The organism is Pseudomonas yamanorum (genome assembly GCF_900105735.1).
Classification (GTDB): domain Bacteria; phylum Pseudomonadota; class Gammaproteobacteria; order Pseudomonadales; family Pseudomonadaceae; genus Aquipseudomonas; species Aquipseudomonas yamanorum.
In genome coordinates this window covers 1-56,498 of record NZ_LT629793.1, presented here as the reverse complement: position 1 = coordinate 56,498, position 56,498 = coordinate 1, and the positions used below count along the sequence as shown (strand labels likewise).

Below are 56,498 nucleotides of genomic sequence, written 5' to 3'. Positions count from 1 at the left end.
CTTGATCGAAGACATGCTTGATGTATCGCGTATTCGCACCGGCAAGCTGTCGATTCGCCCCGGGCGCTTTGACCTGACGCAACTGGTGCACAACCTGCTGGAGAATTTCGCCCCGCAAGTGGCGGCGGCCGAGTCCTCGGTGAAGTGGGTGCAGGAAGGGCCGGTGGAGGGCAACTGGGACGAGTTCCGTATCGAACAGGTGGTGTCCAACCTGCTGACCAACGCCTTGCGATACGGGGCCAAGAGCCCGGTGGAGGTGCGGGTTTATGCCGAGCATGGCGAAGCACGAGTGGAAGTGCGTGACCACGGTATCGGCATCAGCGAAGACAACCAGAAGCGGATTTTCCAGCAGTTTGAACGGGTGTCGGCCAACCACGCTGTCGCGGGCCTCGGCCTGGGGCTGTTTATCTCCGAGCAGATTATCGCGGCCCATGGCGGTACTATCGAAGTCGAAAGCCGGATAGGCGAGGGCGCCTTGTTCCGCGTTTGCCTGCCGTTGGCGCCCGCGCCAGGAAATCAATCGTGAATCCGACGCAACCTCTGCGTGACCCTATGGTCGTATCAGCAGCAATTGACCGGACAAAGGCTTCCCATGAGTGAAGATGCACAAGATGTTGTACTGATCGTCGAAGATGACGAATCGATTATGTTTGTGTTGGGCGAGTACCTGTCGGGGCTTGGGTACCGGGTGTTGAAGGCGATTGACGGTGAGCAGGCGTTCGAAATCCTCGCCACCAAGCCGCACCTAGACCTGATGGTCACCGACTATCGTCTGCCAGGCGGTATTTCCGGCGTGCAGATCGCCGAGCCTGCGATCAAGCTGCGACCGGAATTGAAGGTGATCTTTATCAGCGGTTACCCGCAGGAGATCCTCGACTGCAACAGCCCGATCACGCGCAATGCGCCGATCCTGGCCAAGCCGTTTGACCTGGATACGTTGCAGGAACATATCCAGCGCTTGCTGGCTTAACGCCTTGCGAAGAGGGAGCGCACTCCCTCTTCAAGCCTTGATCATCTCCCTCACCGTTGCCGTCAACAAATCAAAGGTGAAGGGCTTGGTGATCATCTGCATGCCCGGGTCCAGAAAGCCGCCCCGCACCGCTGCATGCTCTGCATAGCCCGTGATAAACAACACCTTTAAGTCCGGTCGCACCTGCCGCCCGATTTCCGCCAGTTGCCGGCCGTTCATACCGGGCAGGCCAACGTCGCTGATCAGCAGGTCAATCCGCTGGCTGGACTCGATGATCGGCATGGCACTGTCGGCATCACCGGCTTCGACGAAGGCATAACCCAGTTCACTCAACACGGCGCTGACCAGCACCCGCACGGCCGGGTCGTCTTCGACGATCAGCACCGTCTCGCCAGCGTTGGCGAACGGCAGCAATGCCGGGTTGAGAGGTTCATCTGCAATGACCTCGCCGACATACCTCGGCAGGAACAGGCTGACGGTGGTGCCTTGGCCCACCACGCTGTGGATCGACACATGCCCGTGGGACTGGCGCGCAAACCCGTAGATCATCGACAACCCCAGCCCGGTGCCCTGGCCGATGGGTTTGGTGGTAAAGAACGGGTCAAAGGCGCGGCTGATCACGCTCTCGGGCATGCCGCAGCCAGTGTCGCTGACGCTCAGTTCCACATAGTCGCCAGGGGTGAGGGTGCCATAGGCTGCGGTAAACACACTGTCCAAGTGGCGGTTGGTGGTTTCCACCACCAGTTTGCCGCCGTTGGGCATTGCATCCCGGGCATTGATGGCCAGGTTGAGCAGGGCGCTTTCCAGTTGATTGGGGTCGACTTCGGCGGTCCATAACTGTTCGGTCAGGCGGATGTCCAGGGTGATGCTTTCGTTGAGGCTGCGTTGCAGCAGCTCACCCATCGAACTCACCAATTGATTGATCTGTACCGGTTTTGAATCCAGCGACTGGCGACGGGAAAACGCCAGCAAACGGTGGGTCAGGGCGGCCGCGCGGTTGGCTGAAGTGACACCCAGGTCGATCAGGCTGTCGAGGTCTTCAGTGCGGCCCCGGGCTACGCGCCTTCGCAGCAGCTCAAGGCTGCCGATAATCCCGGTCAGCATATTGTTGAAGTCATGGGCGATACCGCCGGTCAATTGGCCGACGGCTTCCATTTTTTGTGACTGGCGCAACGCTTCTTCGTTGTTGCGCAGTTGAGCCGTGCGTTCTTCCACCTGTTGCTCAAGGGTTTCCAGGGTGCTTTGCAGGCGCTGTTCGCTCTGGCTCAGGTCGATCAACCGGTCGCGTGCCTCGTATTGTCGGCGGCGTCCGCGCAGGGCCGTGGTCACGAGGCTGATCAGGGTGATCGGATGGAACGGCCGCTCCAGGAACGTCACGTTGCCCAGCAGCGTACTCAAGCGTGATGAGCCGTTCTGTTCGCTGCCGCCATGATGAGTCATCAGCACGATAGGCAGGTCCGACCAGGCCGGCTGTTGGTGCAGGTAGCTCAGCAGCGGTTCCAGATCGACACCGTGCATGGCTTCGGCGGCCACAATCAGCAAGCCGGCGCCCTGTTCCAGTTCCTCGCACAGCATCTGCAAATGGCTGGCGATGATGCCGTTGAATCCGGCCTCATTGAGCATCATCAATGCCAGGGAGCTGTCGCGGCCCAGGGGCGCCAGAATGATCGCCCGTTCGGAAATGGCCGACGATCCACTCATGAACTTTCATCCTTGAGCAGCGGGTTATCGGTGCCCATATAGGTCGGCACGCCGCGCAATACACCCTGGAACGTATCCAGAGGTTCACCGATGGTCATGCCCTTGCTGCCGATACGGTATTCGCGAATCGTCGATTCATGGCTGCCGGTGCGTTTCTTGATGATCGAAATCGCGCGCCGCACCTTGCCCAAGGCTTCGAAGTAGCGCAGCAGGATTACGGTGTCGGCCAGATAAGTGATGTCCACCGGCGCCTGCATGTCACCCACCAGGCCGTGCTGGGCGACGGTCATGAAGGTCGCGGCGCCACGGCGGTTGAGGTAAAGCAGGAGCTCGTGCATGTGCAGGATCAGCGCGTTCTCTTCCGGCATCGCGGCCTGGTAGCCGTTGACGCTGTCGATCACCACGGTCTTGATCCCGCGCTCGTCCACGCAACGCCGCACCCGGTGGGAGAACTCGCCGGGAGACAGCTCGGCGGCGTCCACTTGTTCGATCAGCAGATTGCCGGTGGCTTGCAGCGCTTCCAGGTCGATGCCCATGTTGCGCATGCGCTCGAACAGCAGGCCCAGCTCTTCATCAAAAATGAACAGCGCGGCTTTTTCGCCGCGGGCGACGGCCGCTGCGGCGAAGATCATCGAGATCAGCGATTTGCCGGTACCGGCCGGGCCCAGGATCAAGGTGCTGGAACCGGTTTCGATACCGCCACCGAGCAATGCATCCATTTCACGGATGCCGCTGGTGAGGGTCTGGCGGTTGTAGCCGCCACGGTGTTCGGCCGCCACCAGGCGTGGGAATACATGTACGCCGTCTTCCATGATGGTGAAGTCGTGAAAACCGCCACGGTACTTCTGGCCACGGTACTTCACGATTCGCACGCGACGGCGCTCGGCGCCGTAGTTGGGGGTCAGTTCTTCCAGGCGAATCACACCGTGGGCCACGCTGTGTACGGTTTTGTCGAGGGACTCGGTGGTCAGGTCATCCAGCAGCAATACGGTGGCGTCGTAGCGCACGAAGTAGTGCTTGATGGCCAGGATCTGCCGGCGATAGCGCAGAGAGCTTTGCGCCAGCAGGCGGATCTCAGAAAGGCTATCGATGACGACGCGGGTCGGTTTGACCCGTTCCACCACTTCGAAGATCTGGCGAGTGGCTTCGCCCAGCTCAAGGTCCGAGGAATACAGGAGGCTTTGCTGGTGCTCGGCGTTGAGCAGGCTTTCCGGCGGGGTCAGTTCAAAGATGTGAATGTGTTCGTCCAGGTCCCAGCCATGGGACTTGGCACCCTGACGCAACTCGCGCTCGGTTTCCGACAGGGTGATGTACAGCGATCGTTCGCCGTTTTTTGCCCCAGACTGGAGGAAATGCAGGGCCACGGTGGTTTTACCGGTGCCGGGTTCACCTTCCAGCAGGAACAAGTGGCTACGGGAAAGCCCCCCGGCAAGAATGTCGTCCAGACCTTCAATACCGGTGGCCGCCTTTGCTGTGAACAGCTCTTTGGATGTAGACAAGAAGTGCCCTCGGGTCACAAATAAGTAGTCGGCAGCGCCGTCTGGGGCGCGCCATATTTACTTGACCGTAGCGGTGTGTGGCGGTTCAACGTTTTGTATCAATTGCAGCGTTTACAGGCCTTGTTGCAGCGCCGGGTCGTCCGGGTTCTGCTGTTCAAGCTGCGCCAGCAGCACCTGCACATTCTGCAACTGGCCGGTTTCCTTCCAGTAATTGACCAGCAAGACCCGCGCCTTGCGATTGGCCGGGTTGCGCTGGACGATTTCTTCCAACTGGCGCTGGGCGGCCTCCAGTTCCTCCTGGGCGTGGAGGGTGGTCGCCAGGTCGTAGCGGTAATCCTGATTGTTCGGCTCCAGCTCCACTGCCCGGGACAGGCTGAGCAGGGCAAACGCGCGCTCGCCATGGTGCAGCAGCCACATGCCCAGGGCATGTTGCAGGTAGGCCGAATCGGGGTGAGCCTGCAACTGCTTGGCCAGGAGCTGGCGGGATTCGTCGACCTTGCCCTGCTTGTCCAGCAGTTCAATTTGCGCGACGACGGCTTGCAGGTTGTCCGGTTGCAGACGCATCGCCTGTTCCAGGGCATTTTGGGCATCGGGCAGCAGCGCACTGTGAATGTACAGGCGTGCCAGCTGAATCCAGCCTTCGGGGCTTTCGGGTTGGCCCTTGAGCAACTTCACGTATTCGTCGAGTACCTGCTGCAACGGGCCGAAGTACAGGCCCAGGGTGTCGGGAGACAGCCCCAGCAAGGCATTGGCCGCCGCAAACCGGACGCTTTGCTCCGGGTCATCCAGCAACGGCCCGAGTAACAGCGTGCGCTGGCCGCTGGGCACCAGGCCGACAATGCTGTGAATCGCCGCCTCACGCACCATGGGCGCGTCATGGGTAAGGTCCTTGTCCGCCAGCTTCAGGGCCTGGGGGCTGGGGTAGTTAGGCAGTTCGGCATGCAGGGCGGCGCGGCGCACATCGGAGAGGTCCGGACGGCCCAGCTGTTGGTACAGCACACGGGCGGCGCCGGGTTCGCCGTTATGTGCCTGTTTCAAGGCCTTGGCGTAACCGTGGGCGATGGCCGGGGGCACCACCACCGGGGGCGTACGGGTGAAATACCAGGTGATCAGCACAATAAACAACAGGGCGCACAGGCCGATGATGGAGTAACGGCGTGACTTTGACATGCAGGCGTCCGAAAGCTTGGCAGCTAGTGCAAAGTCACCAGCTTCGGTCAGGTCACCGCGAGTGTCAAACCCGCATCACGTCAGCACGAATTCAATGGGCTCAAGGGCCGGCGGCAGCTCGGTTTCGCCGAGGGCCGCGAGAATCTCGCGCTCCAGGGTGCGGAGGATGGCGTTGCAGGGCAGGTCATTTTCGTCAAAGCCGAAGGGGTCTTCGAGGTCGTCGCCGATTTCATCCAGGCCGAAGAAGGTGTAGCTGACGATCGCGGTAAACACCGGCGTCAGCCAGCCCAGCGGCTCGGCCATGGCGAAGGGCAGCAGAATGCAAAACAGGTAGATGGTGCGGTGCAGCAGCAGGGTATAGGGGAAGGGCAGCGGCGTGTGCTTGATGCGCTCGCACGAGGCCTGGACCTGGCTCAGGCCGTATAGCCGGGTTTCCAGTTGGGTGTAGCGCCAGTCGCTGATGTGGCCTTGTTCGGCGAGGTTCGAGCAGCGGGCGCCGAGGTCTTGCAGGATGCTGTCGGGGAGGTTGGGGTGGCTGGCCTTTGGGCTGACCCACGGTCTGATTGCTTGGGCTTCATCTTCCAGGCGCAGGCGGGCAATCAGGCCGTGGGCGAAACCGCACAGGGCGCGTAGTACGGCTTCTCGGTCGGTGGGGGTGAGGATTTGGGTTTCGCGGATCAGTGAGCGTATTTCGATGATCATCTGGCCCAGTTGTTTGCGGCCTTCCCACCAGCGGTCGTAGCAGGCGTTGTTGCGGAAGCTCATGAAGATCGACAGGGACAGGCCGAGGAGCGTGAAGGGGGTGGCGTTGACCTTGGAGAAGTAGGCCGGGTGCAGGGTTTCTACCAGCACGATGACTGAGGCCAGCAAGGTGACCAGCAGGCTGCGCAGGGCGATGCGCTTGGCGATTGAGCCCTTGAGGGAGAACAGGATGCCGAGCAGGTTGGGTTTGGGGCGGACGATCATGGGCGGGCTTCTTGGGTGGCGCAGGCTGTCAGGTTAGAAGCATGTTTGCGTTGCGTCCAATTGCTTGGGCTGACTGGGTGATTGGTGGGGTCTATCGTTGGGGCTTTGGGTGTACATATCCGTTATTTAGGTAACGGCCGCCTATGGTTCCGCTCTTACAGCGGGTCACTTTTGGCAAACGCCCCAAAAGTAACCAAAAGGTCTTTGCCCCACCACTCGGTGCCTCGCCTAGGCTCGGCATGCCCGCACTCCGGCCCGGTTCCGCGGGCCGCCGCGACGGGCCATCCATGGCCCGGCGCGGCTAAACCGGCGTCCTGCCGGTTTACCCGCTCCACCGTGCCTACTTGCGGCCATCGTGGTTGACGGGGCCCGCAGATCAAGATCAAAAGCAAGAGCACAGCGGCCTCCCGGCCGGCTTGAGTGTTAAAAGCAAAGGCAAAGACCAAAGCGAAAGCCAAATCTGAAGCTGATGCAGCTCTGCTTTTCTGTGGGAGCTGGCTTGCCTGCGATGCAGACACCTCGGTGCATCAGGTACACCCAGTTGATGCCATCGCAGGCAAGCCAGCTCCCACATTTGACCGTGCCCGCTTTAGCTTTTGATTTTGCTTCTAAACACTCAAGCCGGCCGGTAGGCCGCTGTGCTCTTGCTGTTGATCTTGATCTTGATCTTAGGCGCCCCGTTAAACCACGCTGGCCGAACGCAGGCTTTGGAGCGTGGGTAACCTGGCAGGACGCCAGGTTAGCCGCGCTGGGCCAAGGATGGCCCATCGCGGCGGCCCACGGTCCAAAGCCGGAGTGAGGGCACACCGAGCCTAGGCGAGGTGCCGAGTGGTGGGGCAAGAGCGTTTTGCTTACTTTTGCGCTGTTCAAAAGTGAGCCGCTGTAAGAGCGGAACCCTAGGCGGCCGTTACCCAAATAACGGATATACACACACAACCCAAAAAAAGCCCCCCATTGGCCAAACCAGTCAACCAAGTTGAAAGCTTTGACCATTGCCCACCCACCGCTCTAGAGCGACTATTTCACCGGTCTACGTACCCATCCTGAAAACAAAAAAACACACAGGGATTTGAAGCGATGCGTGATTACTCGGCCACCACCACCCAGTTCAACTACCAGCACACCGTTGACGCCGCCCTGTCGGGCACTCTGCAGGCCCTCAACGCCTGCGTCGAATGCTGCGACCGCCACGCCTTACCCGGCCGCATCGCGCTGTTCTGGGAGGGCAAGGACGGCCGCAGCGCCACGTCCACCTTCACCCAATTACAAGACCAGGCCGCCCGCTTCGCCAACTTCCTCCTGGCCCAGGGCGTCAATCGCGGCGACAAGGTAGCAGGCCTCCTGCCACGCACCGCCGAGTTACTGATAGTGGTACTCGCCACCTGGCGCATCGGCGCGGTCTATCAGCCGCTGTTCACCGCCTTCGGCCCCAAGGCCATCGAACACCGCCTGAACAGCTCTGGCGCAGCATTGGTGGTCACTGACGCCGTGAACCGTCCCAAACTCAATGAAGTGGCCGACTGCCCAACCATCGTCACCGTCGCCGGCCCCAACGGCGAAGGCATCGTGCGCGGCGATTTCAGCTTCTGGGCCGAACTGCCCAACTACTCCAGCCTCTGCGAACCCGTATTGCTGGGCGCCGACGACCCGTTCCTGCTGATGTTCACCTCCGGTACCACCGGCCCGTCGAAAGCCCTGGCAGTACCGCTCAAGGCAATCGTGGCGTTCCAGAGCTACACCCGCGATGCCGTCGACCTGCGCCCCGAAGACGCATTCTGGAACGTCGCCGACCCGGGTTGGGCCTACGGCATCTATTTCGGCGTGACCGGCCCCTTGTCCATGGGCCATCCGATCACCTTCTACGACGGCCCGTTCACCCTCGAAAGCACCTGCCGCGTCATCAACAAATACGGGATCACCAACCTCACCGGTTCCCCCACGGCCTATCGCCTGCTGATTGCCGGCGGCGAGCAGTTCGCCAAGTCGATCAAGGGCAAGCTACGCATTGTCAGCAGCGCCGGCGAGCCCTTGAACCCGGAAGTGATCCGCTGGTTCGCCGACAACCTCGGCGTGACCATCCACGACCATTATGGCCAGACTGAATTGGGCATGGTGCTGTGCAACCACCACGGCCTGGAACACCCGGTGCACGTGGGTTCCGCCGGTTTTGCCTCGCCAGGCCACCGCATCGTGGTACTGGACGACAACCACCAGGAACTGCCCGCCGGCCAGCCGGGCATCCTCGCCATCGACCGCGAACAATCGCCGATGTGCTGGTTCACCGGCTACGACGGGGTCAAGACCAAAGCCTTCGTCGGCAAGTACTACCTCAGCGGCGATACGGTGGAGCTGAACCCCGACGGCAGCATCAGCTTTGTCGGGCGCAGCGACGATGTGATCACCACCTCCGGCTACCGAGTAGGGCCGTTCGATGTGGAAAGTGCATTGATCGAGCATCCGGCAGTGGTGGAGGCCGCGGTGGTGGGCAAGCCATGCCCGGAGCGAACGGAGATCGTCAAAGCCTTTGTGGTGCTCAGCGAGCAATACCGCGCCGAGCCGGCCCTGGCCGAGGAGCTGCGCCTGCACGTACGCAAGCGCCTGGCGGCGCACTCGTACCCACGGGAAATCGAATTTGTCAGCGAGCTGCCCAAGACCCCGAGCGGCAAGCTGCAACGCTTCATTTTGCGTAATCAGGAAATTGCCAAGGCCCAGGCGGCCACGGCGTGACCCATTCTTCAAGGAAACAGTGATGCAGATTGAGAACAAGGTTTTTCTGGTCAGCGGCGGCGCTTCAGGCCTCGGCGCGGCCACGGCCGAGATGCTCGTAGCGGCCGGTGCCAAGGTGATGCTGGTGGATTTGAACGCTGACGCAGTGGCGGCCCAGGCGCAAAAGCTCGGCGAGCAGGCCCGCAGCGTGGTCGCGGATATCAGCCAGGAAGCCGCCGCCGAAGCGGCGGTGCAGGCCACGGTTGCGGCCTTTGGTGGTTTGCACGGATTGGTCAACTGCGCCGGTGTGGTTCGCGGCGAGAAAATCCTTGGCAAAAACGGCCCCCACGTTCTGGCCAACTTCGCCCAGGTGATCAACGTCAACCTGATCGGCAGTTTCAACCTGCTGCGCCTGGCGGCGGCGGCTATCGCTGAAACCGAGGCAAATGCCGATGGCGAGCGCGGTGTGATCATCAACACCGCTTCGGTGGCGGCGTTTGACGGGCAGATCGGCCAGGCGGCCTATGCCGCCTCCAAGGGTGCGATCGCCAGCCTGACCCTGCCTGCCGCCCGTGAGCTGGCGCGCTACGGGATTCGGGTGATGACCATCGCCCCCGGCATTTTCGAAACCCCGATGATGGCTGGCATGACCCCGGAAGTGCGGGAGTCCCTCGCCGCCGGTGTGCCATTCCCGCCGCGCTTGGGCAAGCCAGGCGAGTACGCCGCACTGGTGCGGCATATCATTGAAAACAGCATGCTCAACGGCGAGGTGATCCGTCTCGACGGTGCCTTGCGCATGGCGGCCAAATAAGGAGATTTTCATGACTGATCCCATCGTTATTGTCAGCGCAGTACGCACCCCAATGGGCGGGTTCCAGGGCGACCTCAAGGGCCTGACCGCCCCGCAACTGGGGGCTGCGGCGATTCGTGCAGCGGTCGAGCGTGCCGGTATTGCCACCGATGCCGTGGATGAAGTGCTGTTCGGTTGCGTGCTGCCCGCCGGCCTCGGCCAGGCACCTGCACGTCAGGCTGCTCTAGGCGCAGGCCTGGATAAATCGACCCGCTGCACTACCCTCAACAAGATGTGTGGTTCGGGCATGGAAGCCACGATCCTGGCCCATGACTCGTTACTGGCGGGCAGCGTGGAAGTGGTCATCGCCGGTGGCATGGAGAGCATGTCCAACGCGCCGTACCTGCTGGACCGCGCCCGCAGCGGCTACCGCATGGGCCACGGCCGGGTGCTCGACCATATGTTCCTCGACGGGCTTGAAGACGCCTACGACAAGGGCCGCCTGATGGGCACCTTTGCCGAGGACTGCGCCGAGCACAACGGCTTTTCCCGTGAAGCCCAGGACGCGTTTGCCATTGCTTCCCTGACCCGTGCGCAACAGGCGATCACCGATGGCAACTTCATCGCCGAAATCGTCCCGGTGCAGGTCACCGTGGGCAAGGAGCAGAAAACCATCACCCACGACGAACAGCCGCCAAAAGCCAAGCTGGACAAGATCGCCACCTTGAAGCCGGCCTTCCGCGAAGGCGGCACGGTGACGGCGGCCAACTCCAGTTCGATTTCCGATGGCGCGGCGGCATTGCTGCTGATGCGCGAGTCTGAAGCGCAGAAGCGCGGGCTCAAGCCGCTGGCGGTGATCCATGGCCACGCGGCGTTTGCCGATGAGCCTGGCCTGTTCCCGGTCGCGCCGGTGGGGGCGATCCGTAAGCTGATGAGCAAGACTGGCTGGAACCTCGACGAAGTCGACCTGTTTGAAATCAACGAAGCCTTTGCCGTGGTCAGCCTGGTGACCATGAGCAAGCTGGAGATTCCCCACAGCAAGGTCAATATCCACGGCGGCGCCTGTGCCCTGGGCCATCCGATCGGCGCGTCCGGCGCGCGGATCCTGGTGACCCTGCTCTCGGCCCTGCGCCAGAAAGGCCTCAAGCGCGGCGTTGCGGCCATCTGCATCGGCGGCGGTGAGGCCACGGCCATGGCTGTTGAATGTCTGTACTAAGGAATTTCTATGCTCCCGAATGACGAACAACTGCAAATCAGCGAAGCCGCCCGGCAGTTCGCCCAGGAGCGGCTCAAACCGTTCGCCGCCGAATGGGACCGCGAGCATCGCTTTCCCAAGGAAGCCATTGGCGAAATGGCCGAGCTGGGCTTTTTCGGCATGCTGGTCCCGGAGCAATGGGGTGGTTGCGACACCGGCTACCTGGCCTACGCCATGGCCCTGGAAGAGATCGCCGCCGGCGACGGTGCCTGCTCGACCATCATGAGCGTGCACAACTCGGTGGGCTGTGTGCCGATCCTCAAGTTCGGCAACGACCCACAGCGAGAACAGTTCCTCAAGCCCCTGGCCAGCGGCGCGATGCTCGGCGCTTTTGCCTTGACCGAGCCCCAGGCGGGTTCCGACGCCAGCGGCCTGAAAACCCGCGCCCGGCTGGAGGGCGATCACTACGTGCTCAATGGCTGCAAGCAGTTCATCACTTCTGGGCAAAACGCCGGGATCGTGATTGTGTTTGCGGTCACTGATCCGGCTGCCGGCAAGCGCGGTATCAGCGCCTTTATCGTGCCTACCGACTCGCCGGGCTACAGCGTGGCGCGGGTCGAGGACAAACTCGGCCAGCATGCCTCCGACACCTGCCAGATCTTGTTTGAGGACTTGAAAGTGCCGGTGGCCAACCGTTTGGGCGAGGAGGGTGAAGGCTATCGGATCGCCCTGGCCAACCTCGAAGGCGGGCGCGTCGGCATTGCGTCGCAAGCAGTGGGCATGGCCCGGGCGGCGTTTGAGGCGGCCCGGGACTACGCCCGCGAGCGGGAAAGCTTTGGCAAGCCGATCATCGAGCACCAGGCCGTGGCCTTCCGCCTGGCGGACATGGCGACGCAAATCGCCGTGGCGCGGCAGATGGTGCATTACGCCGCCGCCCTGCGTGACAGCGGCAAGCCGGCGCTGGTGGAGGCGTCCATGGCCAAGTTGTTTGCTTCGGAAATGGCCGAAAAGGTCTGTTCGGCAGCCTTGCAAACCCTCGGCGGTTACGGTTACCTGAGCGACTTTCCCCTGGAGCGGATCTACCGCGATGTGCGGGTCTGCCAGATTTACGAAGGCACCAGCGATATTCAACGCATGGTCATTTCACGCAATCTCTGAGGAGTATCTATGAGTTACGAAACCATTTTGCTGGACGTCCAGGGCCGTGTCGGACTGATCACTCTCAATCGCCCGCAAGCGCTGAACGCTTTGAACGCACAGCTGGTCAGTGAGCTGAACCAAGCGTTGGACAGCCTGGAGGCCAATCCGGAAATCGGCTGTATCGTGCTCACCGGCTCGAAAAAAGCCTTTGCCGCCGGCGCCGACATCAAGGAAATGGCTGAGCTGACCTACCCGCAGATCTACCTCGACGACCTGTTCAGCGACAGCGACCGCGTGGCCAACCGCCGCAAGCCGATCATCGCCGCAGTCAACGGTTTCGCCCTGGGCGGCGGTTGTGAACTGGCCTTGATGTGCGACTTCATCCTGGCCGGTGACAACGCCAAGTTTGGCCAGCCGGAAATCAACCTCGGCGTACTGCCGGGCATGGGTGGCACCCAGCGCCTGACCCGCGCCGTAGGTAAGGCCAAGGCGATGGAAATGTGCCTGACCGGGCGCTTTATCGATGCGGTGGAAGCGGAGCGCTGCGGGATTGTCGCGCGGATCGTGCCGGCGGATGAGCTGTTGGACGAAGCATTGAAAGTCGCGACCCTGATTGCCAGCAAATCGGTGCCCATCAGCATGATGGTCAAGGAAAGCGTCAACCGCGCGTTTGAAGTGAGCCTGTCCGAAGGCGTGCGCTTCGAGCGCCGGGTGTTCCATGCGGCGTTTGCCACACTGGATCAGAAGGAAGGCATGGCGGCCTTTGTGGCCAAGCGTGCGCCGGAGTTCAAGGACAAATAAACACTGTCCTGAAACGCTGAGGATCAAAAATGTGGGAGCGGGCTTGCTCGCGAAGGCGGTATTACAGTCACCAGATGTATCGACTGATCCACCGCCTTCGCGAGCAAGCCCGCTCCCACATGGGTTCTGCGAATACCTGCTACAGCTGGTAGTTTTTCAACTCTCTAGCGATCACCATTCGCTGAATCTCGCTGGTGCCCTCGTAAATCTGGGTAATCCGCGCATCCCGGTAGTAACGCTCCACCGGGTAATCCTCCAGATAGCCGTAACCCCCATGAATCTGCATCGCTGAAGAGCAGACCTTCTCGGCCATTTCCGAGGCGAACAGTTTGGCCTGGGACGCTTCCGACAGGCACGGCTTGCCCGCACTGCGCAACCGCGCGGCATGCAGGATCAGCAGGCGCGCTGCATTCAGGCGGGTTTGCATGTCGGCCAGCATATTCGCCACGCTCTGATGCTCAATGATCGCCTTGTCGAACTGCACGCGGTCACGGGCGTAGGCCAGCGCCGCTTCAAAGGCGGCACGGGCGATACCCAGCGCCTGGGCGGCAATCCCGATGCGCCCGCCTTCGAGGTTGGACAGGGCGATGGCCAGGCCTTTGCCGCGTTCGCCCAGCAGGTTGGCTTCCGGCACCGTGCATTGGTTGAGGGTAACGGCGCAGGTGTCCGAGGCACGAATGCCCATTTTGTGCTCGGTACGGTCCACCACGAAGCCTGGGGTATTGGTGGGCACCAGGAACGCCGAGATGCCCTTCTTGCCCAGGTCCGGGTCGGTCACCGCAAACACGATCGCCAGTTTGGCGCGCTTGCCGTTGCTGACAAACTGCTTGGCGCCGTTGATCACCCACTGGCCTTCCCGCAGTTCGGCGCGGGTACGCAGGTTGTGAGCTTCGGAACCGGCCTGGGGTTCGGTCAGGCAGAAGCACCCGATGGCCTGGCCGCTGGCCAGTTCCGCCAGCCAGGTTTCCTTTTGTTCCTGTGAGCCGTAGTTGAGGATTGGCCCGCAACCGACTGAATTATGGATACTCATCAGCGCGCCGGTGGCGCCGTCGCCGGCGGAAATCTCTTCCACCGCCAGGGCATAGGCCACGTAATCGACGTAGGTGCCGCCCCATTCTTCGGGCACGACCATGCCCAGCAAGCCTAACTCGCCCATCTTGGCGACGAGGGCGTCGTCGATCCAGCCGGCCTTTTCCCAGGCTTGGGCGTGGGGCGCGATTTCGCCACGGGCAAAGTCCCTGGCCATGTCGCGGATCATTACCTGTTCTTCAGTAAATTCAATATCTTGCATGGCTTAGTTCCCGTTCTTGTCGAAGTCGCGGAAGAAGCTCTCGACATGATCAGCCTCCAACGCCTGGAGGGTGGGAGGGTTCCAGCGAGGGGTTTTGTCCTTGTCGATCAACAGCGCGCGCACGCCTTCGATCAAGTCGCCACGGGCGAACCATTGGCGATCCAGGTGCAACTCCAGGGCAAAGCACTGCTCCAGGGGCAGGTGGCGTCCGCGGCGCAGCATCTGCAGGGTCACAGCCATGGCCAGGGGCGAGCGGGTTTGCATCAGGCTGGCGGTGGTCAGAGCCCAGTCATGGCTGTCGGCGACGGTGACTTGCTGCAATTGCTCGACGATGCTCGGCACATCCGGCAAGGCAAAGAAGTGGTCGATGGCCGGGCGCAGCGCCGCCAGTGGCGCGTCGGGCAATTGTTGCACCGCCAGGCCGGCCAGCAGGCCTTGCAGGTCCTTGAGCGGTGAGTCGTGCCATTTCAGGCGGTCCAGGCGCTGGTCGAGGTCGGCAAGCCTGGCGCTGTCGAGGTACCAGTCTGCCAGCCCGCAATACAGGGCATCGGCGGCGCGAATCTGCACGCCGGTCACCCCGAGGTAGACCCCCAGTTCCCCGGGAATACGCGGCAGGAAATAGCTGCCGCCCACATCCGGGAAATAACCGATGGCGACTTCAGGCATTGCCAGGCGGCTGCGTTCGGTGACCACCCGCAGGTCGGCGCCTTGTACCAGGCCCATACCGCCGCCGAGGACGAAGCCGTCCATCAGCGCCAGGACCGGCTTGCGGTAGCGGTGAATAGCGAGGTCGAGGGCGTATTCCTCGACGAAGAAGTCTTCGTGCAGGGTGTTGCCGTTCTTGAAGCTGTCGTACAGCGAGCGAATGTCGCCCCCGGCGCAGAAGGCTTTTTCACCGGCACCGCGCAACACCACGGCGTACACCTCGGGGTCGTTGGCCCAGGCCTGCAGATGCCGGCTGAGGCTGCGGACCATGTCCAGGGTAATGGCGTTAAGGCCGGCGGGGCGATTGAGGGTCAGGTGGCCTATGTGGTTGCGTACGTGCGCCAGGACCTCGTCGTGCACGACCCCGGCGCTGCTTGCTTCGGATGAAACCTGAGCAGTCATCTCTAACTCCCTGCTTTTATTGTTCTTTATCAAGATATTCGTAGGCGAACCATCTCGCGATCGTACCAGTGCAAATTTGCCCAGTACAAGTCGGAATCATGCAGGTCGTTTTTGCATTTTTGCCCTAGGGATGATGCCGGCCCTAGCGTTGGAAAACCGCGCCGATCGTCCGTCGCCGGGCATAGCGTTCGCTGGCCTGGATCAGTTCTTCCAGTTCCTGCGGTGTCACGTCCAGGAACTGCTCGCGCTCGGCCAGGGCCTGCTTGAGGTCTTCGGCGCTGATGCCTGGGTTTTCGATGGCCGTTGGCATGAAGTTCGGCGCAGCGGGCTCGCTGGCTCCCTTGGGATAACGCGTGCGGGTTGCGTTGTTATAGGCCAGTGCGCAGGCCAGCAAGGCAGCGGCGCCCAGCATCACTGCGCCCAGTTCGTGCCAGCCGATGGCAATGGACGCGGGATCAGCCAGCACCAGGCTCATCGCCAACCCGCCCGCAGGTGGGTGCAGGCAGCGCAGCCAGCAGATCAGGATGACGGTCATCCCGGCGGCCAGGCATGCGCTGCCCAATGTGCGTCCCAACACCCGCGCCACCAGCAGTGCAACGACCCCGGCACACAGGTAGCTGCCAATGATCGACCAGGGCTGGGCCAACGCGCCGGAAGACACGGCAAACAGCAGCACCGCCGAGGCCCCCAGCGGACCTATAAGGTGCAAGGCGACCTCCATACCAAACACCTGGGCGCACACCCAGACACTGAACAGGGTGCCTAACGCCATGCCGATGGCGGCACGACTCCATTCGGCGGGGCGGGTATTGATGGCAGCGGGTAACCAGCGAGCGAGCATTGACGGGCGATCCATAAAAAACGGGCAAAAAAAAGGCTTGTCTGGTTTCCCGGAAAAGCCTTTCAAAACAGTTCCTGCATTTGGGGGAGGAACCTGCGCAGTGTGCCAATCGGACAAGGTTGCCGCCAATGCATATTAATGCAGGTCAAGTGCAGTATTTTTGCAGTAAAGCGTCTCAGCCAGCCGGTATCAGGCGGATTGGGGGCGGCAGGGGGCTGCCGATCTTGCCCAGTACCCGATCATTGGTTTCCTCATTGATCAGCAGGTTCTGTACGTTTTCCCGCAGTGAGGGATCGTTGGCCAGAGGCCCCTTGAGTACTACCAGTGCATCGCGCAGTTCCATGAGCCTATCCAGTTTTGGTTGGAGGATGTAACTCACATTTACCGTGTCGCGAGATAACGGCATAGCAGTGTCAGAGAGGGAGGGGGCGGGCAATCGATGGTCGGACACAGAACATTCCTCTAAATGAAATAAACGGCAGCGCTAAGTGCTGTTTAAAACGTATTTATTGTTATCGCGGCTGTTTCTTTAATCGGGTACTTCACGATAGATGGCTTGCTATTACGGTCGCCGAATTTCGTACGACAGTAACAGGGCGGCCCTGCACCGCACCTTTGGCACTTCTGAGAATAGTTAGAAGGTATTAAATAAATAACTCACTTTGCAGGCGAGTCTACAGTTGGTGACTTGGAGCGGGAAGGGGGCGTGCATCGGCGCATGCGGATAGATGCGTAGGATTTTTCCCGATAGTTACAAACCGAAAAGTTTCGAAGTTTTATGGGTAAAGAAGTTTCTTACATGCACTTGGATTTATAACTACGGATTGTACTGGCACGGGATAAGCAGCCTGTGCCGCTTATCCCGTTAGCAAGTATCAAGGTTGCGCGGGTTTGGTCAAATGCAGCAGCACATAGGGGTTCTTGTCGAACTGGCCGGTCAGCACCGGTTCCAGTGAGCGGATACGCGGATCGCTCAAGGCCTCGTAGTCCGCCTGGCTCATGATCAGCCAGGCAGGCGCCTGGATCGGCGCCAGTTCGGCGGGCAACTGGGTAAACAACGGCACCTGGTCGCAATCGAGGTTGACCATGAACTTGATGGCTTTCGCGTCCTTGCCCAGTGCGTGCAGCACCAGCGGTGCTCGTTCTTGCTGGATGAGCGTGTGGGCCTGGAGGGTAAAGGTGCGCGTGTCATACAGACGGCGCTCCAGGGGCTCGACCATCACGATATAGGCGAGCCATACCGCGAGTACGGCAGAGAAAGCCGGCCCCAGGTAGCGAAGGCGTCGGTTGAACAGCAGTCCCAGCGCCAGAGTCTGGAGCGCGATCAGCAGCCCGAACACCGGATTGAGACTACCCATCTGCTCAGGGAAGCGATGACGCGCCACGAACAACCCTGCGATCAGCAGACCCGGAATGACCGTCCACAGCGCCAGCATCAGCCAGCGCAACCCGGCGAACAGTTTTCCGCGGGATACCTGGAATGGATACGCGGCAATGATCGCCGCCATGGGCAGCATCGGCAGTACATAGCGGGCCTTTTTCGCCTGGGGCACCGAAAGGCCGATCATCACGATCAAGCCGGCGGCCAGGCAATACAGCACAAGTTTCAGTGCCGGACCCTTGTCGTCGCGACCGCCGGCAACAATCGCAATCAGCGCCAGTATGGCCAATGGATAGGCAGGCGCGTAATTGCCCATTGAGCTGGCGAAGTAATACAGCTTGCTGCTGGAGCCTTCGGTACCGTCCATGCGGCCGAGGAACTGCATGCGGATCACGTCCTGCATGAATGCCTCTCCGCCACTGAGCTTGGCCAGCAGCAACAACAGGCCGACACACGCCGCCAGCAACGCCAGCGCCAACAGGCCAAAACTGAACAGCTGCCGCCATTGACGATTGATCAGGTAATAGCTGCACAGCATGCCGGTGGGAATCACCAGGCCGATCGGCCCACGGATCGCGAACCCCAGGATCAGCAGCAGGAACAGCCAGTGCAGGCGTTTGCCGGCGCCGAAGTGGTCATGGGCATAACCCAGGTAAAACACCGCCAAGGCCACGGCGGCCAGCATCTGGTCGAGGGACACCGCGCGGGTTTCGCTGATGAAGGTACTGCTGAGCAGCAGCACCGCAATGCTCAGCAACGCCCAGCGCCGGGAGTAGGGCGCGGTCAGCCGGTAGATCAGCACCACGATCAGCGCCGAAGCAATGGCCGTTGGCAGCCAGGCCGTCAGGCTGGTGACCTGCCCAAGGGGCAGGGACAGCAGCCAGGTCATCAGCGTCGAGGTGGCCAGGTAATCGGCATAAGGTTGCCCGTACGTTGTCGGGAAGAACCCCGGCCCATGGCGCAGCATCTCCTGGGCGAACAGCACGAAGCGCGAATCAAAACCGATGATGGCCTGGTTCCAGTTGCCTGCGATAAACAGGACCAGTGCCAGGAGCCCCAGCACCCAAGAGTGTCGGCGGATCGTCGGGCTGAGCAGGGGCGGATGGGCTTTGTCCACGTCTTAGGCTTCCTCGGCCTGAGGCACCCAGTTTTGCTGGGGGATCGGCAAGTTGCAGGAGTCGCCGCGGCCCATCGGGAAGTACTGGATGCCTTTGCGCGCCAGGCGTTCGCCGTCGTACAGGTTGCGACCGTCGAAGATCACCGGGGTTTTCAGGCGCTGCTGGATCAAGTCGAAGTCCGGTGCCTTGAACTGCTGCCATTCGGTGCAAATGATCAGGGCGTCGGAGCCGCTCAAGGTGGATTCCGGGGTGCCCATCAGCATCAGGCGCGGGTCATCGCCGTAGATGCGTTGGGTTTCCTGCATGGCTTCAGGGTCAAACGCGCGCACATTGGCGCCGGCGGCCCACAAGGCTTCCATCAGTACCCGGCTGGGGGCATCGCGCATGTCGTCGGTGTTGGGCTTGAACGCCAGACCCCACAACGCGAAGGTCTTGCCCTTGAGGTCGCCCTTGAAGAACGCATTGGCACGTTCGAACAGCTTGCTCTTCTGGCGCTGGTTGATGGCTTCCACGGCTTCCAGCAGGTCGCTGGAGCAGTTGGCAGCCTTGGCGCTGTGGATCAGGGCGCGCATGTCCTTGGGGAAGCACGAGCCGCCATAACCGCAGCCCGGGTAGATAAAGTGGTAGCCGATCCGCGAGTCGGCACCAATGCCCAGACGCACAGCTTCGATGTCGGCGCCCAAGTGTTCGGCCAGTTCGGCGATCTGGTTGATAAAGCTGATCTTGGTGGCCAGCATGCAGTTGGCGGCGTACTTGGTCAGCTCGGCGCTGCGCAGGTCCATGAAGATGATGCGGTCGTGGTTGCGGTTGAACGGTGCATACAGTTCGCGCATCACGTCGCGCACTTCTTCACGCTCGCAGCCGATGACGATGCGGTCCGGACGGCGGCAGTCGGCAACGGCCGAGCCTTCCTTGAGGAATTCCGGGTTGGAGACGATATCGAATTCCAGATGACGGCCGGCAAGGTGCAGGGCTTTTTCCATGTGCGCGCGCAAGGTGTCGCCGGTGCCGACGGGTACGGTGGATTTTTCCACCAGGATCACCGGGTTGATCCGGTGGCGCGCCACGGCATCGCCTACGGACAGCACGTATTTCAAGTCGGCCGAGCCGTCTTCGTCCGAAGGGGTGCCCACGGCGATAAAAAGCACTTCACCGTGTTCAACGGCGAGTTTTTCGTCATAGGTAAACGTCAGGCGACCGCCTTCGAGGTTTTCCTTGACCATGGCCGCCAGGCCCGGCTCGAAGATGCTTACGTGGCCTTGTTGCAGCAACTTGACCTTTTTCTCGTCAACGTCCATGCAGATGACATCGTGGCCGACTTCGGCCAACACGGTGGCCTGTACCAGACCGACGTAACCGCTACCAAATACACTGATTTTCATGGGGCATTCCTGGGACTTGTGGTGCTAGCACGACGAGAGTTGATAGTCAGGACTCCGAGAATGACCAAGGCCACACCCGCAGTTTTTGAAACGGAAAAATGTTCGTTGAAGACCGGCAGGCTGGCAGCCAGCAGGTACACCAGCGCGTAACTGATGCTGAGCAGCGAGTAGGCCCGCCCCAGCGGTAAATCTTTCAGTGCGCCGAGCCAGCAGAGCATCGACAGGGCATAGGCGATGATCGCCAGGATCACCACGCCCAGCGCGCCGAGGTCGATGGCGCCGGTGTTGAGTGCTGTCAGCCATTCAGTGGGCAGCGGCAGGCGCGTCATGCTCCAGCGCATGCCCAACTGGGCACCGCTGACCAGTGCAACGCTGCCCAGGGCCAGAGCAAAACCGCGAGCGCGACTCATACCTGGCGTCCCAGCAGCACTACACCGGCAATCACCAGCAGCACACCGAACCAGTGGCGGCCATCGATGTGTTCGTGGAACACAAAGCGCGCCACCAGGGTGACCAATACAAAGTTGAGGCTGAGCATCGGGTAGGCGATGCCGACTTCCAGGCGTTGCAGCACCAGCAGCCACACCAACAAACCCAAACCCAGGCACACCAGCGCCGACCACAGCCACGGCGAACGCAGCTTCAAGGCCCAGCCATCCGGCTGGTCACGCCAGCCTTCAACTGCAAACTTCTGGGACACCTGGCCCATGCAGGTCAACAGGCAAGCGCCCAACAACAGCAGCAACGTGGTCATGGCGTACTCTGCGGGAAGATCAGGATCACGATATTGCCCTGCTCGTAGCGCTTGCCGTCTTTGGGCAGCAGGTCCACTTCCTGACGCTCGTCGTCACCCTTGACCCGCATCACCACGCCCACCGAACCTTGTTTGCGCGCATCGCTCATCCATTGCTGGACGCTGGCGGCATCGATCTTGCGGTAAGCGGTGTCCGGGAAGGCAATGCCGTATTTCACTTCGCCAACGGTGTTGTAAAGCATCACTTCAGGCCGCTGCAGACGCCACGACAAGGCCGATGCGGCACCGAGGTCGTTGCTCAGCAGTGCGGTGGTCGGCTGCAACTCCTGGAGGTGATCAATGATGAACTGGTCCGGGGTCTTGTTATAAACCACCGAGTGCGGCAACGCGGCCGGCACCAGCGCCACCAGCAACCAACTGCCAATCACCGGTGCGGCCCACATCTGCAATGGGCGGGCGGCCTGCAGCAGGTTGGCGATGATCCAGCCGAACAGGAAGACGAACACCAGCACCAGGCTTAAGGTTTCCTGGCCGTGCTCATACACCGGCTTCTTCAATTGGAACCAGGTCAGGGCCAGCAGCCCCAGCACGCCAATGACCAGGTTCAGCCAGCCATTGATGCGCAGTACGCGGCCACGGGCCTGGGCCAGTTTGTCGGCCAGGGTGTGCCCCATCAGCAAAGCGAGAGGCAGCAGGCACGGCATGATGTAGGACGGCAGCTTGCCCTTGGCCAGGCTGAAGAACGCCAAAGGCATCAGCAACCACAGCAGCAGGAAGGCGATTTTGCCGCTGCGCTTTTCCAGCCAGGCCTGTTTGGCGGTGGAAGGCAGTAACGCCATCCATGGCAGGCTGAACGCCACCATCAGCGGCAGGTAGTACCAGAAGGGCTCGGAGTGCTGGGCGTCTTCGCCGGCAAAGCGCTGGATGTGCTCGTGCCAGAAGAAGAAGTTCCAGTAGTCCGCCTCCTGGGCATGCACCATCAGCGCCCAAGGCAGGCTTACGACAATCGCCACTGCCACGGCCACCAGGCCATAGGTGAGCAGTTCACGAAAGCGTTTTTGCCAGATCATGTAGGGCAGGGCGATCAGTACTGGCAGCAGCCAGGCGAGGAACCCCTTGGTCATGAAGCCCATGCCGCAGGCGAACCCGAGCAGGGCCCACGACCCCAAGCGGCCACGGGGGGTGCTGCTGTCGAAGCAGAACCACAGCGCAGCGCCGGTCAGGTTGACCCAGAAGGTGAACTGCGGGTCGAGGTTGGCGTAGCCCGCCAGGAAGGCGACGCTGACGAAACTCATGTACAGCACGGCGCTGACCAGGCTCTTGCCCGGGTCGTTCCACAACCGCCGGGCCACGCCGTACACCAGCAGGATGCTCAAGCCGGTGCTCAAGGCCGAGGCGAAACGCACGCCGAACAGGTTCTGCCCGAAAATCGCCTGGCCCAGCGCGATCATCCAGTAGCCGGCCGCCGGTTTTTCGAAGTAGCGAATCCCCATGAAGTGCGGCGAGGCCCATTTGCCGGTCAGCAGCATTTCCTGGCTGATCTGCGCATAACGGGTTTCGTCGGGGATCCACAGTCCATGGGTGGTCAACGGGATCAGGTAGAACACCCCGAAAGCCAGCAGGAGCAGGGGCAGGGCCCAGCGCCGGATCATGCCTTTTGCACTCCGAGCCAGCCTTCACGGCCGCTCAGCACGCCGCGCACCAGTTGTTGCCGGGGCAGGGTGGTCAGGTCGGCGGGCAACAGGTCGCCCAACGGTTTGAACTCGATGCCGCGCTGCCCTGCCTGGGCGAGCAACTGGCGAAAATCATTGGCCATCAGAATCCCTTCTACTTCTGCGTGGATCGTATAGACGTTGAGCTTCGACGGCTTGAAGCGGTCGAGGATGTAACTATTGAAATCCTTGGCGGCCACCACCGGGCCCACGACTTCGTCGAAGGTCGGCATGTCCACCGGAATTTGGGGCGTGCCGGCACTGCCATCCGCCAAAGTTGGCCGGAACAGGCTGGTACCACGGCAATCGCTGTTGTAGCGGAAGTTGAACTGTTGCTTGGCTTGCACCACGCGCTCATCGGCACGCCAACCGGCGGCGGCTGAGCAGTCGATGGGCTCACCGAGGATGTCGTTCAAGGTGTCGACGCCACGGCGAATCTGCTCGATCAGCTGTGCATCGCTCCAGCGCCCGGTGTTGGCTTGCCAACCATGGTGGTCCCAGGCGTGCAGCCCGACTTCATGCCCGGCGGCCTTGGCCTGGCGCATCAAGTGCCCCAGGTCGCGACCGATGGGTTTGCCCGGCCAGGCGGTGCCGGCCAGCAAAATGTCCCAGCCGTACAAGCCGGCAGCGTTGGAGCGCAGCATCTTCCACAGGAATTGCGGGCGGATCAGGCGCCACAAGTGGCGCCCCATGTTGTCCGGCCCGACGCTGAAGAAAAAGGTCGCCTTGACCCCGGCTTCATCCAGCGACTCCAATAACCGTGGCACCCCTTCACGGGTGCCTCGGTAGGTGTCGACGTCGATGCGTAGACCTGCCTGCATCAGCGCTTGTCCGCGATTTCGAGCATGGCTTCACGCAGGAAGAAATCCAGAGTGTTGCCGATGGTTTCGCTCATCTCGACGGTAGGCTCCCAGTTCAGCAGGCGCTTGGCGTTCTCGATGCTTGGCTTACGGTGAGCCACGTCCTGGTAACCGGTGCCGTAGAACGCCTTGCTCTCTACGTCGCGGAAACCGGCAAACGGAGGGAAGTTGCTGCGCAGTGGGTGAGCTTCGAACTGACGCAGCAGTTCTTCGCCCAACTGACGGATGCTGGCTTCGTTTTCCGGGTTGCCGATGTTGATGATCTGGCCGTTGCAGTTATCGTTGTCGTTATCGATGATGCGGGCCAGGGCTTCGATACCGTCAGCGATGTCAGTGAAGCAACGCTTCTGCTCGCCACCGTCGAACAGACGGATCGGCGTGCCTTCCACCAGGTTCAGGATCAGCTGGGTGATGGCGCGGGAGCTGCCGATGCGGGCCGAGTCCAGGCGGTCGAGGCGCGGGCCCATCCAGTTGAATGGACGGAACAGGGTGAACTTCAGGCCTTTGTCGCCGTAGGCCCAGATCACGCGGTCCAGCAGTTGCTTGGAGACCGAGTAGATCCAGCGTTGCTTGTTGACCGGGCCCACCACCAGGTTGGAGGTGTCTTCGTCGAAGTACTGGTCCTGGCACATGCCATACACTTCGGATGTCGACGGGAAGATCACGCGCTTGTTGTACTTCACGCAGTAGCGAACCAGTTTCAGGTTCTCTTCGAAGTCCAGCTCAAAGACGCGCAGCGGGTTGCGGGTGTATTCGATCGGAGTGGCGATGGCCACCAGTGGCAGGACCACGTCGCACTTCTTGATGTGGTACTCGATCCACTCGGAGTGAATGCTGATGTCGCCTTCCACGTAGTGGAAGTTCGGGTGGCTGCGCAGGCGCTCGATGGCGTCGGAGCCGATGTCCAGGCCGTAGATTTCGTAGCGGTCGTCACGCAGCAGGCGCTCGGACAGGTGGTTACCGATGAAACCGTTTACACCCAGGATCAGCACGCGGGTACGGCGTGGCTTGCGGCCGGACTCGGCGCCGCGCAGGACGGAACCGTCCACCAGGCCCAGTTCATCAGCCAGGGACGGGCCGGCCAGGTACAGGCCGTTTTCGTTGCGCTGGCCGAACTTGACCACCAGGGAGTCTTCACCGCAGGCGATGCGCAGCGGGTTGACGCTGATCACGCGGCCTGGTGCCAGGCCTTCGTTGCCTTTGACGACTTCAGCGCTCCAGACGATCAGCTTGTGCTCGCCCACGGCGCAGAAGGCGCCCGGGTACGGTTGGGTAACGGCGCGAACCAGGTTGAACAGCTCTTCAGCCGGTTTTTTCCAGTCCAGCTTGCCGTCAGCTGCGGTGCGACGACCGAAGTAGGTGGCTTTGCTTTCGTCTTGGGCGGTTTCGGTCAGCTTGCCTTGAGCCAGCTGCGGCAGGGCGTCACGCAGCAGGCTGGTGGCCGCGTCACGCAGTTTGGCGTGCAGGGTCAGGCCGGTGTCGGTGCGGTCGATCACGACTTTCTGCTGGGCCAGGATCGCGCCGGCATCGGCACGCTTGACCATGCGGTGCAGGGTCACGCCGGTTTCGGTTTCGCCGTTGACCAGTACCCAGTTGGCCGGTGCGCGGCCACGGTATTGTGGCAGCAGGGAGCCGTGCAGGTTGAACGCGCCTTTCTTGGCGGTGGCCAGCAGGGCTTCGCTCAGCAGGTTGCGGTAGTAGAACGAGAAGATGTAGTCCGGGTTCAGCTTGGCGATGCGCTCGATCCACAGCGGGTGGTTGGCGTCTTCCGGGGCGTGCACCGGGATACCGTTGCGGGCGCACAGTTGGGCGACGGAATCGTAGAAATTGTTTTCCTTGGGATCATCGGCATGGGTGAACACGGCAGCAATTTCGTAACCCGCATTGAGCAGGGCTTCGATACCAGCACAGCCAATATCGTGGTAAGCGAAGACAACAGCTTTTGAATTCATGACGAAACCTGATCGGAAGGAGAAGTAGAAGTGTGGGAGGAGGTCAGGCCATCGACCGTAAAGGTCTCGGCCGGTGCTGCCGGTTGGTTGCGCAGCACTTTTTCAATAAAGAACCGTGGGCGGGCCCGGACGTCACTGTACATGCGGCCCAGGTATTCACCCAATAGGCCCATGCCGATGAACTGGCCGCCGGTAAATACAAACAGTACGGCGAACAGGACGAAGGTACCGTCGCCGGCCCAGCCTGCGCCAAAGGCCAGGCGCAGAATGATCAGCGCAAAGGCGAAGAGCATGCCCAGCGCCGCCATGCTGAAGCCGACGATGCTCAACAGGCGCAATGGCGTGGTGGTCATGCAGGTCAGCAGGTCGAACATCAGGCTGATCAGGCGCATCGGGCTGTATTTGGATTCGCCGTGTTCACGCTCGGCGTGATGCACCAGGATTTCCGTGGTGTGCCGCGCGAAGCTGTTGGCCAGGATCGGGATAAAAGTGCTGCGTTCGCGGCAGGCCAGCATCGCGTCGACGATGGTGCGACGGTAAGCGCGCAGCATGCAGCCGTAGTCGCTCATGGCCACGCCGGTGGAGCGCTGCACGGCGAGGTTGATCAGGCGCGACGGCCAGCGGCGGAAAGCCGAGTCCTGGCGATTGTTGCGCACGGTGGCAACTACGTCGTAGCCCAGGGCGGCTTGTTCGACTAGACGCGGGATTTCTTCCGGCGGGTTTTGCAGGTCGGCGTCCAGGGTGATCACGACGTCGCCCCGGCAATGCTCGAAGCCGGCCATGATCGCGGCGTGCTGGCCGTAGTTGCGGTTGAGGATCACCGCCACCACGTTGCTGCCTTCGAGGGCGGCGGCGTCTTCCAGCAATTGCGCAGAATTGTCGCGGCTGCCGTCATCCACCAGGATGATTTCGTATTCGTAAGCCAGCTGTTTGCAGGCGGCCATGGTGCGGCGCAGCAGCTCAGGCAGGCTTTCTTGTTCGTTGTAGACCGGGATAACGATCGACACGCAATGAATTGGATAGGGTTTCAAAGATTCATTACCTCGGGGGTTTAGAGCAACTTGAAGCGTAAAGACAGCAGTTATCGTCAGCCTTGGATGCCAGGCATCCGGTCAAAGATAGCGTTGATTTGTGGCATTCATTCGACAGTCCTGACAGGTCACAGTGGGTCTTCCATGGGTTATGTGAGTAAAGACCAAAACGCTCAAAGGTAAAGCGGAATCAACGAGTTAACCTGCAAAGTACGGTTCGTTCTCAAGTCGTGCCGCCAAGATTAAGCGCAAAAATGTTCAACGAATATGAAACGCAGATGAAAAAGTCGTTTTTTTGGCAGGTAGACAGCTAGGGTTCAGGTAAACAACAGAACCATGGACAACGCCGTCGTTGGCCCCTGCAGACTGGATAGTGGCCTTTTCCTGCGCGCGGGTTCATTCCTGAAGAATCTTCTCTGCAATGCCGTGCAAGTGCCGGTAAAGTAAGCCATCTCTTGCCAGGGCAGTCGGATGAATAGCGTGCAGCGTTTACGGCCAATGTTGATGGTGTTGTTGATGACGGTGGCCTGGGCCACGAGTGTGCGGGCCGATGACGGCGTGGCACTGACGGCCATCGACCAGGTGCCCGATGGCGTAGAAGTGCGGGGTAAACAGGTCGGCGCCTTCACCTGGAGCGATAAACAGGGCAAGAATCTGTTGGTGCTCGCTGAGCAAGTCAGCGAACGCGACGACGACGGCGCGCAGTCCGCCTTTGTCTATGCGGCCCAGTACCTGCTCGACGGTGACCGGCCCAAGCGCCTGTGGATGCTCTACGACGACGTGCAGCATTGCGAGTTCGACGCCGGGGCGCACTACAACACCGACGCCACCAAGGTCACCGACCTGCTGGGTGACGGCATCAGTCAGGTCACGGTGGGGTATAGCCGCACCTGCACCAGCGATGTCAGCCCCAATGATTTCAAGCTGATCATGCACATCGGCAAGTCGCAGAAGTACCGCCTGCGTGGCATCGACCGCTATGGTGCCAGCTGGTGGGATGAAGATGCCGGCGCCCTGCAAGGCATGCCGTTGCCCAAGGATTGCAGCATCGCCGCCCAGCAAGCGCTGGTCAGCCAGTACAAGGAGCAAGGCACCGAGCTGCCACTTCCGGGCTGTTATGGCGACGAGGAAGACTTTGCCAAGGCGCCCAAACCGTACCTGGAGTTCATGCGCCAGCACTGGTTTGCCTTGATGCAGAAGCAGGACACCGACTGGAGCCAGCAGCAGACACCCGCCCCGGCGGAAGACGATCAGGAATAGCCCCTGGGGATTGACCTGCGCTAGACTCGGTGCTCGCCAATTCACTAAATATGTCGATTAAACAAATGGTTAGTCGACATATTTAATCCAAAGGCTGATCTCCCTTGACTGAGTCTACCCGCAACCCGCTGACCCTTTACCTCACCCGCCTGGCACCCTCCAGCCAGCTGACCATGCGCTACGTACTGCAAGACGCCGCCGACCGCCTGGGCTTTGAAGACATCAACCTCGAAGACATCGACTGGCACCTGCTGCAGCCTGAACACGTCATGGCCCTGGTGGCGGCGTTGCGGGAAGACGGTTATGCGCCGAACACCTCATCGCTGTACGTCAACGCCGTGCGTGGGGTGATGAACGAGGCCTGGCGCATGAGCCTGATCAGCCAGGATCACCTGTTGAAGATGCGTTCGGTCAAGGCCATGGCCGGCACGCGGCTGAGCCAGGGCCGCAACCTGCGGCGTACGCTGATTCGTGAGTTGATGGAGGTCTGCGCCGCCGACCCGCGTCCCCAGGGCCTGCGGGACGCAGCGGTGATCGGGATCCTGTATGGCTCGGGCATGCGCAAGTCGGAGTCGGTGAATATAGAGTTGGGCCAGGTCAATTTTGACGAGCGCAGCCTGCACGTCACCGGCAAGGGCAACAAACAACTGATCAAGTACGCGCCGGCCTGGGCCTTCGCCAAGCTGGAGGCGTGGCTGGAGTTCCGTCGCAGCCAGTTGAAACCCGGTGAGCAGGACGACAAGTTCCTGTTCAACCGCATTCGCCGAGGCAGCCACATCACCCGCGAGCGCATTACCAAGCACGCGATTTACTACATCGCCCGTCAGCGCGGGGAACAAGTCGGCGTGAAAATCATGCCCCATGATTTCCGCCGTTCGTTCATCACCCGAGTGATCGAAGAGTACGACCTGTCCATCGCCCAGAAGCTGGCGCACCACACCAATATCCAGACCACCGCCAACTATGACGTGCGTGACGACAACGAACGCCGGCGGGCAGTGGATCGATTTGATTTGTAGCGTCCTCGCAAAAAAAAGATTGAATATTCACACCTAATGTTATTTAAATAACAAAACAAGAGCGCCACGACCTGCCTGGCCGTGCCGTAACAAGGTGGAATAGCAATGGGCAAGATCGCAGTCATCGGCAGCAATATGGTGGATTTGATTACCTATATCGACCGCATGCCGGTCCAGGGCGAAACCCTGGAAGCGCCGGGCTTTGCCCTGGGTTGCGGCGGCAAAGGGGCCAACCAGGCGGTGGCGGCAGCCAAGCTTGGGGCGGATGTGTTGATGCTCAGCAAAGTCGGTGACGACATGTTTGCCGACAACACACTGGCCAACTTCCAGCGTTTTGGTATCGACACCCGTTACGTACAGCGGGTGCCCGGCGTGTCCAGCGGCGTGGCGCCGATTTTCGTGCGGGCCGACTCCCACAACAGCATTTTGATCGTCAAGGGCGCCAATGCGCATTTGCTACCGGCGGATATCGACGCGGCGGCCGCCGACCTGCGCGAGTGCACGCTGATCGTGCTGCAACTGGAGATCAATCTGCCGACGGTCTACTACGCCATCGAATTCGCTCACCGCCACGGCATCGCCGTGCTGCTCAACCCGGCGCCGGCGTTGGCCGGGTTGAGCGCTGAGCACTTGGCGCAGCTGGATTTCCTGATCCCCAACGAATCCGAACTGGCGTTGATTACCGGCCAAGTCGTGGATTCGCCGGACTCGGCCCGCATCGCTGCACGCACCCTGGTCGCCAGCGGCATTCGCCACGTGATCGTCACCCTCGGCGAACACGGTGCGTTGTACGTGGGCGAGGAGGGTGAATTCGAGGTGCCGGGCCAGCGGGTCGACGCCCGTGACACCACCGGCGCTGGTGACGCTTTTATCGGTTGCTTCGTTCAGCACTGGAGCCGCGACGGCCAGATCCGTTATGCCATGGAGCAGGCGGTGGCGTATTCGGCGTGTTCGGTGACGGCGCTGGGTACCCAGACCTCTTATCCCGACAGCGAAGCATTCGCCCGCTTCCAGCAACAGCGCTAACACCCTCTACCCAGCCCGGAGAACAATAATGAACAAACCTGCGCTGCAACAGACGCCCGATGGTTTCTACCTGAACCGCACGCCCTGGTTCGCCTTTATCCTGCTGTGCAGCATCTTTGCCTTGTGGGCGGCTGCGGCGAGCATGAATGACGTGCTGATCGCCCACTTCAAGAAGGCGTTTTTGCTCAGTGATTTCCAGACCGCCTTTGTGCAGTCGGCGTTTTACCTCGGTTACTTCTTTGTTGCGATTCCGGCGGCGATGGTGGTTCGTCGGTTCAGCTACAAGACCACGATCCTGATTGGCCTGATGCTGTACATGTTCGGCTGCCTGCTGTTTTTCCCGGCGGCGTCCACGGCCAAGTACGGGATGTTTTTGCTGGCGCTGTTCGTGATTGCCGCCGGCCTGTCGTTCCTGGAGACGGCGTGCAACACCTACTCGACGCTGATGGGCCCACGGGAAACCGGGACCCGGCGCCTGAACATCTCCCAGACCTTTCACCCGTTCGGCGCGATGGCCGGGGTGTACGTGGGCAGCTTTGTGATGTTCAAGGACACCGACGCCACCACTCAACAACTGAAACAGATGAGCGTCTCCGAGGCGGCGGTGCAGCAGCTGCAGATGATTCAGTCCACCTTGTTGCCCTACAAGTGGATGATCGCTGTGTTGGTGCTGATGTTTATCCTGATCGCCATTACCAGGTTCCCGGCCTGCAAGGGCAATAAGCCGGCCGACAGCAAGCCCGGGAGCCTGCGTCAAAGCCTGGGACGGTTGTGGCGCAACCCGCGCTTTACCTTTGGCGTGCTCGCGCAGTTTCTCTATGTGGGCGCGCAGGTAGGTGTGTGGAGCTTCACCATCCGCCTGGCCATGCAAATGGGTGGCATGAATGAACGCAGTGCTTCATGGTTTCTGCTGACCACTTTTGCCGCGTACTTTGTCGGCAAGATGATCGCCAACTTGCTGATGCGCCGACTACACCCGGCCAGGGTCCTGGCGATTTACGGCGTGCTGTGCATCGTGCTGCTGGCCTACACCATTCTGGTGCCGAATATTTCGGCAGTGTACGCAGCGGTGGGCGTGAGCATTTTCCTCGGCCCTTGCTGGCCGACCATTTACGGGCTGACCATCGATGGCCTGGGTGAAGACACCGGCGTCGGTGGTTCCTTGCTGGTGATGAGTATTGTCGGCGGCGGGGTGATTCCGATCTTCCAGGGCCTGTTGTCCGACGCCAGCGGGGGCAACATGCAGTTGGCCTACAGCGTGCCGTTGCTGTGCTTTATCGTGATCGTAATCTATGCGGTCAAATGCCTGCGCCAGTCAGACACAGCCCCGTTGGGTGCGGCAGCGGTGGTGGCCTCATGAACACGCATATCCCGCTGTATCGCGCGGTATTTACCGAGCAGGAAAAGATCCTGTTGCAGTCTGGAGATTTCAAGGTCAGCGCCTGGACGTATCCGTCCGGCGTGCTGGCGGTGAGCCTGGAGAACAGCCGTGGGCGACTGGTGGTATTGCCTTATCAGGGGCAGATGATCTGGTCGGCCGTGTTCGACGGCTGCGACCTGACCATGAGCAACCTGTTCGAACAGCCCCGTCCCAGCCCGACGATCATCGATACCTACGGCTGCTTCATGTTTCACAGTGGCCTGCTGCGTAATGGTTGCCCGGCGCCGGATGATACCCATGCTTTGCACGGCGAAATGCCTTGTGCGCCCATGGACACGGGCTGGCTGGAAATAGGCGAGGGTTTTGTGCGCCTGGGCGGCTCGTACCAATACGCCAAGGGGTTCGGTGATCGTTACCGGGCGTGCCCCAGCGTGACACTGCACGCCGATTCGGCCGTGTTCGACATCGACATGGACGTGACCAACCTGGCTGGCAAACCGATGGACCTGATGTACATGGCCCACATGAACTACGCCTATGTGGCCGGAGGCCGGTTCGTCGAGCCGCTGGGGATGCAGCGCTTGCGCCTGCGTACCAGCGTGCCGGACCACGTCAAGCCGACGCCTGACTGGACTGCCTACATGGCGCAGCTGGCCGAACATCCAGCCCAGGTGGCCTGCCTCGATCAGCCAGCCCTGTACGACCCTGAGATTGTATTTTTCTTCGACGACGTGGGTACTGACGCCACGGGCCACGCGCACTTTCTGCTGGAGCATAGCGATGGTGCGGCGTTCTATACCCGTTACCGTCCCGAACAGTTCGAGCACGCGGCACGCTGGATTCTGCACACGCCGGATCAGCAAGTGGCGGCGTTCGTGCTCCCTTCAACCTGCGAGCCCGAAGGCTATAACGCCGAGAAAGCCAAAGGGCACGTGCGTCAGCTGGCAGCCGGGGCCAGCGCTTCGTTCAGCGTGACCACCGGCTACTTGAATGCGCAGGAGCGGCAGAGGTTGCTGGGTTAAACCAGCAATTGCGCGCCGCTGGCCTGAATGGCGTCCTTGTAGGCGCGGGGGATTTTCTTGTCGCTGACCACGTACTGAAAGTCCCCCAGGGTCGCGAAGTGCGCGGTGCGCACCGTGTCGAACTTGCTGAAGTCGGCGAGCAGCACGCGTTGCTGGGCCTGGCGCAGGACCTTTTGCTTGACCTCGACTTCATTGAAGTTGAAGCAGGTCACACCGAATTCCTGGCTGACGCCCGCGGCAGTCACGAAGGCCCACGTCAGGCGCACGCTGTCGAGAATGCTGCTTTCGGCACTGCTTTCGAACACCTGGTTCTTGCGGTGAAAGGTGCCGCCGCATAACACGATGTGGCAGTTGGGCTTGTTCTGCAGCCTGAGCAGCACGTTCAACGAGCTGCACACCGCGGTGAACTCCAGCTCATCCGGGATGAAATCAATGACAAAGGGCGAGGTGGTGCCGCAGTCGAAAAATACCGTGTCACCGGGTTGTATCAACCGGGCGGCGAGTTTGCCGATGCGGCGCTTTTCCTCGACGTGGCGGGTGTCCTGGTCGGCTACCCGGTAATCGCTGGCCTCACTGCTGACCCGGGTGATATGGCCACCGAGCAGGCGCAAGTGGTCGGTGAAATGGCTGAGGTCGCGGCGCAGCGTCATCTCGGACACGTCCAGCAGCGCAGCCATTTCCCTCAGGTGAATGGCGTTCTGGTCCTGCAAGGCTTGTTGGATAAGCTTGAGTCGCTCGGCTTTTCTACTGTCCACGAGTATTCCAGGGCTTGATTGTTTGTGTTAAACAAGTAACATTAAGTGTGAGTATTGTAACGTATTTTATGTGAGCGCTGTGACAAGCGGTACACGAACATTGGCAACATACAGGCAAGGACTCGTTAAATGAACACTCTTCAACCTGCAGCATTGGCGAAGTACATCGATCACACCTTGCTGGCTCCCGATGCCTCCCGTGAGCAGATCCGTACCTTGTGCGAGGAAGCCCGGGAGCATGGCTTTTATTCGGTGTGCGTCAATTCAGGCCAGGTCCCTTACGCCGCGTCGTGCCTGACCGACGATAGCGTGGTGATTTGTGCGGTGGTGGGCTTCCCGCTGGGTGCCGGCCTGAGCGACACCAAGGCATTTGAAGCCCAACGAGCAATTGCCGCCGGGGCAGGGGAGATCGACATGGTGCTCAATATCGGTTGGTTGAAGGAAGGTTTGCTGGACGCGGTGCGCGATGACATTGCCCTGGTCCACAAGGCCTGCGGCGCCGTGCCGTTGAAAGTGATCCTGGAAACCTGCCTGCTCAACGACGAGCAGAAAGTCCAGGCGTGCGAAATCTGCCGGGACTTGGGCGTGGCATTCGTCAAGACGTCAACGGGGTTCAGTCGAAGCGGCGCAACGGTTGAGGACGTGGCACTGATGCGCAAGACCGTAGGTGCCGGGGTTGGGGTCAAGGCGTCCGGTGGCGTGCGCGATTACGAGACGGCGATCAAGATGATCAATGCCGGCGCAACACGTTTGGGCAGCAGTTCGGGGATTGCGATTGTGGGCGGCGTGATGACGGCCGCGAGCGGTTATTGAACCGGATCGGTTTGATCGGTAGGGCCGCCCGTAACCTGATCCGCCAACTGCCTTGAACTCTGCCCGGCACCCGCGCTCGCAATAAGTAGGGCGCGGGTTTTACCGCGTGCCGTGTTCATTCAGTCAAGGGAGCAGACCATGGATACCTACAACATCAACAAGACCGGCACCGGTTGGGCACTGACCAAGCAGGGTTCTGCGCGGCCGTCGAAAACGGCGGAGACCAAAGAGGCGATCGTTGAGTTGGCGAAGGAGTTTCTCAGCGACAAAACGGCGTCGCTGAGGATTCACAGCATGGACGGGCGGATTCAGGAGGAGCGCACGTACCCGCGCAAAGCTGATCCGACGCGATCTCCAGGTTAACCGAGAACCAAATGTGTGCGGGCTTGCTCGCGAAAATGGTGGATCAGTCACACATGCATTGCCTGACACTCCGCTTTCGCGAGCAAGCCCGCTCCCACACTGGATTGACGTCCTGCCTTAGAGAATCGGCTTGCCGCCGGTCACCGCATACCGCGAGCCCGAGATGTAGCTCGCCTCATCCGACGCCAGCAGCACATAGATCGGCGCCACTTCCACCGGCTGCCCCGGGCGGCCCAGTGGCGTCTCGCTGCCAAAGCTGTTCACGTCCTCATCGGGCATGGTCGAGACAATCAACGGCGTCCAGATCGGCCCCGGTGCCACACTGTTCACTCGAATGCCCTTGCTCCCCAGCAGTTGCGCCAGGCCACCGGTAAAGTTGGCAATCGCGCCCTTGGTGGCGGCATACGCCAGCAACGTGGGCTTGGGCATATCGGAGTTCACCGAACTGGTATTGATGATCGACCCGCCAGCCTTCATGTGTGGCAGCGCTGCCTTGCAGATGCGAAACATCGCGGTGATGTTGATATCGAAGGTCTTGACCCATTCCTCGTCGGGAATCTTTTCCAGGGTCTCGTGGGTCATTTGAAACGCTGCGTTATTCACCAGCACATCGATACGCCCGAACTGCTCGACGGTCTGGTCGACAATGGCCTGGCAGTTGGCCTTTTGCGCGAGATCCCCAGGCAACAGCAGACACTGGCGACCGGCTTCTTCCACCCAGCGTGCGGTTTCCTTCGCGTCCTCGTGTTCATCCAGGTAGGCGATGGCCACGTCAGCACCTTCCCGGGCAAAGGCAATCGCCACGGCGCGGCCGATGCCGCTGTCGGCGCCGGTGATCAGGGCAATCTTGTTGGCCAGGCGGCCGGAGCCGGCGTAGCTCTTCTCGCCGCAGTCGGGGTACGGGTCCATCTTCTTCTGCGAACCGGGAACGGATTGGGCCTGGCTGGCGAAAGGTGGGCGTGGGTAGTCAGTCATCTCAATCTCCATAGATCACAACGGGTTCTATGGATTAGTGATTTTCAGCGGCGCGATAGTTGTAATCGATGCTGGCCGAGCCCGACGAATGGTTTGTGATCAACCGTGCTGGCAGGCATCGCCCAGGCGCATGTAGTCCAGCTCATGGCGCACGCCGTGGCTGTCGATGTAGACCATGTGGCCTTTCACCGGACCGCACTCGGTGGATGATTGGGTGCTGACGCGCACCACCTTGGCAATATCCAGGTCCTGGGAATAATCGTACGCCTCGCTGGCGGGTGCGCTGGCACTCACAGTGGGCGCCGGGGTTTCGCCTTGAGCGACGGCCAGTGTGCTGAACAGGCCCAGCACGGCGATAAGCAGATAACGCATGAGAACCTCCGACACCACGAAGATGGTGGCTTGACTGTGGGGCCCATTTTACAAAGCGCTCGCCGCAGGGATGAACGCCTGCGGGCCAATAGCAGACATCAGCCAAATCGATGTGCGCAGGGGCTTATATTCATTTGAGAGCTACAGCTGATTTTTTATTACTTCCAAAGCTCGATACCTCTGCGGCACAGTCGCTCCCTTTATTCCAGGCCCCGACTCAGGGGGCGTTGGCGGATGATTGTTGAGACGGGCGATAGGTCTCGTAAGGGAGCAAGGCATGGGTGTCAGTCAGCCCCTCGGTTACCCATTGATTGGGCAGATGTTCCAAAAGGATTACCAGTGGTTGTGCAGTTCAGTCAGGCGAACCTTGGGATGTCATCACAGCGCGCAGGACATTGCCTCGGAAACCTTCCTGCGGGTGTTGTCGCTTCCGGACCCCGCCGCTATTCGCGAACCTCGCGCGCTGTTGACCACCATCGCCCGGCGCCTGGTCTACGAAGGCTGGCGTCGGCAGGACCTGGAACGTGCCTACCTTGAAAGCCTGGCCCATGCGCCCGTGCCGGTGCACCCGTCACCCGAAGAGCGGGCGTTGGTAATCGAGGCTTTGCTGGCCGTGGATCGCCTGCTGGACGGGCTGTCTGCCAAAGCCAAGGCCGCGTTTCTTTACCATCAACTGGACGGTCTGACCTACAGCCAGATCGGCGAGCGCTTGCAGGTCTCCACCAGCCGTGTACAGCAATACATGGCCGATGCCTTCAAGCGCTGCTACCTGGTGATGGCCCAGCCATGAGCCTTTTGCGCCCGGAAGAGGCCGTGGTGGAGGAGGCCGCGCGGTGGATGGCCCTGCTGCAATCGGAGCACGCCAGCACTCAGGAACGGCAGGCATTCGAGACGTGGTGCGCGGCTGACATTCGTCACCGCCAGGTAATTGATCAAATGAGCGGTGGCATGGGGCTGTTGCGCAATCATGCATTGCGCGGAGTGCCCAGCGAGCACCTTTTGCATAGCCTGAAAGCACCGTCCAGCCGTCGACGCTTTGTCGCTGGCAGCCTGGGTGTCGTCGCGTTGGCAGCGCTGTTTCTCGGTCGTCGCCAGGGCTGGTTGGTGGATACCGGCGAGCTGTCCACTGGCACTGGGGAGCGTAAACACTTCACGCTGGACGACGGCAGCTTGCTGACGCTGAACGCACAGAGCCGGGCGATTGCGCGTTTCGACGCACACCAGCGTGTGCTGGAGTTACGGGAGGGGGAGTTGCTGGTGGACGTGGCCAAGGACCCGGCGCGGCCCTTCGTGGTGCAAACCCGGCATGGCCAGATTCGCGCGTTGGGTACCCGACTCCTGGTGCAGCGTGACGAAGCGTCCACCCGTCTGGTGATGCTGCATTCGCGAGTGGAAGTGGTCACTCAGGACGGCGCGCGCCAAATCGTGGAGGCGGGGCAGAGCATGCGGTTTGATGAGCAACACACCTTCGGCCTTGGCCCGCTCAAGGGCGATGAAGCCGGTTGGAGCCAAGGACGCCTTGAAATCCACGACCGGTCGTTAAGGGAGGTGATCGACAGCCTGCGCAGCTATCGCCACGGGATTCTGCGCCTGAATCCCAATGTGGCGCAGCTGCGCCTGAGCGGCATCTATCCCCTGGACGATACGGACCGCACCCTGCAGCTGCTGGAGAATTCATTACCGATTCGCGTGACGTATCACAGCGCCTATTGGGTAAGTATTGAGGCCCGTTAAACCGGTTATAAACTCATAGCATCTTCGCCTAAACACCGCCCTATAAAAACGCGTCTGCCGCTGCTCAACCCCTGTAGACACATTCAACAGGGAGATCCTCGATGTTCTTATTCAAACAACAATTACCTCGACTGACGCTGGCGGCGGCGTTGGCGATGGGCGTCTGCAGCAACTGCGTAATGGCCCAGGAAGCGGCCAGCCAGGTGTTCAGCTTTGATATCGCCGGCGGCCCGCTCGATTCGGTGCTGCTGGATATCTCCCGGCAGACCGGCGTGATGATTTCCTTCAATCAGCAGTTGGTTCAGGGCAAGCGCAGTGCCCCCATTCGCGGAGATTTGGGCAGCCTGCAAGCGGTGGACAAAGCGTTACAGGGCAGCGGCCTGCAAGTCAGCGATAGCGAGCAGGGGCTGACGGTGCACGCAGCGGCCGCGACCTCCACCAACGCTGTCCCGGCTGCGGGAAAAAGTACTGACTACCGTCTGGAAAAAGTCACCGTGACCGGCACGGCGATTCGTCGAGTGGACGCGGAAACGGCCGTGCCGGTGACCATCCTGCGGGTCGAGCAATTGCGCGAGCAGGGTGTGAGCACTACCGAGGAGTTGATCAACCGTATCTCGGCCAATCAGTCTTCCGTTGGCTCCGGGCGTTCGGTGGGTTCCAGCAGCGGTGGTGCAGCGTTTGCCGACTTGCGCGGGATTGGCGCGAACAAAACCCTGGTGCTGCTCAACGGCCGGCGCCTGAGCAACAACGCCGTCAACACCACTAACGGCTCCGGGGTGGACTTGAACACCATCCCGTTCGCCGCCATCGACCGTGTGGAAGTGCTGCGCGATGGCGCGTCGGCGCTGTACGGCACCGACGCGATCGGCGGGGTGATCAACTTCATCACCAAGACCAGCCTGACCGGCGGCCAGCTCTCCACCAATTACGATTCGCCGACGCGCTCAGGCGGTGGTGACAGCCATAACTTCAGCGGCAGTTATGGGTTTGGCGACCTGGCAGACGACCGCTTCAACGTATTTGGCGTGGTCAGCTACGACAAGCAGACGCGCCTGGCGGCCAAAGACCGCGACTACACCTACAACTACCAGCCCGGTCGCGGCCTGGATTTCACCTCGGGCACCGCCGCCCCGGCAAACTGGAGCCAGGGTAGCAACGCGACCAACCCGCTGGCTGGCTCCGGCTGCAATTCCCCCGGGTTGCTGTCGCGCAATGGCATCTGCCGCCAAAGCCTGTGGAGTTACCTGGACCTGGTGCCGGAAACCGAAAAAACCTCGGCCTTTGCCAAAGCCACCGGCAAGCTGGCCGATGACCACACCGTGAGCCTTGAGTACTTCTGGGCGCGCAACGAAAACCGCACGCAGATTGGCCCGGGCACCTTGATGGGCGCCCAGGTCAATCCGGGTACGGCGTTCTATCCGGGCAACGGCATCACGCCGGGTCCGACGGGTTTTGCCCTGGACCCGACACAGCCGGTGGATGTGAACTGGCGCGAAACCGACGCCGGGGCGCGCAAGCACGAAGATGACAACACCAGTCAGCGCCTGCTGCTGAGCTTCGAAGGCACCGTGGCGAACTGGGACTACAACGTCGGTGCGTCCTACAACCAGAACAAAGTGGTGCAAACCATTCTCGACGGTTATGTGAACGACCAGACCATCAGCCAGGGTATCGCCAATGGCGTGATCAACCCGTTCGGGCCGCAGAGCGAAGCGGGCAGGGCGTTGCTCGCCTCCAGCCGCGTCGACGGCGATTACGCCACCGCCGTTGGCCGGGTCAAATCCATCGACGGTCGCGTCAGCCGTGAAATCGGCGACTGGTTTGGCGCAGGTCCCACAGGCCTGGCGCTGGGGGGTGAATACCGCAAGGAAGATTTTCATCAGGACTTCGCCCAATTCGCCGAGACCGTGCAGAGCCTCGGCGTAGACCCCAATGGCGCGGTGCGTGGCAATCGCAGCGTCTCGGCCGAGTACGCCGAGGTCAATGTGCCGGTGCTCGACAGCCTGGAACTGTCCGCGGCGGTGCGTCATGACAAATACAGCGACTTCGGCAGCACCACCAACCCGAAATACTCGTTCCGTTTTCAGCCATTCAAAGAACTGGTGGTTCGCGGCGCCTACAGCGAAGGGTTCCGTGCGCCGTCGCTGTATGAGTTGTACAACCCGACCTACACCAGCTACACCGTGGCCAACTACAACGACCCGCGCCTGTGCCCGGGCGGTACACCGGCCAATGGCGGGATCGGTAACCGCGACTGCGCCCAACAGTTCCGCCGGCAAACGGGCGGCAATGGCAGCTTGAGCCCGGAAACCGCACGTAACGTTACCTTTGGCTTCGTGTTCCAACCCATTGAGCGCCTCAGTGCTGGCCTGGATTTCTGGTGGATCACCATCGCCAACCAGATCGCCGAATTCCCTGAGTCGTCAGTGTTCGACGACCCGGATGCCTACGGCGACCGCCTGATTCGCAAGGCTGACGGCTCCATCGATCACATCGTTACCGGCCTGGCCAACCTCGGGAAAACCAAGACCAACGGCGTGGATGTGAGTTTCGACTACCGCTTCCCGAGCACCGCCATCGGTGACTTCGGCATCGGCCTGCAAGGCACCTACGTCAACGAATACAAATACCAACAGGAGCTCAAGGGCGACTACATCGACAAACTCGGTGATTTTCGTGGCGGCGAATTCTCCACCGCTGGCGCCGTTGCACGCTGGCGCCACAGCCTGACCGGCACTTGGGCCCGCGGACCGCTGGGCGTCAGCCTGACCAACCGCTACACCAGTGGCTATCACGACTCGGACCCGGAAACCCATGATTCCGTAGGCTCCTACAACGTCTGGGACCTGGCGGGTACCTACAACTGGAGCAAGTCTCTGGCCGTCACATTGGGCGCGAAGAACCTGTTCGACCGCGCGCCGCCGTTCAGCAACCAGACCTACGCGTTCCAGAGCGGGTACGACCCCAAGTACGCCGACCCGTTTGGGCGGATCCTCTATACCCGAGTCAGTTACAACTTCTGATTTTTCATCAGGTCTGGACGCTGCTCTATAAATTAGGCTGGTCCGCTGCACCTACTTCCTAGGTGCAGCGTCATTCTCCTGTCCATAACCTTATTCCAAAACGGTATTTCCGCGCTTTTCATAAGACTCCTTATGATCACGTCATAACTCGTTATGACAAGTGGTCCTGATGAACGAATCAACCGTCGCCTTATCTCCTCTGTCCAGCGTTCCGCTGCATGCCCAACTGCGGGATTTGCTGCGCAGCCGCATCCTCGATGGTGAATACGCGCCGAATACCCAGATGCCTTCCGAAAGCGAGCTGGGAGCGCGCTTCAAAGTCAGCCGCATCACCGTGCGTCAGGCCCTGGGTGATCTGCAAAAGGAAGGCCTGATCTACAAGATCCACGGCAAAGGCACCTTCGTTTTCAAGCCCAAGGCTTATCAGAACGTCAGCACCCTGCAAGGGTTGGGCGAGTCCATGACCGAGCGCGGCTATGAAGTGATCAACCGTCTGCGCAGCTACCGCTTTGTGCCCGCTGACAAGTTGGTGGCCGAGCGCCTGGGCGTGGAGGAGGGCACCACTGTCACGCAGATCAAGCGCGTACGGCTGATCAACCGCGAGCCGGTGTCGCTGGAAATCACCTACCTCAGCCAGGCCCTGGGCGAACGCCTGGAAAACGCCGACCTGGTGACCCGCGACATCTTTCTGATCCTGGAGAACGACTGCGGCCTGCAACTGGGTCACGCCGACGTGGCGATTGACGCGGTGCTCGCCGACAGCGAACTGACCCAGGCGCTGAACGTGGAGGCGGGTTCGCCGATCATGCGCATCGAGCGCCTGACCCACACCGCCGACGGACAGCCGGTGGACTTTGAACACCTGTATTACCGCGGCGATGCGTTTCAGTACCGCCTGCGCATCGACCGTCAGCGAGGTAGCCGCCCGTGAGCCGCAAAACCCTGGAACTGGAATACGACATCGTGGTGATCGGCGGCGGCACCGCTGGCCCCATGGCAGCGATCAAGGCCAAGGAGGCCAACCGCGATTTACGCGTTCTGTTGATCGACAAGGCCAACGTCAAGCGCAGCGGCGCCATCAGCATGGGCATGGATGGGCTGAACAACGCGATTATTCCAGGCCACTCCACGCCGGAGCAGTACACCAAGGAAATCACGATCGCCAACGACGGCATCGTCAACCAGGCGGCGGTGTATGCCTACGCGACCCACAGCTTTGAAACCATCGAGCAGTTGGACCGCTGGGGCGTGAAGTTCGAGAAAGACGAAACCGGCGATTATGCGGTGAAAAAAGTCCATCACATGGGCGCTTACGTGCTGCCGATGCCTGAAGGGCACGACATCAAGAAGGTACTGTATCGCCAGCTCAAGCGGGCGCGGGTCAACATCACCAACCGGCTGGTCTGCACCCGTTTGCTGACCGACAGCGAAGGCGCAGTAAACGGCGTGATGGGGTTTGACTGCCGTACGGCCGATTTCCAGGTGATCAAGGCCAAGGCGGTCATCCTGTGCTGCGGCGCGGCCGGCCGCCTGGGCTTGCCGTCGTCGGGTTACCTGATGGGCACCTATGAAAACCCGACCAACGCCGGCGACGGCTACGCCATGGCCTACCATGCTGGCGCCGAGCTGGCGAACCTGGAGTGCTTCCAGATCAACCCGCTGATCAAGGACTACAACGGTCCGGCCTGCGCTTATGTCACCGGGCCCTTGGGTGGCTACACCGCCAACAACAAGGGTGAACGCTTCATCGAATGCGACTACTGGAGCGGGCAGATGATGTGGGAGTTCCACCAGGAGCTCGAAAGCGGCAACGGCCCGGTGTTTCTCAAGCTCGATCACCTGGCCGAGGAAACCATTCAGAACATCGAACAGATCCTGCACAGCAACGAGCGTCCCAGCCGGGGTCAGTTTCACGCCAACCGGGGCACTGACTACCGCAGCCAGATGGTCGAGATGCATATCTCCGAGATCGGCTTTTGCAGCGGGCACTCGGCGTCGGGAGTGTGGGTCAACGAGCGCGCCGAGACGTCGGTCAAGGGCCTGTATTCGGCGGGCGACATGGCGGCCGTGCCCCACAACTACATGCTCGGTGCGTTCACCTATGGCTGGTTCGCCGGCACCAACGCTGCAAGCTTTGTGGCCGGGCGCGAATTCAGCGCAGTGGATGCCCAGCAAGTAGCCACCGAGCAGGCACGGATCTACGCGCCGCTGGACCGCGAAGCCGGCCTGCCGCCAGCCCAGGTCGAGTACAAGCTGCGGCGTTTCGTCAACGATTACCTGCAACCGCCCAAGGTCACCCGCAAGATGGAAATCGGCTTGCAACGCTTTGCCGATATCGAGCGCGACCTGGACCAGATGAAGGCACACAACCCCCATGAATTGATGCGCGCGATGGAAACCAGCGTGATTCGCGATTGCGCCGAAATGGCCGCTCGCGCCTCGCTGTACCGCGCCGAAAGCCGCTGGGGCCTGTACCACTACCGGGTCGACCACCCGCAACGCAACGACGCCGACTGGTTCTGCCATTGCCACCTGAAAAAGGGCGACGACGGGCAGATGGTCAGCTTCAAGAAACCCGTCGAGCCGTATGTAATTCCGTTGGATGCCGAAGAGCTGCAGGCCTACGACCGCCTGCGGGTCGGCGCCCACGCGGCTGCCTGAACCTGCGTTGCACCGCTACAGCCAGAGAGCGCAAAAGCGCCAAGGACACAGTGAAATGGCCTATCAGCCCCAGGAAATATTCTTCCGCTCCAACGCCCCGGTGACGGTGGATGAAGACAAGTGCATCGCCGAAAAAGGCTGCACGGTCTGTGTCGACGTGTGCCCGATGGACCTGTTGGCGATCAATCCGGCAACGCAGAAGGCGTATATGGCGTTCGATGAATGCTGGTACTGCATGCCCTGTGAAAAAGATTGCCCCACCGGCGCAGTCAAGGTCGAGATCCCGTACCTGCTGCGCTGAGATCTGCCGCAAACGCCATCCGCCAACCCCGGACGCCATCCGAGTGACACCCCCTCGTTTCCCACCACGCCAGACCGTGGCGGAGACGACTCTTTCAACCATGATTCGAGGGGAACTACCCAATGTTATTGCGCGCAACCTTGGCCGGCCTGGTGCTGGCTTCCTTGAGCCTGTCGGCTCAGGCCCAAACGATCCGGGTAGCCATCGGCACCCAGGACACCACCATCAACTGTGCGGCGGGCGGCTTGCTGATCCGCGAGCTGGGGCTGTTGGACAAGTACCTGCCACACGACGGCAAGTACAAGGACGCTACCTACGACGTGCAGTGGAAAAACTTCACCAGTGGCGCGCCGCTGACCAATGAAATGGTCGCCGGCAAACTGGACTTTGGCGCGATGGCCGACTTCCCCGGCGCCTTCAATGGCGTTGCGTTCGAAGCGGCGGGTAAGCACAGCCTGTTTATCAGCGTGTTGTCGGGCAACATCAAGGGCAGCGGCAACGGCATTGTGGTGCCGATCGCTTCCAGCGCCCAGTCCCTGGCCGACCTGAAAGGCAAGACCATCTCCGTGCCATTCGCCTCGACGGCCCATGGCATGTTGTTGCGCGCTGTTGCGGCCCAGGGGTGGGACCCGCTCAAGGACGTCAACATCATTGCCCAGGCGCCCGAAGTGGCGGGCTCGGCGTTGCAGGCCAACAAGATCGACGCCCATGCCGACTTTGTGCCGTTTGGCGAACTGTTCCCCAACCGGGGTTTCGCCCGCAAAATCTACGACGGCTCGCAATCCGACACCCCGACGTTCCACGGCGCGCTGGTGGACCAGCGTTATGCCAAACAGTACCCGGAAGTGGTCATCGCCTACCTGCGCGCAAGTATCGAGGCCAATCAGTTGCTGGCCGCAGAACCGGAGAAGTACAGCGAGCTGATCGAAAAAGTCACCGGCGTCGAAGCCGAGGTCAACTATCTGTTCCATGGCCCGCTGGGCGTGCAGACCCGCGACCTGAGCTGGAAACCCGAATACCGCCAGGCGGTGGGTACCGCGATCGACACCCTCAAGCTGCTGAAAAAGGCCGACCGTGGCCTGGACCTCAATACCTTTATCGATGACCAGTACATCCGTGCCGCGTTCAAGGCATCTGGACTGGACTATGAGGCGCAATTGGGCAATTACACCCAATCCCCGCTGAAGGCCAACGATGCCCTGACCGGCAAACCGATCACCGACTGGAAGCATGTGGCGCAAATCTGGGTCAAGGGCGAGCCCAAGGTGCGCGATTACGCATCGGCCGAGGCGGCGTTCACCGCCCTGGACAGTCTGAACAAACAAGGCAAAGCGGTGCGCGCGGTCTATGCCCAGGCCCAGGACAGCGGCATCAAGCTGTTGGCCAGCCAGGCGTGGTTTGCGAGCAATCAGCAAGGCCAACTCAGCGCGTTCCTGCTCAAGGGGCAGGCGCAGCAGTTCGCCCAGGCTCAGGGCGGCAAGGTGTTCAACTTTACCGACGCCGGCGCGCAGGCCGTTGCCGGTCGCTGAGGGAGCGTGTTCATGACAAGCACCCCATGGCGCTGGCTGCCCAAGGCCGCTTCATTGCTGTTGTGCCTGCTGTTCTGGCAGTTGGCGGCCAGCCAGCACTGGAACCTGTGGCTGGTGACCTTTGCCAATGTGCCCACGCCGGGCTCCGTGGTGCAGGCCGCCCTTGGGCTGGCGGACTCGGGCAAGCTCGCCAGGCACCTGAGTGCGAGTTTGACCCGGGTGTTTGAAGGCTACCTGGCGGCAGCAGTGGTGGGCATCGGGCTGGGCATTGCGATTGGCCGCTCGAAGTGGGCGGAAGACCTGCTGTTGCCGCCATTGGAGGTGATCCGGCCGATCCCGGCGGTGGCCTGGATTCCGCTGGCGATCCTGATGTTCCCGTCGTCGGAGCTGTCGATGATCTTCATTACCTTCACCGGCGCGCTGTTTCCGGTGCTGCTCAACACCGTGCATGGCGTGGAGGGCGTCGACCCACGGCTGATCGCTTCGGCGCGCAGCCTAGGGGCAGGGCGCCGGGCGATCCTGCTGGAAGTGATCCTGCCAGGCGCCGCGCCGAGCATCATCACCGGCCTGGCCATCGGCATGGGCACTTCCTGGTTCTGCCTGGTGACGGCGGAAATGATCTCCGGCCAATACGGCATCGGCTATTACACCTGGGAGTCCTACACCATCCAGAACTATGCCGACATTGTCGTCGGCATGCTGTTGATCGGGGTGCTGGGCATGGGCAGCAGCCTGTTGGTCAAGCGCCTCGGTGCACTGTTCACCCCCTGGCATCGACCACGAGGTAAAGCCTGATGAGTCAACTTGAAGGGCGTGTCGAGATTCGCGGCTTGTCTATTGTATTGGGCGAAAAGCAGCAGGCATTCGAGGCGGTGAAAGCGTTGGATTGCAGGATCGAGCCGGGCCAGTTTGTGTGTATCCTCGGGCCGTCCGGGTGTGGCAAGTCGACCTTGCTCGGCGCGCTGGCCGGGCACCTCACGCCGAGCCAGGGCACCCTGGAAATGGACGGCGAGCCGGTTGCCGGGCCGTCCCAGCAGCGGGGCATGGTGTTTCAGCAACACACACTGTTCCCATGGCGCTCGGTGCGCGAAAACGTCGCCTTCGGCCTGAAGATGCGCGGCGTGGGCAAGGCCGAGCGTCTTGCTGCCGCCGATGACATTCTTCAACTGGTGGGCCTGGAAGATTTTGCCGAGCGCTGGCCGAACCAGCTGTCTGGCGGCATGCAGCAGCGGGTGGAAATCGCCCGGGTGTTGATCAATCGCCCCGGCCTGCTGCTGATGGACGAACCCTTCGGCGCGCTGGATGCCTTGACCCGCATGAAGATGCAGGCGTTGCTGCTGGACATCTGGACGCGTATCCGCACCACCGTGGTGTTTGTCACCCATGACATCGACGAAGCGTTGTTCCTGGCCGACCGCATCCTGGTCATGAGCCCACGGCCCGGGCGCATCATCGAAGACTTCCTGCTGACCTTCCCAAGGCCGCGCAGCACCGAATTGATGACCTCGCCGGAATTTACCCACCTCAAGCGCCATTGCCTTGAGCTGTTGCACCACGAAGAAGGGCGCCAGTTGCCACGGCTGAACCCACTCGGGCTCCCCAACGATCACCCAAGACCGCGATTTGCCATATGACCTATGAAACCGAAAACCCCGACATTGAAGCCCTGCGCCCCCGGCTGCAAGCGCCGGATGCTGGCATGCGCCGGATCGCCCTGATTGATCTGGCAGACCTGGAAGACCCCGACGGACTGGTATGGCTGGTGGACAGCCTACGCCACGACCCGGCCACCGAAGTGCGCGCCCAGGCCGCCAGCCTGCTGGAAGCCTGGGAGGAAGACGAAGTGGTCGAGGCGCTGTGCCAGGCGCTGACCGACACCGAGGTATCGGTGCGTGACGCAGCCGCCCAGAGCTTGAGCGTGCTCAAGACAACACGGGCGGGTGGATTGTTATTGCCCTGGACCACCCACGCCGACGTCAGTGTGCGCACGGCTATATTTCGTGCCTTGCGCGAGTTGCGCCTTGAAGCTGCGGCGCCGTCGGCACTGTTGGCGCTGAAGGATGCCGATGCTGGCGTACGCCGCGAAGCGGTCGGCGTGCTCGGCTGGCTAAAGCACCTGCCGGCACTGGAGGCCTTGGCGATATTAGCCAGCAGCGACCCGGACACCGAAGTCCGGCGCGCCGCCACCGGCGCCCTGGGTCTTGCCAGTGATGAGCGGGTGCTACCCGCGCTGTTTGAAGCGTTGCAGGACGCCACTTGGCAAGTGCGGGAGGAGGCGGCGACCACCCTGGGCAAAGTCGGTAGTGCCAGTGCAGGCGACGCCTTGATCAAGGCGCTGGCCGATGACTACTGGCAAGTCCGCCTGCGCGCCACCCGCAGCCTGGGTCGCTTGCGCTATGCCCCGGCGTTGCACGGGCTGGTCCTGACCTTGGGCCATAGCATCAGCAATCTGCGCAAGGAGGCCGCTCTGGCTCTGGGCGAATTGGGCGATCGCCAAGCCCTGGCTCCGTTGCGTGATGCCGCCGACGATGGCGACCCGGAAGTGCGCAAGGCGGTCCGCATTGCCCTGGCGCAACTGCAATGAACAGCGCACCGAAAAGCATTGGACGCGATGATGAAGGACGCTTGAGGCTGGAATGGCATGAAGGCGTGCAATGGATCGACCATGCCCGTCTGCGCCGTGAATGCCCATGTTCACAGTGCAGGGCCTTTCGGTTGAGAGGCATGCTGCCACTGGTATCGGACCGTGTTCGGGTACTGGAAGTGCATCCCCAGGGGTATGGCGTGCAGTTGATCTTCAGCGATGGGCATCAGCGGGGGATTTACCCGTGGGCCTATTTGGCGGGCATGGGGCTTCAGGCTGAGGCCCCAATTTCCACTGGTCAGGTACGCGGCTGAGGTTGCAGGTGCGCCGGCAGGCGGCGCAGCGTCCACCACACGGTGAGCATCGCCGCCACAGCGCTGAGTGCGATGCCGATCAACATCGGTGCCGGTGTGTGGTCGGCGAACAGGCCGGCCAGGGACATGGCCACGGCCGCGGTGATCATCTGGATCGCGCCCAACAATGCCGATGCAGAACCCGCTACGGCGCCGTGATCTTCCAGGGACAACACCCCGGCCGCCGGCAATAGCAGGCCGAGGAAACCAAAGCCGATAAACAGCAGCGCCATCATCAACGGCAGGCTGTTACCCCACAGTGTGGTAAGGGCGAGCAAGGTCATGACGGTCGCCACGCCGGCCACCGACCAACGAATCAGAGGGGCCAAACCGAAGCGGGCACTCAAGCGCGCCGTCAGTTGGCTAAGGGCAAAAAACGACGCTGCGTTGAGGGCAAAGCACAGGCTGAATTGCGTCGGCGTGAGCCCGTAGTACTCGATGTACACGAACGGCGCGCTGCCGATGAACACGAAGAACGTCGCCAGGCCAAAGCCGCCCACCACCGACAACCCGGTAAACACTGGATCGCGCAGCAACGCGCCGTAGCTGCCGAACGCATTGCCCAGGGTCTTGCCCAGGCGGCGTTCGGCGGGGTGGGTTTCCGGCAACTGCACGGCGGTCATGATCAGGCACAACACTGCGGCCACACCCAGCACCAGAAACACTTCGCGCCAGCTCCACACCGCGATGATCAGGCTGCCGGCCAATGGCGCGAGGATCGGTGAAATACTCACCACCAGCATCAACAACGCCATCAAACGTGCAGCTTCATGGCCGGTGTACAAGTCACGGACAATTGCCCGGGGAATCACCATCCCGGCGCAGGCGCCAAAGGCCTGCAACGCCCGGAAGCCGATCAGCGCTTCGATGGAGGGGGCGAGGGCGCAGCCAATGCTGCCCACGATAAAAATCACCAGGCCGGCATAGATCGGCGGTTTGCGCCCGAACACATCGCTGATCGGGCCGTAGAACAGCTGGCACACACCGATGATCATGAAGAACACCGTCAGGCTCATCTGCACCGCAGCGGGAGAGGCTTGCAGGCTGGCGCCCAGCGTTGGCAAAGCCGGCAGGTAGATGTCGATGGCAAACGGGCCGACGGCGGTGATCAAGCCCAGCAGCAGGGCGAGGTGGGCGATACTTCGAGACATGGTGATTCCGGACGGCGGTAAAAAAGAGCGGCCAGCTTAGTGATCACCCTCGGTGCATACAAGCCGGTGTTTACAGACTCACTACATAGTTATGAGGGGCTGGGTGTCGCGGATGACCCTTGATCAGCACATAAGCGCGTAACCTATTGATTTAACTCAACTAAATATCCATTTAGTCGAGTTAAACATTTTGTGAGTTCAAGGCTGGGCGAGGGCGCCTGTTCGGCGTTCGCTGATGCGTTCAACCGCCAACATATGCTCGGTGCCCCATTGGCAAAGAGGCCCCAAGGCCTTGGCCAGCGAACGCCCGAATGGGGTCAGGGAGTATTCGACCTTCGGCGGGATTTCCTTGAAGTCGATGCGATCGATGATTTCATCGCGTTCCAGCTCTTTCAACTGCTGGATCAGCACCTTATCCGTCACGCCGCCAACTGCACGCCGCAGTTCGCCATAACGGTGAACTTCATGGGCCAGGTGGAACAGGACCAACGGTTTCCATTTCCCGCCAATCACCGCCAGGGCGGCGTCGAGCCCGCAATTAAAGGTGCTATTCGACATGTTTGTGCCCTCAGGCTGAGTACTTACCAAAAGGTGCATACTATTCAAAACAATAGCGCGGATCTACGCTTGAGCCTCAACATTTATGGGAAACACTCATGAACAGACTCAACGGAAAAATCGCAGTCGTCACCGGTGGCAACAGCGGGATTGGCTTGGCCAGTGCCATACGTTTTGCGGCCGAAGGCGCACAGGTCGTTATCGTCGGACGTCGCCAAGAGGAACTGGACAAAGCGTTGGTCCTGATCGGGCATGACGCCGTTGCAATCCAGGGCGACATTTCAAATCTGCAGGATCTGGAGCGGGTATTCGCGCAGATCAAAACAGACAAAGGCCACATTGATGTGTTGTTTGCCAATGCAGGCTTGGGGGATCTGGAACCCATCGGATCGATCACCGAGGAATCATTTGATCGCACATTTGGCGTGAACGTGAAAGGCACGCTGTTTACCGTTCAAAACGCGTTGCCATTGATGAGCGCCGGCGGCTCGATTGTGCTGACAGGTTCGACGACCGCTTCGATGGGCACCGCAGCGTTCAGCGTGTACAGCGCCTCGAAAGGTGCACTGCGAAACTTTGCCAGAAGCTGGACGTTGGATCTGCAAGGCACGGGTATTCGGGTCAACGTGCTTTCACCTGGGCCAACGACGACGCCTGGTTTGGACCGAGCGCTTTCGGGAACCGGCCAGAAGGATGCGATTGTCGACTCGATGGTGACGCGCGTGCCGTTGGGTCGTATGGGTTTGCCAGATGAAGTGGCGAATGCGGCATTGTTCCTGGCGTCGGATGAAAGCAGCTTCATGACAGGCAGCGAGATGTTTGTGGATGGTGGTTTCGCTCAGGTGTGATTCAGGGTCATCGGCCAAATCGAGATGGGTTGGGTTTGGCCGATGAGGAGCGTGGTGCGCTGGTTGAAATCTGGTTGGCACTGCCCCTGATAATGAATCATATGATTGCGCATAATGGGGTTGACGTTATGGTACTTGTCGCCCGAGAGGGCAGAATCCGACGGCGGGAAAATCGCGAAGCCCCGGCGAGGATTTACCCATAACGTCTATTATGCGAGGCCAAAATAGTGCCGGATTATCCAAAGGTAAAGCTCACGGCTTCCTTTTCAGCGACTTCGTTGTACATGCGAACTTCTTCCGGTGAAGCTATGTAGGGAGGCTCTTCCTGGTAGCCGCCCTGAAGCACGGTATACGGATTGATAACGATCAAAAGCTTGTGACGGTACTGGTCCGGAGAGATGAATCGATCAGTTTCAGATTTGATAACACGCCAAAAAACACCCTCATATAGGGCCACATTCTCAGGAGATGCGAGCAACTCTTTGATATCCAGCGTTGTGGCGAACCGTCCCGGAATTATCCCGCCATTTCTTATTGGCACCTTGTAATTAGCATCTCCCCACTCTTCAAGCTCTTCGCTCATATGGCAATCCATCCCCGGATACAGCACTCTGTCCTCATTGGGGTTTTTCGCGAAATGGTGCCGCAGCGTCCAAAGCAGGTGATATTGGGATACGGCCTCGTGACTCTGAATGACCTCTCCAGCTTCGACACGTGTGACTTCCGCTAAGAAGGCGGTTTCGATCGGCCAGCTTATTGCCTGCTCGGTCTCTTGAGACCAGCTTCTCTTTCCGATAAAGATCTGATTTCTTACTCCTAGAAAGCTTGTCGTTCCGAACGGTTTACGTACTACACGTACTTTTTGTGAGCTATTTACGAACCGTTCAAGCAAAGCTTTCATATGGAAATGCTGTTTTTTTGTGAGCTGATAGCCTGGCTTTTTGTCCTTTTTTTCAGTCATTTCCAATTCCATTTTGTTTGGTTATCTCAGTTTTGCGCCCGATAGCATTTTATGCCATACCTCGACCTGCCTGAAGGGCATTAGGCGCCGCGCAGATCTTCGCTAGTGCGTTGCAACACCGGCGCCGATACCCGGCAAAGCCGGCCGGTCTATCGTCCAAAGAAAAACCCCAGCGTTCCTGAGAGCCCTGGTTTTTTTTGTCGCGTTCAAATTGCCTGTAGTTGAGGCGGTGTCACTTCGCGCCCTGATTACCCCAAGGCATTGCCCCGGGTTTTGTGCGAAGCCTGCGCGGTCCCGTGACGTGCCGCGCTATCATCGGATAGGTCCCGGCAGGTCCAATCTAGTAGTCTGAACCTAAGCAACTTTTGAGGTCTTGAAGGGAGTGCCATAAAGGGTGTTTCTGGTCGCTTCCAATCACCAAATCAATCTGTGCAGTGATCGCTAATAGCCTATCGTGCACGCCTGAAAGACCAGTTCTTTGCCCCTCCATCAACTCCGGCAAATACGCCCAGACATCCCCATTGAGAAACTCGATCCCAGCACCGTCCTCGCTGACCTGGATAGTTGCCAGCCCTTGCGGTGATAGGCCTAGCAGGTCAATGCAAATCGCCGGCTTGAAACACAGTTCTGCACCCGTCAAAAGCTGGACAACAATGAGATCCGTGCTCAGGTCATAACGCGCAGTAGCTGCGATTTTTCCTCGATCAGGCATTGCTAGATCTCTCGGGAGGGTTGGATTTTTATGCTGATTTTTCGCGTCCGCGAAAATGCTCACATGAGGGCAGGCCGGAACGGCCTGGGTGGGGGTGCTGTTACACCCCCACTTTACCGAAGACTTCTTCGGTTTCCGACTTCACTTGCTCGCTTTTTCATAGCGTTTCAATGGCAAAGCCAGGTTCTGTCGCTGCTTGTTTTCTTCCTTGTGAGCGTCGTCGAAATTGCGAATTTTCTCTAGCTCAAAAACGCGCTCCTGAACCAGCATTGCTCGGATGACTCGCTTCACTGTCTGTCGCGTGTCTTCCTCGGTTTTCCCTAATTCGCGCACCAGTAGTGCTAGGTCTCCGTCCTCAGTCAGCTCGTCGTCGTCGAACATGATCTGATCAGCTGAACAGCCCAAAGAGATGATTACCTTTTTGAGGTTTTCTGCTCGAGGGCTCGAAACCTCCCGCTCGATGTCTGCAAGCGTCCGCTCCGGGATACCGCTCAATTTTGCTAGCTCCTTCAGCTCAAGACCTTGCTTGAGCCGCTCTTGCCTGATCCTGGTGCCGATGCCCATTTTGCGTCTCCGAATGCGGTTTACCGTTTCTATCGGACAAGTATCGGCTAAAAACCGTTCTTTTCTCTTGACTCAAACGGAAGACCGCCTATGATTGCGGAATACCGTCCTTTTGGATGCAGTTAACCGCTTTTGACTTGTCAGTAAGGCGCTCGGATGTTCATAGATTGGCTAACCATTTCGCAGGAGCACGACCACGATCTACCTGTCGTGTGCGACGTGTTTACCTTGACGATAGATGCCAATACAAACGAAGTCCTTAGCACTCGCCAGCCTCGTTTCAAGCATGAGGCCAGCTTTTCGACATCGGTCACGATTCATGTTCAGGGTCGCAAGATCCGCGTTGAAGGAAATCCCAGCCGGGTAGGGCGGCTCGACAACTTGTTTGGTTTTACTTCTATCGAGCAATGCGTCTCGGTTTACAACGCGCTGTTGCGTGAATACGGCCTTCCTGGTTTTACCCGCTGTACTCGCATTGATATTCGCCAAGGTGAGTCAGGAGCAAAGTGCGGCGACCGTATCGCCGATGGGGCAAAGATTGAACGGATAGATTTGACCACCAACGTTTCATTGGGGGAGGGCAATGTTCTTGCCTATCTGCGCGGCGTTTCTAGCCAGCGAATCGGTCATTCCATCGGCTTTCTGTATCCCAACGGGCGCACTGTTGCTTGGACTTCCAAAGGAAATGGTAAAGGCGGTCGCCTTCAATATCGAAAGGCGTATGACAAGGCCTTTGAAATGGATCAGAACTGTCTTCCAAAGATTAAGCGTGTCTTTGGTGAGGACTCAGAAGAATACAAATATGTTCAGCGAGTTAAAAACTACTGCGCACAAGAAGGCGTAGTTCGCATGGAACAAGAGCTTAAGAGCGAATATTTACAGCGTGAGACCCTTTGTTATTGGGGCTTATTTGATGAAAGGCGTCTGGCCGAACTCCATAGTGAGTTTCTTAAAATAGATGAAAAGTTAAAGGTGACCGCAATGGACCTTCAGAGTATTGCTGACAAACTGATTGAACAAGGCATTTGTAAGGGGAGGGCTTCTGCAAATGCTACTTCTTCTTACGCCATTCTTTGGATGAGCGGTCATCATCACGGTTTGTCTCAGCGTGCTTTTGAAACTCATGCGGCTCGGCTTAATAAAATCGGCATTAATATTCGTAATGCTTGCGATACCAGTCGTTTTGCCCCGGTCTTCGTTCGGCAGTGCCGCGAGGTGACGAAAAGCACTTTGTCTGTGCCAACTTGGTATCAGCGTCCTAATCACCTGCACCAGGTTGCAGCGTGAGAACTGTAAGTTTTCAAGGTATTCAGCTTACAAGTGGCCAACAACGGCGTTTGGCTGAACAACAACGAGTACTAGGTGCTTTCATTAACCCTGTTCTTGCTCAGCAGGTCGAGCAGACATTCAAAGCTGTTGAGGCACGAAAAGAGCAGGGCGTTAAACCTGAGCGTATTTGGTTAGTAGAGCGTCAAGAAAAAGGGACAACCTGTGTAGCCGAATGGATGGGGTTCTAATGGATAAGAAGCAATTTCAAGTTCTGCGCTGGAATATTGAAGCAGATATTCGTAATCACGTCACAGATGAGTCGCTAGTAAAGAGTATCGCAAATGATGTAATGCGAACGGTGCTGGCTGACTTTTCAAACCAAGCTGTAGCTCGTCAACGGAATAAACGTCAATTTCTAACCTTCAGGCGCAACCCTGAAGCTATTGCGCCCAGTTGGGCATATCGTAAACCCGGCACTGTTCCTGGGTTTCCAACACTGAGATAAGGGCATCAACATGTCTAACGTTATCGTAGTTGAAGTAACTGGCAATCACCGCAGTGGTACTGCTGCAAAGTCTGGCAAGCCCTATTGCATGTTTGAAGCATATGCACATTTGCCAAATATTCCGTATCCGCAGAAGTGTACTTTTTTACGCTGAGACTCCGCAGCAGGTTCCTCAACCCGGAAAGTATGAGTGTGATGTGATTGCACAAGTTCGTGATGATCGGCTTATTTTTGAAGTCGATCCTCGTCAAGGGCGTCGCGTGAGTTCCGGCGCTCCTGGTTCTTCGACACCGCAGAAGCCTGCGTAATGACCGGTTTATTGCATTGCCCTGGTGAATTAATTATTCAGGGCGGTGTTCCCTCGTGTTCGGTCGATTGGGTTTCTGTTCCTTACATTGTCCCTTTTGACCCTTCACAACTTGATCCAGTTATTTTGGCTCAAGCTTTTGGCGCCGGGTTCACATTGGTAGCCAGCTTTATGGTTATGTCGATGGGAATTCGTGCGTTTCTAAACTTCATTAAACAATCCTGAGGATTCACCATGTTCAAAAAGACTGCTGCTGTAGCTGTATCCGCTGTTGCCCTGGCTGTTGTTGCACCTTCGGTTTTTGCAGCTGACCCTGCCGGTGGCTGGGACTATACGGGCCTAACTTCGTCTATCGACTTCAGCACCATTTCCGTTGGTGTCCTGGCTGTCGCTGGCATCCTCGCTGGTGTTTATGCCGGTATCAAAGGCGCGAAAATCGTTGTCGGTTTCTTGCGCGGTTAAGTCGCTTTCTCTGCGTGACCTGGGCGTCTTCGGGCGCCCTTTTTTTATAAAAAATGAGGCCGCTGCATGGATCAGCTCTATTACTTCGCCATGTTCGTCATTGGTTCCGGCTGTTCGTTCGCTGTCTTTTCGGGGTGGTGATATGAAAGCCATTTACTTATTGCCTTTTCTATTTTGGCTGCGTTTTCTTCCTCTGCTTCTGCTGGGTGGAAGTGCAGTGGATCCACTGCTACTTCGTATGCTAATGATTGCGCTACTGCTGGAGTTCAGAAAACTCCAGAGGCCTTGGTTAGCGCCTTTGTAAGCTCTGTCATTAGCTCTAATACAAACGTTAACCGAAAAGACTACAAGGCCGGCGCTTGCACATTGATTGGCTCGACCAATGCCAATTGTGCTTTCTCGTACACGTCTTTCGGAAACGTCATTAATAATAGTATTGGCACCGTTAAAGAGGCCGCCGTTTGCCCTCCAACTGTTGAGGCTCGTGGCCCGAATGCCAGTACCAGCAAGACAGGAGATAAATATTTTGTTATTTGGTCGGTTCGTACTGTTACTTCTGACATTTGCCATAACTCTTGCTCTTACCTTGCAAGTTCGCAAAGGTGGTACCTGCTATCTCGCTCCAGGCCTTACAGATACTGGTTTTTGTAACTTCTCTGTGGATCTCAATTCCGCGAGTCCTTCATGTGGTGCTGAAGCGGGTATACGGCTCCGTCGTTGGCGATCCTCTCACTCCCTCTATTGACCTGGCGACGGCGGCGGCGATGGCTCCAATCCTGGTGGAGGGGATGACGGCGGTGATGGCATGGTGGTAACGGTGGGGATGGTGATTCCGGTTTTGATGGTGAGCTGTCTTTCTCTAACCCTGGATCGTTGAATGCGGATGCCGTAATAGATAATGGGGTTAATTCTGTTCACTACGGTGTTTTTGTTCGTGGCATGGAAGTTGATCTTAACGAATCTGGTTTTGGTCAAGCGATGACTGAATTTAAGGAAAATTGCAGCTGCTGGTTCCGGTGGTCAGTGCCCAACTGCTGATGTTGCTATTTTAGGAACTATTGTTTCATTTGATGCTCATTGCGTGTTATTTGCTGAAATTTCACCATTGCTAAGCGCTGTGTTTCTTGCAGCTTGGTCGCTTATCGCACTTCGTGTATTCCTATCTGCGTGATCCCATATTAAGATTTGAGAAGCTAATGAAAAATCGCACCCTTAAATTATTTCGAACTTTTATATTTTATTAGCTGGGGTTTTTTTGGCTTGTTAGCTGCTTTTATTGTTGAAGTACTTGTTTTGCATTACTTTGAACTTGCATTGGGCTCCCAGACTTTTTTGGCCTTCTAATCTTAGATATTTACTATTTTTATAGTTGAGGTCGAAATGACAGCTTTTTGGTGACTGGCTTTTATCCATATTTCAAGAAATAATTCAATTCATAATTAATATTCCTGTTGCTATTGCAGACTGGTTATATCAGGCTCTTTTGGATCTGATTAGCGCTAGTTTCATCGTAGGCCTAATCACAAGTGCTGGTGAGCTTTTTGGCGGTATTGATTCGTCAGTATGGTATTTCCTTAGTATCTTTCAAATTCCCTTTGGGATTTCTGTGGTAATGAGTGCCTA

At 59.6% G+C, this 56,498-nt stretch carries 56 protein-coding genes (1 of these 56 running past the window's edge); 32 read left to right on the top strand and 24 right to left on the bottom strand.

The window, feature by feature from the left end; genetic code table 11:
- Positions 1–526 carry the end of a hybrid sensor histidine kinase/response regulator gene (locus tag BLU46_RS00280; protein WP_063030080.1) on the top strand. 680 nt of this gene lie to the left of the window's left edge, so 526 of the gene's 1,206 nt are visible here — the last part of the coding sequence; the start codon falls outside the window, past its left edge; its stop codon occupies positions 524–526.
- A 66-nt stretch (positions 527–592) separates the two neighbouring features.
- Positions 593–970: a response regulator gene (locus BLU46_RS00275; protein WP_010171103.1), complete on the top strand. Its 378-nt coding sequence runs from the start codon at positions 593–595 to the stop codon at positions 968–970.
- A 30-nt stretch (positions 971–1,000) separates the two neighbouring features.
- On the opposite strand, the gene BLU46_RS00270 is transcribed toward BLU46_RS00275, so the two are convergent.
- The 4 genes from BLU46_RS00270 to BLU46_RS00255 form a co-directional block, all read right to left on the bottom strand.
- Complete coding sequence (locus BLU46_RS00270) at positions 1,001–2,671, bottom strand: response regulator (RefSeq protein ID WP_063030082.1); 1,671 nt, start codon at positions 2,669–2,671, stop codon at positions 1,001–1,003.
- The gene (locus BLU46_RS00265) at positions 2,668–4,170 is read right to left on the bottom strand and encodes an ATPase domain-containing protein (protein WP_063030086.1); all 1,503 of its coding nucleotides are present in this window, start codon (positions 4,168–4,170) and stop codon (positions 2,668–2,670) included. Before BLU46_RS00265 ends, BLU46_RS00270 begins: the two co-directional genes overlap by 4 nt.
- A gap of 111 nt (positions 4,171–4,281) precedes the next feature.
- Positions 4,282–5,340: a tetratricopeptide repeat protein gene (locus tag BLU46_RS00260; RefSeq protein ID WP_093197043.1), complete on the bottom strand. Its 1,059-nt coding sequence runs from the start codon at positions 5,338–5,340 to the stop codon at positions 4,282–4,284.
- 75 nt (positions 5,341–5,415) lie between these two features.
- The gene (locus BLU46_RS00255; RefSeq protein WP_093197040.1) at positions 5,416–6,306 is read right to left on the bottom strand and encodes a bestrophin family protein; all 891 of its coding nucleotides are present in this window, start codon (positions 6,304–6,306) and stop codon (positions 5,416–5,418) included.
- Positions 6,307–7,383: 1,077 nt separating this feature from the next.
- Between BLU46_RS00255 and BLU46_RS00240 the strand changes: the two genes are divergently transcribed.
- From BLU46_RS00240 to BLU46_RS00220, 5 genes are read left to right on the top strand one after another with little or no spacing between them, the layout of a single operon-like run.
- Positions 7,384–9,033 carry an AMP-binding protein gene (locus BLU46_RS00240; protein ID WP_093197037.1) on the top strand — a complete coding sequence of 550 codons (1,650 nt, stop codon included), beginning with the start codon at positions 7,384–7,386 and terminating at the stop codon, positions 9,031–9,033.
- Between the two features lie 22 nt (positions 9,034–9,055).
- Positions 9,056–9,823, top strand: coding sequence for an SDR family NAD(P)-dependent oxidoreductase (locus BLU46_RS00235; protein WP_063030093.1), 768 nt, complete (start codon positions 9,056–9,058; stop codon positions 9,821–9,823).
- Positions 9,824–9,833: 10 nt separating this feature from the next.
- Entirely contained in the window at positions 9,834–11,018 is a 1,185-nt protein-coding gene (locus tag BLU46_RS00230; RefSeq protein ID WP_063030094.1) for an acetyl-CoA C-acyltransferase, read from the top strand.
- A gap of 9 nt (positions 11,019–11,027) precedes the next feature.
- A complete protein-coding gene (locus BLU46_RS00225; protein ID WP_063030095.1) occupies positions 11,028–12,155 on the top strand; it encodes an acyl-CoA dehydrogenase in 1,128 nt (375 codons plus the stop codon).
- A 9-nt stretch (positions 12,156–12,164) separates the two neighbouring features.
- Positions 12,165–12,938, top strand: coding sequence for an enoyl-CoA hydratase (locus BLU46_RS00220; protein ID WP_010171088.1), 774 nt, complete (start codon positions 12,165–12,167; stop codon positions 12,936–12,938).
- Positions 12,939–13,077: 139 nt separating this feature from the next.
- Here BLU46_RS00220 and BLU46_RS00215 read toward each other — a convergent pair whose 3' ends face one another.
- The 12 genes from BLU46_RS00215 to arnC all read right to left on the bottom strand — a co-directional run bounded on the left by BLU46_RS00215 (position 13,078) and on the right by arnC (position 26,367).
- Complete coding sequence (locus BLU46_RS00215; RefSeq protein WP_093197034.1) at positions 13,078–14,229, bottom strand: acyl-CoA dehydrogenase family protein; 1,152 nt, start codon at positions 14,227–14,229, stop codon at positions 13,078–13,080.
- A 3-nt stretch (positions 14,230–14,232) separates the two neighbouring features.
- Positions 14,233–15,336, bottom strand: coding sequence for an enoyl-CoA hydratase/isomerase family protein (locus BLU46_RS00210; protein ID WP_093197031.1), 1,104 nt, complete (start codon positions 15,334–15,336; stop codon positions 14,233–14,235).
- A gap of 142 nt (positions 15,337–15,478) precedes the next feature.
- Entirely contained in the window at positions 15,479–16,177 is a 699-nt protein-coding gene (locus BLU46_RS00205; protein ID WP_093197026.1) for an HPP family protein, read from the bottom strand.
- 175 nt (positions 16,178–16,352) lie between these two features.
- Positions 16,353–16,583: a type VI secretion system contractile sheath small subunit gene (locus tag BLU46_RS00200; RefSeq protein ID WP_093197022.1), complete on the bottom strand. Its 231-nt coding sequence runs from the start codon at positions 16,581–16,583 to the stop codon at positions 16,353–16,355.
- Between the two features lie 469 nt (positions 16,584–17,052).
- Complete coding sequence (locus tag BLU46_RS00195; RefSeq protein ID WP_093197019.1) at positions 17,053–18,675, bottom strand: ArnT family glycosyltransferase; 1,623 nt, start codon at positions 18,673–18,675, stop codon at positions 17,053–17,055.
- 3 nt (positions 18,676–18,678) lie between these two features.
- Positions 18,679–20,058, bottom strand: coding sequence for a UDP-glucose dehydrogenase family protein (locus BLU46_RS00190; protein ID WP_093197016.1), 1,380 nt, complete (start codon positions 20,056–20,058; stop codon positions 18,679–18,681).
- Complete coding sequence (gene arnF / locus BLU46_RS00185) at positions 20,055–20,468, bottom strand: 4-amino-4-deoxy-L-arabinose-phosphoundecaprenol flippase subunit ArnF (protein ID WP_063030106.1); 414 nt, start codon at positions 20,466–20,468, stop codon at positions 20,055–20,057. Before arnF ends, BLU46_RS00190 begins: the two co-directional genes overlap by 4 nt.
- The gene (gene arnE, locus BLU46_RS00180) at positions 20,465–20,812 is read right to left on the bottom strand and encodes a 4-amino-4-deoxy-L-arabinose-phosphoundecaprenol flippase subunit ArnE (RefSeq protein ID WP_003217625.1); all 348 of its coding nucleotides are present in this window, start codon (positions 20,810–20,812) and stop codon (positions 20,465–20,467) included. Before arnE ends, arnF begins: the two co-directional genes overlap by 4 nt.
- Positions 20,809–22,464: a lipid IV(A) 4-amino-4-deoxy-L-arabinosyltransferase gene (arnT, locus tag BLU46_RS00175; protein ID WP_093197012.1), complete on the bottom strand. Its 1,656-nt coding sequence runs from the start codon at positions 22,462–22,464 to the stop codon at positions 20,809–20,811. Before arnT ends, arnE begins: the two co-directional genes overlap by 4 nt.
- Positions 22,461–23,345, bottom strand: a complete 885-nt coding sequence (arnD, locus tag BLU46_RS00170) for a 4-deoxy-4-formamido-L-arabinose-phosphoundecaprenol deformylase (RefSeq protein ID WP_093197009.1) — start codon at positions 23,343–23,345, stop codon at positions 22,461–22,463. The genes arnT and arnD overlap by 4 nt, the downstream gene beginning before the upstream one ends.
- A complete protein-coding gene (gene arnA / locus BLU46_RS00165) occupies positions 23,345–25,336 on the bottom strand; it encodes a bifunctional UDP-4-amino-4-deoxy-L-arabinose formyltransferase/UDP-glucuronic acid oxidase ArnA (RefSeq protein ID WP_093196998.1) in 1,992 nt (663 codons plus the stop codon). Before arnA ends, arnD begins: the two co-directional genes overlap by 1 nt.
- Positions 25,333–26,367 carry an undecaprenyl-phosphate 4-deoxy-4-formamido-L-arabinose transferase gene (gene arnC / locus BLU46_RS00160; RefSeq protein ID WP_032869197.1) on the bottom strand — a complete coding sequence of 345 codons (1,035 nt, stop codon included), beginning with the start codon at positions 26,365–26,367 and terminating at the stop codon, positions 25,333–25,335. The genes arnA and arnC overlap by 4 nt, the downstream gene beginning before the upstream one ends.
- 471 nt (positions 26,368–26,838) lie before the next feature.
- Between arnC and BLU46_RS00155 the strand changes: the two genes are divergently transcribed.
- The 5 genes from BLU46_RS00155 to BLU46_RS00135 all read left to right on the top strand — a co-directional run bounded on the left by BLU46_RS00155 (position 26,839) and on the right by BLU46_RS00135 (position 32,075).
- Positions 26,839–27,627 (top strand): M949_RS01915 family surface polysaccharide biosynthesis protein, encoded by a 789-nt coding sequence (locus tag BLU46_RS00155; protein ID WP_063030115.1) that lies wholly within the window; start codon positions 26,839–26,841, stop codon positions 27,625–27,627.
- Positions 27,628–27,731: 104 nt separating this feature from the next.
- Positions 27,732–28,646 carry a site-specific integrase gene (locus tag BLU46_RS00150; protein WP_093196994.1) on the top strand — a complete coding sequence of 305 codons (915 nt, stop codon included), beginning with the start codon at positions 27,732–27,734 and terminating at the stop codon, positions 28,644–28,646.
- Between the two features lie 105 nt (positions 28,647–28,751).
- Entirely contained in the window at positions 28,752–29,672 is a 921-nt protein-coding gene (rbsK, locus tag BLU46_RS00145) for a ribokinase (protein WP_093196990.1), read from the top strand.
- Positions 29,673–29,700: 28 nt separating this feature from the next.
- Positions 29,701–31,032: an L-fucose:H+ symporter permease gene (gene fucP / locus BLU46_RS00140; protein WP_063030119.1), complete on the top strand. Its 1,332-nt coding sequence runs from the start codon at positions 29,701–29,703 to the stop codon at positions 31,030–31,032.
- Positions 31,029–32,075, top strand: a complete 1,047-nt coding sequence (locus BLU46_RS00135) for an aldose 1-epimerase family protein (protein ID WP_093196986.1) — start codon at positions 31,029–31,031, stop codon at positions 32,073–32,075. Before fucP ends, BLU46_RS00135 begins: the two co-directional genes overlap by 4 nt.
- Here the strand turns inward: BLU46_RS00135 and deoR are convergent.
- Complete coding sequence (gene deoR / locus BLU46_RS00130) at positions 32,072–32,830, bottom strand: DNA-binding transcriptional repressor DeoR (protein WP_093196982.1); 759 nt, start codon at positions 32,828–32,830, stop codon at positions 32,072–32,074. The genes BLU46_RS00135 and deoR overlap by 4 nt on opposite strands.
- A 129-nt stretch (positions 32,831–32,959) precedes the next feature.
- Here deoR and deoC point away from each other — a divergent pair, with 129 nt between their 5' ends.
- Positions 32,960–33,643 (top strand): deoxyribose-phosphate aldolase, encoded by a 684-nt coding sequence (gene deoC, locus BLU46_RS00125; protein ID WP_093196978.1) that lies wholly within the window; start codon positions 32,960–32,962, stop codon positions 33,641–33,643.
- A 138-nt stretch (positions 33,644–33,781) separates the two neighbouring features.
- On the top strand, positions 33,782–34,006 hold the full coding sequence (locus BLU46_RS00120) for a DUF2188 domain-containing protein (protein WP_003217639.1): 225 nt from the start codon (positions 33,782–33,784) through the stop codon (positions 34,004–34,006).
- Between the two features lie 117 nt (positions 34,007–34,123).
- On the opposite strand, the gene BLU46_RS00115 is transcribed toward BLU46_RS00120, so the two are convergent.
- Together BLU46_RS00115 and BLU46_RS00110 are read right to left on the bottom strand one after the other, a co-directional pair.
- Positions 34,124–34,981, bottom strand: a complete 858-nt coding sequence (locus tag BLU46_RS00115) for an SDR family oxidoreductase (RefSeq protein WP_093196974.1) — start codon at positions 34,979–34,981, stop codon at positions 34,124–34,126.
- Between the two features lie 99 nt (positions 34,982–35,080).
- Positions 35,081–35,353: a DUF2790 domain-containing protein gene (locus BLU46_RS00110; RefSeq protein ID WP_063030126.1), complete on the bottom strand. Its 273-nt coding sequence runs from the start codon at positions 35,351–35,353 to the stop codon at positions 35,081–35,083.
- A 277-nt stretch (positions 35,354–35,630) separates the two neighbouring features.
- Between BLU46_RS00110 and BLU46_RS00105 the strand changes: the two genes are divergently transcribed.
- The 11 genes from BLU46_RS00105 (at position 35,631) to BLU46_RS00055 (ending at position 47,499) form a co-directional block, all read left to right on the top strand.
- Positions 35,631–36,143 (top strand): sigma-70 family RNA polymerase sigma factor, encoded by a 513-nt coding sequence (locus BLU46_RS00105; RefSeq protein WP_063030127.1) that lies wholly within the window; start codon positions 35,631–35,633, stop codon positions 36,141–36,143.
- The gene (locus BLU46_RS00100) at positions 36,140–37,087 is read left to right on the top strand and encodes a FecR domain-containing protein (RefSeq protein ID WP_093196970.1); all 948 of its coding nucleotides are present in this window, start codon (positions 36,140–36,142) and stop codon (positions 37,085–37,087) included. Before BLU46_RS00105 ends, BLU46_RS00100 begins: the two co-directional genes overlap by 4 nt.
- 101 nt (positions 37,088–37,188) lie before the next feature.
- Positions 37,189–40,110: a TonB-dependent receptor gene (locus tag BLU46_RS00095; RefSeq protein ID WP_093196967.1), complete on the top strand. Its 2,922-nt coding sequence runs from the start codon at positions 37,189–37,191 to the stop codon at positions 40,108–40,110.
- A gap of 169 nt (positions 40,111–40,279) precedes the next feature.
- Positions 40,280–41,041, top strand: a complete 762-nt coding sequence (locus tag BLU46_RS00090) for a GntR family transcriptional regulator (RefSeq protein WP_093196963.1) — start codon at positions 40,280–40,282, stop codon at positions 41,039–41,041.
- Positions 41,038–42,771: a fumarate reductase/succinate dehydrogenase flavoprotein subunit gene (locus BLU46_RS00085; RefSeq protein ID WP_093196959.1), complete on the top strand. Its 1,734-nt coding sequence runs from the start codon at positions 41,038–41,040 to the stop codon at positions 42,769–42,771. Before BLU46_RS00090 ends, BLU46_RS00085 begins: the two co-directional genes overlap by 4 nt.
- A 55-nt stretch (positions 42,772–42,826) precedes the next feature.
- Positions 42,827–43,072 carry a 4Fe-4S dicluster domain-containing protein gene (locus BLU46_RS00080; protein WP_003217650.1) on the top strand — a complete coding sequence of 82 codons (246 nt, stop codon included), beginning with the start codon at positions 42,827–42,829 and terminating at the stop codon, positions 43,070–43,072.
- Between the two features lie 122 nt (positions 43,073–43,194).
- A complete protein-coding gene (locus tag BLU46_RS00075; protein ID WP_093196955.1) occupies positions 43,195–44,601 on the top strand; it encodes an ABC transporter substrate-binding protein in 1,407 nt (468 codons plus the stop codon).
- Between the two features lie 12 nt (positions 44,602–44,613).
- Positions 44,614–45,396 (top strand): ABC transporter permease, encoded by a 783-nt coding sequence (locus BLU46_RS00070; RefSeq protein ID WP_063030135.1) that lies wholly within the window; start codon positions 44,614–44,616, stop codon positions 45,394–45,396.
- Positions 45,396–46,235: an ABC transporter ATP-binding protein gene (locus tag BLU46_RS00065; protein ID WP_093196951.1), complete on the top strand. Its 840-nt coding sequence runs from the start codon at positions 45,396–45,398 to the stop codon at positions 46,233–46,235. The genes BLU46_RS00070 and BLU46_RS00065 overlap by 1 nt, the downstream gene beginning before the upstream one ends.
- Positions 46,232–47,185, top strand: a complete 954-nt coding sequence (locus BLU46_RS00060) for a HEAT repeat domain-containing protein (RefSeq protein ID WP_093196947.1) — start codon at positions 46,232–46,234, stop codon at positions 47,183–47,185. Before BLU46_RS00065 ends, BLU46_RS00060 begins: the two co-directional genes overlap by 4 nt.
- Positions 47,182–47,499, top strand: coding sequence for a DUF971 domain-containing protein (locus BLU46_RS00055; RefSeq protein ID WP_093196943.1), 318 nt, complete (start codon positions 47,182–47,184; stop codon positions 47,497–47,499). Before BLU46_RS00060 ends, BLU46_RS00055 begins: the two co-directional genes overlap by 4 nt.
- Here the strand turns inward: BLU46_RS00055 and BLU46_RS00050 are convergent.
- Both BLU46_RS00050 and BLU46_RS00045 read right to left on the bottom strand, forming a co-directional pair.
- Positions 47,484–48,689 (bottom strand): multidrug effflux MFS transporter, encoded by a 1,206-nt coding sequence (locus BLU46_RS00050; protein ID WP_093196938.1) that lies wholly within the window; start codon positions 48,687–48,689, stop codon positions 47,484–47,486. The two genes, BLU46_RS00055 and BLU46_RS00050, sit on opposite strands and share 16 nt — an antisense overlap.
- A 198-nt stretch (positions 48,690–48,887) precedes the next feature.
- The gene (locus BLU46_RS00045; RefSeq protein WP_093196935.1) at positions 48,888–49,247 is read right to left on the bottom strand and encodes a winged helix-turn-helix transcriptional regulator; all 360 of its coding nucleotides are present in this window, start codon (positions 49,245–49,247) and stop codon (positions 48,888–48,890) included.
- Positions 49,248–49,345: 98 nt separating this feature from the next.
- On the opposite strand from BLU46_RS00045, the gene BLU46_RS00040 reads away from it, so the two are divergent.
- Complete coding sequence (locus BLU46_RS00040; protein ID WP_093196929.1) at positions 49,346–50,095, top strand: SDR family NAD(P)-dependent oxidoreductase; 750 nt, start codon at positions 49,346–49,348, stop codon at positions 50,093–50,095.
- 235 nt (positions 50,096–50,330) lie between these two features.
- Here the strand turns inward: BLU46_RS00040 and BLU46_RS00035 are convergent, their stop codons facing one another.
- The 3 genes from BLU46_RS00035 to BLU46_RS00025 form a co-directional block, all read right to left on the bottom strand.
- Positions 50,331–51,056 carry a hypothetical protein gene (locus BLU46_RS00035; RefSeq protein ID WP_093196926.1) on the bottom strand — a complete coding sequence of 242 codons (726 nt, stop codon included), beginning with the start codon at positions 51,054–51,056 and terminating at the stop codon, positions 50,331–50,333.
- Between the two features lie 340 nt (positions 51,057–51,396).
- Positions 51,397–51,768, bottom strand: a complete 372-nt coding sequence (locus tag BLU46_RS00030; protein ID WP_093196923.1) for a hypothetical protein — start codon at positions 51,766–51,768, stop codon at positions 51,397–51,399.
- Positions 51,769–51,909: 141 nt separating this feature from the next.
- Positions 51,910–52,332 carry a helix-turn-helix domain-containing protein gene (locus BLU46_RS00025; RefSeq protein ID WP_093196920.1) on the bottom strand — a complete coding sequence of 141 codons (423 nt, stop codon included), beginning with the start codon at positions 52,330–52,332 and terminating at the stop codon, positions 51,910–51,912.
- A gap of 156 nt (positions 52,333–52,488) precedes the next feature.
- On the opposite strand from BLU46_RS00025, the gene BLU46_RS00020 reads away from it, so the two are divergent.
- The 6 genes from BLU46_RS00020 to BLU46_RS00005 all read left to right on the top strand — a co-directional run bounded on the left by BLU46_RS00020 (position 52,489) and on the right by BLU46_RS00005 (position 54,875).
- Positions 52,489–53,619: a phage/plasmid replication domain-containing protein gene (locus BLU46_RS00020; protein ID WP_093196917.1), complete on the top strand. Its 1,131-nt coding sequence runs from the start codon at positions 52,489–52,491 to the stop codon at positions 53,617–53,619.
- Positions 53,616–53,849: a hypothetical protein gene (locus tag BLU46_RS00015; protein WP_231988852.1), complete on the top strand. Its 234-nt coding sequence runs from the start codon at positions 53,616–53,618 to the stop codon at positions 53,847–53,849. The genes BLU46_RS00020 and BLU46_RS00015 overlap by 4 nt, the downstream gene beginning before the upstream one ends.
- Positions 53,849–54,106: a hypothetical protein gene (locus BLU46_RS32725; RefSeq protein ID WP_157721252.1), complete on the top strand. Its 258-nt coding sequence runs from the start codon at positions 53,849–53,851 to the stop codon at positions 54,104–54,106. Before BLU46_RS00015 ends, BLU46_RS32725 begins: the two co-directional genes overlap by 1 nt.
- A gap of 10 nt (positions 54,107–54,116) precedes the next feature.
- Complete coding sequence (locus tag BLU46_RS33670; protein ID WP_456291200.1) at positions 54,117–54,260, top strand: hypothetical protein; 144 nt, start codon at positions 54,117–54,119, stop codon at positions 54,258–54,260.
- Between the two features lie 153 nt (positions 54,261–54,413).
- A complete protein-coding gene (locus BLU46_RS32720) occupies positions 54,414–54,638 on the top strand; it encodes a hypothetical protein (protein ID WP_157721251.1) in 225 nt (74 codons plus the stop codon).
- 9 nt (positions 54,639–54,647) lie between these two features.
- Positions 54,648–54,875, top strand: coding sequence for a hypothetical protein (locus tag BLU46_RS00005; RefSeq protein ID WP_093196913.1), 228 nt, complete (start codon positions 54,648–54,650; stop codon positions 54,873–54,875).
- The last annotated feature ends 1,623 nt before the right edge of the window (positions 54,876–56,498 follow it).

Coding starts and splice junctions, on each gene's coding strand:
- BLU46_RS00275 (WP_010171103.1), top strand. CDS start 593: ATGAGTGAAGATGCACAAGATGTTGTACTGATCGTCGAAGATGACGAA.
- BLU46_RS00270 (WP_063030082.1), bottom strand. CDS start 2,671: ATGAGTGGATCGTCGGCCATTTCCGAACGGGCGATCATTCTGGCGCCC.
- BLU46_RS00260 (WP_093197043.1), bottom strand. CDS start 5,340: ATGTCAAAGTCACGCCGTTACTCCATCATCGGCCTGTGCGCCCTGTTG.
- BLU46_RS00255 (WP_093197040.1), bottom strand. CDS start 6,306: ATGATCGTCCGCCCCAAACCCAACCTGCTCGGCATCCTGTTCTCCCTC.
- BLU46_RS00240 (WP_093197037.1), top strand. CDS start 7,384: ATGCGTGATTACTCGGCCACCACCACCCAGTTCAACTACCAGCACACC.
- BLU46_RS00235 (WP_063030093.1), top strand. CDS start 9,056: ATGCAGATTGAGAACAAGGTTTTTCTGGTCAGCGGCGGCGCTTCAGGC.
- BLU46_RS00230 (WP_063030094.1), top strand. CDS start 9,834: ATGACTGATCCCATCGTTATTGTCAGCGCAGTACGCACCCCAATGGGC.
- BLU46_RS00225 (WP_063030095.1), top strand. CDS start 11,028: ATGCTCCCGAATGACGAACAACTGCAAATCAGCGAAGCCGCCCGGCAG.
- BLU46_RS00220 (WP_010171088.1), top strand. CDS start 12,165: ATGAGTTACGAAACCATTTTGCTGGACGTCCAGGGCCGTGTCGGACTG.
- BLU46_RS00215 (WP_093197034.1), bottom strand. CDS start 14,229: ATGCAAGATATTGAATTTACTGAAGAACAGGTAATGATCCGCGACATG.
- BLU46_RS00210 (WP_093197031.1), bottom strand. CDS start 15,336: ATGACTGCTCAGGTTTCATCCGAAGCAAGCAGCGCCGGGGTCGTGCAC.
- BLU46_RS00205 (WP_093197026.1), bottom strand. CDS start 16,177: ATGCTCGCTCGCTGGTTACCCGCTGCCATCAATACCCGCCCCGCCGAA.
- BLU46_RS00200 (WP_093197022.1), bottom strand. CDS start 16,583: ATGCCGTTATCTCGCGACACGGTAAATGTGAGTTACATCCTCCAACCA.
- BLU46_RS00190 (WP_093197016.1), bottom strand. CDS start 20,058: ATGAAAATCAGTGTATTTGGTAGCGGTTACGTCGGTCTGGTACAGGCC.
- arnF (WP_063030106.1), bottom strand. CDS start 20,468: ATGAGTCGCGCTCGCGGTTTTGCTCTGGCCCTGGGCAGCGTTGCACTG.
- arnE (WP_003217625.1), bottom strand. CDS start 20,812: ATGACCACGTTGCTGCTGTTGTTGGGCGCTTGCCTGTTGACCTGCATG.
- arnT (WP_093197012.1), bottom strand. CDS start 22,464: ATGATCCGGCGCTGGGCCCTGCCCCTGCTCCTGCTGGCTTTCGGGGTG.
- arnD (WP_093197009.1), bottom strand. CDS start 23,345: ATGCAGGCAGGTCTACGCATCGACGTCGACACCTACCGAGGCACCCGT.
- arnA (WP_093196998.1), bottom strand. CDS start 25,336: ATGAATTCAAAAGCTGTTGTCTTCGCTTACCACGATATTGGCTGTGCT.
- BLU46_RS00155 (WP_063030115.1), top strand. CDS start 26,839: ATGAATAGCGTGCAGCGTTTACGGCCAATGTTGATGGTGTTGTTGATG.
- rbsK (WP_093196990.1), top strand. CDS start 28,752: ATGGGCAAGATCGCAGTCATCGGCAGCAATATGGTGGATTTGATTACC.
- fucP (WP_063030119.1), top strand. CDS start 29,701: ATGAACAAACCTGCGCTGCAACAGACGCCCGATGGTTTCTACCTGAAC.
- BLU46_RS00135 (WP_093196986.1), top strand. CDS start 31,029: ATGAACACGCATATCCCGCTGTATCGCGCGGTATTTACCGAGCAGGAA.
- deoC (WP_093196978.1), top strand. CDS start 32,960: ATGAACACTCTTCAACCTGCAGCATTGGCGAAGTACATCGATCACACC.
- BLU46_RS00120 (WP_003217639.1), top strand. CDS start 33,782: ATGGATACCTACAACATCAACAAGACCGGCACCGGTTGGGCACTGACC.
- BLU46_RS00115 (WP_093196974.1), bottom strand. CDS start 34,981: ATGACTGACTACCCACGCCCACCTTTCGCCAGCCAGGCCCAATCCGTT.
- BLU46_RS00110 (WP_063030126.1), bottom strand. CDS start 35,353: ATGCGTTATCTGCTTATCGCCGTGCTGGGCCTGTTCAGCACACTGGCC.
- BLU46_RS00105 (WP_063030127.1), top strand. CDS start 35,631: ATGGGTGTCAGTCAGCCCCTCGGTTACCCATTGATTGGGCAGATGTTC.
- BLU46_RS00100 (WP_093196970.1), top strand. CDS start 36,140: ATGAGCCTTTTGCGCCCGGAAGAGGCCGTGGTGGAGGAGGCCGCGCGG.
- BLU46_RS00095 (WP_093196967.1), top strand. CDS start 37,189: ATGTTCTTATTCAAACAACAATTACCTCGACTGACGCTGGCGGCGGCG.
- BLU46_RS00090 (WP_093196963.1), top strand. CDS start 40,280: ATGAACGAATCAACCGTCGCCTTATCTCCTCTGTCCAGCGTTCCGCTG.
- BLU46_RS00080 (WP_003217650.1), top strand. CDS start 42,827: ATGGCCTATCAGCCCCAGGAAATATTCTTCCGCTCCAACGCCCCGGTG.
- BLU46_RS00075 (WP_093196955.1), top strand. CDS start 43,195: ATGTTATTGCGCGCAACCTTGGCCGGCCTGGTGCTGGCTTCCTTGAGC.
- BLU46_RS00070 (WP_063030135.1), top strand. CDS start 44,614: ATGACAAGCACCCCATGGCGCTGGCTGCCCAAGGCCGCTTCATTGCTG.
- BLU46_RS00065 (WP_093196951.1), top strand. CDS start 45,396: ATGAGTCAACTTGAAGGGCGTGTCGAGATTCGCGGCTTGTCTATTGTA.
- BLU46_RS00060 (WP_093196947.1), top strand. CDS start 46,232: ATGACCTATGAAACCGAAAACCCCGACATTGAAGCCCTGCGCCCCCGG.
- BLU46_RS00055 (WP_093196943.1), top strand. CDS start 47,182: ATGAACAGCGCACCGAAAAGCATTGGACGCGATGATGAAGGACGCTTG.
- BLU46_RS00050 (WP_093196938.1), bottom strand. CDS start 48,689: ATGTCTCGAAGTATCGCCCACCTCGCCCTGCTGCTGGGCTTGATCACC.
- BLU46_RS00045 (WP_093196935.1), bottom strand. CDS start 49,247: ATGTCGAATAGCACCTTTAATTGCGGGCTCGACGCCGCCCTGGCGGTG.
- BLU46_RS00040 (WP_093196929.1), top strand. CDS start 49,346: ATGAACAGACTCAACGGAAAAATCGCAGTCGTCACCGGTGGCAACAGC.
- BLU46_RS00035 (WP_093196926.1), bottom strand. CDS start 51,056: ATGACTGAAAAAAAGGACAAAAAGCCAGGCTATCAGCTCACAAAAAAA.
- BLU46_RS00030 (WP_093196923.1), bottom strand. CDS start 51,768: ATGCCTGATCGAGGAAAAATCGCAGCTACTGCGCGTTATGACCTGAGC.
- BLU46_RS00025 (WP_093196920.1), bottom strand. CDS start 52,332: ATGGGCATCGGCACCAGGATCAGGCAAGAGCGGCTCAAGCAAGGTCTT.
- BLU46_RS00020 (WP_093196917.1), top strand. CDS start 52,489: ATGTTCATAGATTGGCTAACCATTTCGCAGGAGCACGACCACGATCTA.
- BLU46_RS32725 (WP_157721252.1), top strand. CDS start 53,849: ATGGATAAGAAGCAATTTCAAGTTCTGCGCTGGAATATTGAAGCAGAT.
- BLU46_RS33670 (WP_456291200.1), top strand. CDS start 54,117: ATGTCTAACGTTATCGTAGTTGAAGTAACTGGCAATCACCGCAGTGGT.
- BLU46_RS32720 (WP_157721251.1), top strand. CDS start 54,414: ATGACCGGTTTATTGCATTGCCCTGGTGAATTAATTATTCAGGGCGGT.
- BLU46_RS00005 (WP_093196913.1), top strand. CDS start 54,648: ATGTTCAAAAAGACTGCTGCTGTAGCTGTATCCGCTGTTGCCCTGGCT.